Here is a 55,342-nt window from a genome sequence, read left to right on the forward strand (position 1 = left end):
GCCGCCCTGCTGTCGAATGCGACCCAAGGGAAGGTTCGCTCGGCGGTGTAGCCACGAAAAAGCCCGCCGCGGGGGCAACCGCGGCGGGCGATGTCCGGAGAGAATCCCCCGGCTCGAGTCCAGGGCCTGATCAGCCGGCGTCCTCGATCGGTTCGCCGTCGGGGCCGTAGATCGTGACCTCGGTCTCGGCGGCGAGCTCGGCCTGGATGCTCTGGATCGCTTCGCGCTGAAGCTGCTGCTCGATCTGCGGGCGGACATCGGCGAGGGGCGGAAGCTCTTCCCCCTCGCCCGCCTGGGCCGCTGCCTCGTCATAGAGAGCCTGCACCGCCTCGTCCGTCACCCGCGTTTCCATCTCCCGGTCGAGGTAAACGCGGATCATCGCGTTCTCCCCATCCATGGCGCCCGAGCCATCTGTCAGGGACTGCACCTCGGCATCGTCCGACAGGTTTTCCGCGTCGGCTTTCTGCAGAAGCAGCTCCCGCAGGATCAGCTGCTGCGCGCTCATGGACATCAGGAGCTCCGGCGGCTGCTCCTGCATCTCGGCAGGCAGGCCCTCGATGAAGCGGGCGAGGTCGCCCCCGGTGATCTCCGTGTTGCCGACCGTGGCAACGGGCTGATCGTCGGACATTCCCATCGCTTCGGTGGGAGAGGCCGCGCCCTCCCCGGTTTCGGTATGCGTCTGCGCGAGGGCAGCGCCCCCGAGTAGCGAGGTCATGGCGAGGGCGGCGGCGCCGCCGCGAAGCATCGTGTTCAGCATCATCGTCTCTCCTTTGCCGGACCTGTCGCGGCCCGAGCTTCGGCACGAGAGACATAGGAGGGCAGCGCCCGTCCCAGTTCGCATCGCGCCGGCAGTTGCGTTGGCCCCGCGGGATGCGGAGCGGCTCGCGCAAGGACCTATGGGCGGGAGAGGCGGCCTTAAACCACTGTCACATAAACGTATCCGTCCGCCGCCCGACATCGGCGGGGGACCGCTTGAACAGATGCAGTGGATAACGTGTCATATAATAGATCCCGCGCGCGGGTCAGGGAAGCGGGTCGGTCCGGTGAAGGGCGACCTTGAGCCCGCCATGGGGCACCGGCGCGTCCGCCTTCAGAAGCGGCAGCCCGGTCGCACGGGCAAGGCCGGCTTCGGACGTCACGATCCCCACACGCCAGCCGGAAAAGCGCTCGGCCAGAACCTTGCCGAGGCTGCCGTAGAGCGCGTGCAGTCCCTGCTTGTTGCCGATGCGCCCGCCGTAGGGCGGGTTGACGATGACGAGACCGGACGGTCCTTCGGGGCGTTGCAGCTCGCTGATGGAGCCCGGCGCGAAGCTGGTCCCCTGCCCCACGCCCGCCCGCTCTGCATTCGCGGTCGCCATGCGGATCGCGCCGGGATCGCGGTCGAAGCCATGGTGGCGACAGGGCGCGCTGCCGCCTGCCCGACCCTTCAGACTGGTCCACGCCGCGGGATCGAAGTTCGCGAGATGCTCGAAGGCAAAGCCCCGGCTCCGCCCCGGCTGAAGCCCCGCGGCCATTTCGGCGCCCTCTATGATGAAGGTGCCCGAGCCGCACATCGGGTCCACCAGCGGCTCGGTCCCAGTGAAACCGCAGCGGCGCAGGAAGAGCGCAGCGAGCGTTTCGCGCATCGGCGCCTTGCCGACGGCTTCCTTGTGGCCGCGCTTGTGCAGCGTCGGCCCGGAGGTATCGACACTGATCGTGACGCGATTGTCGTCGATCCGGGCCTTGAGCGTCAGCGCGGCGTCGTCCGTCAGCGGCGCTCCCAGCTCCTCGTTGATCGCACGTCCGATACGCTGAGCGGCGGCGCCCCCATGGTAGATCTTGGACGCCTTCGAGGACGTCGCCTCCACCCGGACCGGGACATCCGCCCGCAGCACCTCGCCCCACGCGATCTTTCGTGCGCGCTTGTCCAGCTGGGCAAGGTGAAAGGCCATGAAGGACGCGACGCGGACGAGGACCCGGCTTGCGCCTCTCAGCTCCAGGTTGGCGCGCCAGACCTCGGGCCAGCCCCCGCGGAGGGAGACGCCGCCCGGCGTCACCTCGGCGACGTCGAAGCCGGAGGCCCGCGCCTCCTCGGCAAGTACGGTTTCGAGCCCGGGGGCAACGACGAGGAAGATATCGAGCGTGTCAGTCATGGACCGCGACCATAGGGCGGGCGCCGGCCGGGGAGAACGGCAAAAGCGGCACTCAGGCCTTAACGAAAGCCGCGCCGGATTTCGCCGCCTTGGCAAGGCAGGGCTGCGCGGCGCCGAGCTGCACCGCCGCGACCGCTGCCGCATCCCCGATGATGACGGTGGGAGCGCCGGTGACGATGGCGCCGCCGTGAACGGTATTGTCCCCCAGCCGCGCGGCAGGCCGCTTGTTGACGTGCACCGTGGCCGACCCCTTCGCGATGCTGTCCATCGGGATCACGCAGATGCAGGAATCGCCCACCCGCGCCTGCGGCATCTTCACGGTGATGACGTTCGGCGAGCCGACGATGACCGGACCGCCGACATGGGGCGTGGGCCCCGGCGCGATCATGGGGCAGGCATGCATGTCGGAGATGCGGGCGGCGGGCGGCATGAAGGAGAGCCTTCTCAAGTGCTGACACGGGCGAACCTTATACCGCGGCCGCAGGACCTCAAGGAAGGAGCACAGCCTCAGGCCGAAATTCGCCGCGCTTTCGGGAAAACCCGCCCCGGCTGCCCCTTTCGGGCTACGCGCCACGCTGCTAAGGAACGCGCACCGCAGGAAAAGGAGGCCCGTCATGGGTTACAGGGTCGTCGTCGCGGGCGCCACGGGCAACGTGGGCCGCGAAATGCTCAACATTCTGGCCGAGCGTCAGTTTCCGGCCGACGAGGTCGTCGCACTCGCATCCCGGAAATCGATCGGGACCGAAGTCAGCTATGGCGATCGGACTCTCAAGACCCAGGACCTCGAACAGTTCGACTTCACAGGGTACGACATCGCCCTCTTCGCCATCGGCTCCGACGCCACGAAGACCTACGCCCCGCGTGCGGCGAAGGCCGGCTGCGTCGTGATCGACAACTCGTCGCTCTATCGCTACGACCCGCTGGTCCCGCTGATCGTGCCCGAGGTGAACCCCGACGCGATCGAGGGCTACGCCAAGAAGAACATCATCGCCAATCCCAACTGCTCCACCGCGCAGATGGTTGTGGCGCTGAAGCCGCTGCACGACCGGGCGAAGATCAAGCGCGTCGTCGTCTCGACCTACCAGTCCGTTTCCGGCTCGGGCAAGGACGCCATCGACGAGCTGTGGAACCAGACCAAGGGCCTCTACGTCCCCGGTCAGGAGGTCGAGCCCAAGGTCTATCCCAAGCAGATCGCCTTCAACGTCATTCCTCATATCGACGTCTTCCTCGAGGACGGCTCGACCAAGGAAGAGTGGAAGATGGTCGCCGAGACTAAGAAGATCATCGACACGTCGATCAAGGTCACCGCGACGGCCGTCCGCGTGCCGGTCTTCGTCGGCCACGGCGAGGCGATCAATATCGAGTTCGAGGAATTCCTGGACGAGGATGAGGCGCGGGACATCCTGCGCGAGAGCCCCGGCATCATGGTCGTCGATAAGCGCGAGGATGGCGGTTACGTCACTCCGATCGAATGCGTCGGCGAGTTCGCGACCTTCGTCAGCCGGATCCGTCAGGATTCGACGATCGAGAACGGCCTCAGCCTCTGGTGCGTGAGCGACAACCTTCGCAAGGGGGCCGCGCTGAATGCGGTGCAGATCGCCGAGCTTCTGGGCAACCGGATGCTGAAAAAAGGCTGAGGATCGGGGCGGTCGCCCCCCGGGCCAGACGGACAGCAGGAAGCGCCCCCGCGGAGAACCGCGGGGGCGTTTGACGTTATGCACGGCGCGGTCCCTCCGTCTGGCGAAGCGCATTTCGCCGGAGGGGCGGAGCGTCGGGAGGAGCGCCCGCAACCCGGCGGCGCAGATCGGGCCAGCAGGTGCCCCTACCCGTATCTTGATCGCGCGGCGGCATTTTTCGGGATGCAACGTGACCGCGAGACGTGCAGTTTCCTGACAGCACTACGGCAGCGCTGCGGCGCGGGAGGACCATATGACGACGCGGTACATCTTTCTGGCGGGGCTCGTGCCCCTTGGGCTGGCGGGCGCGGCAGGAGCTGAGGAATTCCGCATTCCCGCCCCTCCCGAATCGGCCATCGTCTATCCCCTCGGCGCCAGCGTCACCCGCACGGCCGAGGTCGACCTGCCCGCGGGCCGTCACCGTGTCCTCATCCCGGCCGGCGGCGCCCGCGTGGGGGAGGACCCGCCCCGGATCGAGGCAACCGGCGGCATCACCGTCGGCGCGGTGAGCTTCCTGCCGGGCTACGTCACCGACCCCGAGGAGGTCTTTTCCCCCGCGCAGAGCGAGGCGCAGGGCCAGATCGACACGCTCGAGGATCGTATCGAGGCAGCGGTTCGCGATCTGGCCGAGCAGCGAGCGGACGTCGCCTCGGCCGAAGCCCGTATCGCCTTCCTGCGCTCCCTCAGCGCCGAGAAGGTGGACGGGATCGACGGGGACAGCCTCGCCCAGCTGTCGGGCACGCTCGGCAGCGAACTCGCCCAGGCGACCCGCGATCTTGCCGCCGCCACGCCCGGCCTCGCCGAACAGGAAGACGCGCTCGAGGAGCTTCAGAAGCAGCTCGCCCAGGCCCGGCGCCGCTTCAACGAGCTCTCCCCGCCCGCCGGCGCGGTGGACATGCTGGCTGTCGAAATCATGGCGGAGGAGGCCGGGCCCGCCACGCTCACCCTCACCGCGCTCAGCCGCAATGCCAGCTGGACGCCGGTCTACGATCTCCGCCTCGATCGGGACACTGGCACTCTCGATATCGCCCGCAAGGCGCTCGTCAGCCAGGGAACCGGCGAGGCTTGGCAGGATGTGGAGCTGACGCTGTCCACCGCCGATCCCTACGCGCAGGTGATCCCGACCGAGCCATGGCAGAACCAGGCCTCCATCCATCCGCCCTATGAGCCGCGCGCCACGGTCGCGGGTGCCGCCGAGATGGACATGGCCCCCGCGCCCGTCATGGAGGGGACGCGGGAGATGAAGGCGTCCGGCGCGGACTTCACCCGCGAGGCGGCTTCGGCGGAGATCTCCGGTCTCTCCGTCACCTATGCCTACCCCGAGGAGGTGACCGTGGGGTCTGGAGGCGACCCGGTCCAGCTCGCGCTCGACGTTCTGGAGCTCGAGGCCGACCCCTTCGCCCGCGCCGTGCCGCGCATCGACCAGACCGCCTACCTTCTTGCGGAGTTCACCAACGATGAGGACGAGCCGATCCTGCCGGGCGAAGCGGCGCTCTACGTGGACGGCACCTTCTCCGGCCGGTCCCGCCTGCCGCTGATCGCCGCCGGTGCCGAGGAAGAGCTGTCCTTCGGGCCGCTCGACGGCATCCGTCTGGAGTACCGGCAGATCCGCAACGACACCGGCGATGTCGGCCTCGTCTCCCGGTCCAACACCCGCCGCCAGACGCTGGAATACGACGTCCAGAATCTGACCGGCGCACCGCAGGACGTACAGACCCTGATCGCCCTGCCCTATTCGGAGCAGGAAGATCTCGACATCGACCTGCGCATCGAACCACGGCCGGACGCGGAGAACTGGGAGGACCAGCGCGGCATCGACGTCTGGAACCTCACCCTGGCGCCCGGCGAGACCCGCACGATCACCGTCACCGCGACGCTGAGCTGGCCGCAGGGGCAAGAGCTCAGCTGGCAGCCCTGAGAGCGGACGCAAAACGGGCCGGAGCTGCAATAGCTCCGGCCCGATCCGGTCCCGGCCGGCGCCGCGAGGGCGTGCGCCGGATCCGTCATGGCCTCATGTGGAGGTCGCGGCACCGCCGCCGTCGATCCGGTAATAGGCGCCGGTGATGAAGGAGGCCTTGTCGCTGGCGAGAAAGAGCATCAGATCCGCGATCTCCTCCGACTCGGCGTAACGCCCCATCGGCACGGAGGATTCGAACGACTTGCGCGCCTCGGCCTCGTTGCCCTTCATCGCGTTGGTCTCGATGGACCGCATCATCTGCGTATCGACGCCGGAGGGGCAGACTGCGTTGACGCGGATCCCGTCGCCTGCGGTTTCGAGTGCGACGGACTTGTTGATCCCGATCACGGCGTGCTTGGAGGCGACGTAGGCGCTCATCCCCGGCGCACCGAGCAGGCCGCCGTTGGATGCGGTGTTCACGATGGCGCCGCCATTTCCTTGCGCCTTCATCTGCGCGACGACGTGCTTGAGCCCCATCGCCACGCCGATGACGTTCACGTCCAGGACATTGCGATAATTCTCGAAGCTCTGCTCGTCGATCGTCTTGAAATCGCCGTTGATGCCGGCGTTGTTGACGAAAACATCGATACGTCCGAACGCCTTCACGGTCTCGTCGACGTACCGTTTCACATCCGCTTCGTCGGTGACGTTGGCGGGCAGCAGAAGCGCCCCCTCGATATCGCCGGTCGCATCCTGAAGCGTGCTCTTGTCGAGATCTACGAGGGCAAGCTTGGCCCCCTCGGCGGCAAACTTGCGGGCGGCGGCGAGGCCGATCCCGCCGGCGGCCCCAGTGATGAGAACGACTTTGCCCTGAAAATCCATGTATCTGCTCCTGATGGGTTTGAGACAGCGGAGCCTTCCGCCGTATCGACCTCCCTCAGTTAAGGGTTCAGGCGGCCATGGCCATCGGCGTGATCGCGCACCCCCGTGCGCCTGTGCGCACTGAGCTCAAGGTTTTGTCAGGGAACGATAAAGGACGGCCGGACCTCGCAGCGGCCCCCCGCGCCACTCAGACGTGGGTGAAGCCCTCGCCCGCCACGTAATGCTCGAGCGTTCCCTCTCCGATGTCGAACCAGAGGCCATGCAGGGAAAGCTCCTCCGCCTCGACCGCCTCGCGCACGAACGGGAAGGTGCCGAGGTTCTCGAGCGATGTCGTGACGGCCGCCCGCTCGAGCATCCTCAGCTGCGCCGCCTTGTCCTCGCCCTGCGGCAATGCCTCGTATCCGGGGCGCAGGATGTCGAGCCACCGTCCGATGAAGCTGGTCTTCTCCTCGAACTCGGGCGCCTCGCCGGAACACATCGCATGGCACCCGGCAACGCCGCCGCAATCGGAATGCCCGATGACGATGATGTGGGACACCTTCAGGAACCGAACCGCGTACTCCACCGCCGCCGAGGTGCCGTGATGGTCCCCGTCCGGCGTGAACGTGGGGACGAGGTTGGCGATGTTGCGGTGCAGGAAGATATCGCCCGTCTCGGCGCTGAAGACGGCGTTGACGTTCACCCGGCTGTCGCAGCAGGCAATCGCCATCATCCGGGGCCGCTGCCCCTCGGCCGCGAGACGCCGGTGCCAGCTCTTGCTCTCGGCATAGGTGGTCGCCTTCCAGCCATGGTACCTCGTCGCGAGAAACCCCGGTAGCGGGCGGACAAGGATCGGGGAGTCGTTATCGGCCACGCATCGTCTCCTCAGGCTTTTCGGTTCACTGAAAGGCTGCGAGGTTTTCTTGCCCCGCCGCAACCGTTTGTTCAACCCGGCGTGTCAATGTGCGTCCACGGGTCCGAGGGGGTCGGGACGCTGAAGAGGACAAGACACATGACGCATGCACTCCGGATGCCGGACGATCACATCCGCCTCGACCTGGACCGCCTCGGTCATCTCATCGAGAACCTGGGGCCGGCGGAGGCCGAAGCCCTTGTCCGGCGCGCGCTGGATCGACTGGACTCCCGCCTGACGGAGCTCGGCCAGTTGGCGCGTTCGGGGGTGCGGCCGCCCGAGCTGGTGCGCCTTGCCCGCGGACTGGCCGCCATCGCCGAGCAGATCGGCATGTCCAAGCTCGCCCGCGTGGCGCGAGATGTCTCCGTCTGCGCCGAACGGGGCGACGAGGCGGCCCTCGGCGCGACCCTCGCCCGCCTTCAACGCGTCGGGGAACGCTCGAGGGCCGCGCTTCTGGATCTCGCACCGCAAGCCGTCTGACCCTGCGCAGCCCCTTGCGGGCAGAGTGGCGGAAGCTAGGCTTCGCCGCAGATACCCGCAGGAGTTTTCCATGTCGCTGACCTTCGCCCCCACCGAGTCCAAGGACGCCATCGCGCTTCACCTCGTCCCGTCGGACGCCGTCGCGCCCTGGGCGGAGGGATTGCCGAAGGCCGCGTCCGACTGGTTCGCGCGCCTCGGGTTTTCGGGCGCCCCCGGCCAGGCCATGCTCGCGCCGGACGGCAATGGCGGCTTCATCGCCGCGGCCGGCTACGGTAGCGCGGAGCAGCGCAAGCGCTCCCGCTCTCCTCTTGCCGCTGCCGCCGCCACCCTGCCGGAAGGCACCTATCGGCTGGAAACGGACCTGGAGCCGGACGCGGCGAACGAGGCCGCCCTGAGCTGGCTTCTCGCAGGGTACCGCTTCGACCGGTACAAATCAGCGACCGCGCAGAAGGCGGCCCTGATCGCCCCCGCCGGGGTGGACGCAGGCAGAATCGAGGCCATCGCATCCGGCGAAGCCCTCACCCGCGATCTCATCAACACCCCCGCGTCGGACATGGGCCCGGATGAGCTGGAGGATGCGGCCCGGGCCCTTGCCTCGGAGTTCGGCGCCGATATCGACGTGACCGCGGGCAACACCCTCCTCGAGAAGAACTTCCCGCTGATCCACGCCGTCGGCCGAGCCAGCCCGCGTGCGCCGCGCCTCATCGACATGCGCTGGGGGCAAGACGGCCCAGCCATCACCCTCGTCGGAAAGGGTGTCTGCTTCGATACCGGCGGGCTGAATCTCAAGCCGGGCGCCTCGATGGGCCTGATGAAGAAGGATATGGGCGGCGCAGCACATGTCCTCGGCCTCGCCCGGACGATCATGGCGCTTGGCCTGCGGATCCGCCTGCGCGTCCTCGTTCCCGCGGCGGAGAATTCGGTCTCCGGCAACGCCTTCCGCCCCGGTGACGTGCTGACGGCGCGCAACGGCAAGACGATCGAGATCAACAACACCGATGCCGAAGGGCGCCTCGTCCTCGCCGACGCCCTCGCCTATGCGGGCGAGGAGACACCGGACCGCGTCATCTCCATGGCGACGCTGACGGGCGCCGCCCGCGTCGCCGTCGGACCGGACATCGCCCCGTTCTTCACGGATGACGAGGACCTGGCCGACGCCCTCTCCGCCGCGGCGCGCCGCATGGCGGACCCCGTCTGGCGGCTGCCGTTCCACGACCCCTACGAGGCATTGATAGAGCCGGCCATCGCCGATCTCGACAATGCGCCGAAAGGGGGCTTTGCCGGTGCGATCACCGCTGCCCTCTTCCTCCGCCGGTTCGCCGCGCCGGTCTCCAGTTATACCCATTTCGACATCTACGCCTGGAACGCGAACGGCGCGCCGGGCCGCCCCGTCGGTGCATTGCAGCAGGGTGCCCGCGCGATCCTCGGCGCCATCGAAGACAGCCTTTCGTGAGCAGGTCCCACGACCGGCGACTGACGCCGGCCAACGGACGCGTCGCGGCCGAAGAGCTGCGCGGCAAGGTCGATGCCGAGCGCTTCGTTCGGGGCGAACCTGCCTCGCTGGCCAAGCCGGTGGCGGACCTTCTCTCCGCGCCCGGAGGGAAACGGGACAGGCAGCTCCTCTTCGGAACGCCGCTCCGCGTCCTTGACCGGCGGGAGGGGATCGCCTTCGTCCAATCCGGCCTCGACGGATATGTGGGCTACGTGACCGAAGCCGCGCTCGGCCCGGCCACCGACGCAACCCATGCCGTCGCAGCCCGGTCGGCCCACCTCTACAGCGCGCCGGACATCAAATCACCGGAGGTCGGCTGGCTTCCCCACGGCGCCCTCCTGTCCTGCACCTCGCAGGACGGTCGCTTCCGCGCAGGCCATGGCGGCTACGTCATCGCCTCCCACCTCCGCGAAGTGGACACGTTCGAATCCGACCCTGCCGCGGTGGCCGAACGCTTCCTCGGCACCCCCTACCTGTGGGGTGGCAACGGCACGCTCGGGATTGATTGCTCCGGTCTCGTCCAGGCGGCCCTCGTCGCCTGCGGCCTCCCCTGCCCCGGCGACAGCGACCTGCAGCGTTTCGCCTTCCCGGCTGCCGATGACGCACCGCGGCGGGGCGACCTCTTTTTCTGGAAGGGCCATGTCGCGATGGCGGTTTCGCCCGACCGGATCATCCACGCCAACGCGCACAGCATGTCGGTCGCGCATGAAGGGCTTGCCGAGGCCATCGCACGGATCGAGGCGCAGGGCGACGGCCCCGTCACCGCTCACGCCCGGCCGAACAACCGTTCGATATCGGACAGTTTCAGCTCGACGTAAGTCGGTCTGCCGTGGTTGCACTGCCCCGAATTCGGCGTCGCTTCCATCTCCCGCAGGAGCGCGTTCATCTCTTCGGCGCCCATGCGCCGGCCGGACCGCACCGATCCGTGGCAGGCCACCCGGCTGAGCACCGCGTCGAGCCGCGCGCCCAGCAAGCCAGCATCGCCACCCCCCGCACCGGCATCCTCCAGCGCATCCAGAAGGTCCGGGAGAAGCTTTGCCGCATCGACCTGGCCCAGAAGCGCCGGAGTCTCGCGAACAGCCACCGCCCCGCCGCCGAACGGCTCGATGACGAGGCCGAGCTGAGCCAGCGCGTCGCTCTCGGCAAGCAGCGTGTCCGCCCCGCCATTCGGCAGCTCGACAATCTGCGGGACCAGCAGGGCCTGCGATGCGATCCCGTTCGTCGCCATCTGCCCTTTCAGCCGCTCATAGACCAGCCGCTCGTGCGCCGCGTGCTGATCGACGATCACCACGCCGCTCCCGGTCTGCGCAACGATGTAGTTTTCATGGAGCTGCGCCCGCGCCGCGCCAAGGGGATAGTCCTCGGTCGGCGCCGCCGGTTCGCCTGCATCCATCGGGGCCGGTGCAGGTTCGTACCGCGCCGATGGCCCCATCTCCGCGAAACCGGGCTCGAGGTCAGGCGCAGGCCGCGGCGCCCAGGACGCTCGCGTTGTGTAGTCCCGCTGGTAGACCGGTGGCGCGCCTGCCTCCGGCCGCATCGCACCCAGCGCCGCGCCGCCAAGGTGGGACGACGAGCGGTGCCCGGCCTCCGCAAGCGCATGGCGGAGCCCCGACACCACGAGCCCCCGCGCCGTTCCGGGGTCACGGAACCGAACCTCTGCCTTGGCCGGATGGACATTCACGTCCACCAGCTCGGGATCGCAGGAGAGGAAAAGCGCGGCGACCGGGTGCCGATCCCGGCTCAGCACGTCGGAATAGGCAGCGCGCAAGGCGCCGGTCAGCAACTTGTCCCGCACCGGGCGGCCATTGACGAAGAGATATTGATGCGTCGCCGCCCCGCGTGAAAACGTCGGGAGCGCGGCGAACCCGCCAAGGTGGAGGCCCTCCCGCTCGGCATCGATCGCCAGCGCGTTCTCGGTGAAGTCGGACCCCATGATCCGGCCCAGACGCCCGCGCAGCGCGCCCCACAGGTCGCCGGTTTCGGCATCGGCGCGGAAGCTGACCCGAGCCTCGCCATCGGTGACTTGCGACAAGGTAAACGCTATGCCGGGTTCGGCCATGGCAAGGCGGCGCACGATGTCGCTCACCGCCTGCATTTCGGCGCGGTCCGTCCGGAGGAACTTGAGGCGCGCGGGCGTGGCGTAGAAGAGATCGCGCAACTCGACCGTCGTGCCACATCCCCGTGCCGCGGGCCTGACCGCGCCGAGCGTTCCCCCGGCGCTCGCGATGGTCGCTCCGGCGTCGCACCGCATCACCCGGCTCGTCAGCGTCAGGCGTCCAACCGCCCCCAGCGCCGCCAGTGCCTCGCCGCGGAAGCCGAACGAGCGAATGGCGAGGAGATCCGAGCCGTCGATCTTCGAGGTGGCGTGACGGGCGAGCGCAAGCGGCAGGTCCTCGGAGGGAATGCCGCAGCCATCGTCGCTCACGCGAATCAGGCTCTTGCCGCCATCGGCCACCTCGACATCGATCCGGGTCGCCCCGGCATCGATGGCGTTCTCGACCAACTCCTTGACCGCCGATGCGGGCCGCTCGACCACCTCACCCGCGGCGATCCGGCTAATCACCGTATCGTCGAGTTGCCGGATCACGGGGCCGGCAGCAGTATCTATCTTGGGGTCACCATCGGGCATGGCACTATGGCTAGCATGACCCAAGGCGGTCGTGAACCCGGATCCCGCGTTACTTCTCGCTGCGCGTCAGCGGATACCACGCCCAGTCCGGCAGCAATTGTCCGAAGCGGATCATCGAGGAGACGCCGCCGGGGAACCCGCTCTTGAAGTTGTCCGATCCCATGTGTTCGAACATCCGACGCGCCGCATCTTCCGGCTCCATCAGGCCCGGCATGTGGAAGTCGTTCTTTTTGGACATGCGCGTTTTCACGAAGCCCGGATTGGCCAGTTGCACCGCGACGCCGCTGCCGCGGAGATCGGCATAAAGCGCCTCGGCAAGGTGCATGATTCCCGCCTTGCTCGCCCCATACGCCGTCGCGGCCGGAAATCCGCGATAGGCCGCGAGCGAGCCCGTGAGGACGATGTGTCCTCGATCCCGCGCGATCATTTTCGGCAGGACGGCCCCCAGCGCGCGCGACGCCCCGGCGAGGTTGACGTCGAGCGTCGTCAATGCCTTTTCGGTATCCCAAGCCCGCGCGGACATCGGCCAGTAGGCGCCGGCGGTATAGATCATGCCGTCGATCTCGCCAGCCTCCGCCGCGGCCGCCTCCACCGAACCCGTATCGGTCACATCGCACGGGGCAATCCGGGCGCGCCCCGGAAGCTCGTCCGCGAGACCCTGGAGCCGGTCCTGATTCCGCGCCGACAGAACGAGGCTCACGCCGACCTTGCTGAGCTGCCCTGCCAGAGCCCGGCCGAGGCCTTCACTCGCGCCGACCAACCAATATGTCTTCCCGCTCCACTCGCGCACGATCCTACCCTCTTCCGTCCTGCGACGCCTCCTTGCGGAGGCCGGTTCACTCAGGGTGAATAAGTGGGTCTCCGGACGGATGCGTCAACGACCCGACCGCCGCGCTGCGCGATTGCCGAGCGGGGTATCCAGGCTTCGAATTGTGTATTTTTCCGCGTTTCGCGTCAGCCTGCGTGGCCCTCGCATCGGCAGAACGTTCAACGCGATAGACGTCGAGATCTGAGGCACCCGGCTTGGCATCCGCGTCCGCCGGAACGCCGCGGGCTAGTCGACCACACGGATCAACTTGCGCTCGAGCACACGCAGCACCGACCGCAGATCGTGCCCGCGCTTCAAGATCTGCCCATCCATGCCGATCACCGCGTACATCCCCTGACGACTGCGAAGCCGGGGGCGCTTCTCGATCCGGTAGAGCGGATTTTCCGCGGTGCGTCTGAAAATGGAAAAGACGGCGACGTCCTTGAGCATCGAAATCCCGTAATCCCGCCATTCTCCGGCAGCCACCATTCGCCCGTAGAGCGTCAGGATCGCGCCGAGCTCGAGCCGATCGAAGGCGACCCTGTCGGGACTGTGCGGGGATATCGATGAGCCGGACTGGAACGTCATCTGCAAACTCTGTGCATTGAGGCCTCTCAGATCAAGCACTTCGCGGCCCCCAAAGCAGTGCATTCGACAACGTGACCGCGGCGCTGCTCCCCGAGAACCATGGGGCATGTCTCGGAGGCGGCACGAACGACGTTAAAGATCAGCGTCTTGCCTTATGCGTGTCACGTGCCGCCGAGGGCTGCTCCGAGATAGAACAACGCGGTGCCGATACGGCCCTGCCGGCGGATCCCGGCGCGCCTGAAGGCGAGTGGCCGACGCAGTCTCGGAAGACACCGCACCTGGCGAAACGCCTCGAAGATGGCCTGGTTCGCCGGCGTCATCCTGTGGGCGGACGCCGCGAGCGCCGCGTACCCGCCTTCTGCCGACGCCCTGTACCGCCCGCCGAGCATGAGCCTGACGCGGCGGAGGAACGGAATGAGGCCGCAATTGTCACCCACGAGGTTCGCACCGTGCTGGCGATAGAGGACACTCGGAGCATCATCGGTCAGGACCACTCCGCCCGCCCCCGTGATGATCTGGTAGGCCCACCAATCATGCGATGCGGGGCCATTTTCGTCCTGCGCCTCGTGCCGCGCGGCCTGAAGAAGATCGAGCGCGGCGCGATTCATCACCATGGTATTCGCCCCTCCGATGCACTGAACGAGAGAATTCGCGAATGATGGGCGCCCGCCGCCAGCGCGCGAGATGTGCCTCGGATCGAGGACGGCGCCAGCCACGCGCGTTCGCGCGACGTAGAGCGCCGCGGTTCCGGTCTCCACCTGTCGCAACTCTTCGATGGCGCGGCGCAGCTTGTCGGGATGCCAGATATCGTCCTGATCGCAGAACGCGGCATATGACGTGTCGGCTTCGACCTGGCCCAAGAGGTTGAGGTAGTTGGCGGCGAACCCCCGCCCGGGCCCCTTGATCATACGCAATCGCGCGGGATCGATGCCGGCGATGGCCTCGCTGCAACCTGCGTCGTCGCACCCCGCGAACAGGGTCCAGTTCGAATGGTCCTGCCCTGCGATCGAGTCGAGCTGTGCGCCGAGGAAGGGCGTCTCGCCGTACAGGCCCAGAAGGATGGCAACGTGATCGCGCATGATGCCCCCGCCTCAGAGCCGAGCCATGATGTCGCGGCTATGGCGACGCAGAAGGATCAGGCCGAGAGCGAACGCCCCGGCAGCAACGCCGTACACGAAGGCGGCGCTGACCCAGTCCGGGGCATAGCCGGCATAGGCGCCGCTCCGGAATTCGGCGGTCACGTGAATCAACGGATTGAACCACAGTGCGCCCGCATATCGTTCCGGCACGGCCTCGAAGAGAAAGAAGATGCCGGACACGATGAACAGGGGCCGGGTTGCGATCTGCCAGATCCTGTCCCACGCGGGGAGCATGGCAAGCAGGAAGCAGTTCAGCGTTCCCACGCCGAGCGCGAGGGCCGAAGCCATTCCAAGCGCATTGAGCAGGGCCCCGGGGCGGGCCGGGCCGGGCACGCCGTAGATCCCCGCAATCCCCGCCATGACCACGCATGTGACGAGCAGATGCGTCAAAAGGTTGAGGAAGAAACGGCCGAGGATCGCGTCGATCCACGTCACGCGGGGATACGCCAGCAATGGCTTCGAGAATCGAAGCGCTGCGCCGATCTTCGTCGACACATCGCTGAAGAGCATGAACGGCAGGTATCCCGTGGCATAGAAGAGCGGGAAGTTCTGACCGAGCGCGGGCGCCCGAAATGCCATCGAAAAGAGCAGCGACAGTAGCGTGATGGCAGCGACGGGTTCCGCCACCGCCCATAACCAGCCGCCCGGCGACCGGCCGTAGCTGGTCGCCATCTCACGGAGCATCATCGCGCCGATCACCCTCATACGAGCTCCTCATCGCTACCCTGAGGGGGGTTCGTACTTCGTTCGCGTTAAGGGGACGTTTAAGCGTGGAGAGTTAAAGAGGGCGGCGAGACGATTCTGGTCCGGAGGCCCACATGCCGCACACAGCCGCGCTCGCCACCAACCCTGCGCCGGCCGCGCCGGCGCTGCTGCGCCGTCCGCCAATTCCGGCGGCGAAGGAACGGGGGCCCCGCCCGGTCCTGCCGGAGGCGTTCCACAAGCCGCATGTCGTCCGCCCCGCGGCGTCTCCCGCGCGATCGAAGAGGCGCCACAGACGATTGATCGCGAGCTTCGCACTGTCCGTTCTCGCGCCGCTCCTTCTTGCCGCCGGATATCTCTACGATCGTGCCGCGGACCAGTTCGCCTCCGATGCGGGCTTCGCAGTACGCAAGGAAGAAGGCATGTCCGGGATCGACCTTCTCGGCGGCCTCGGCGATCTGGGCGGCGGCGACACGGCCGATGCCGATATCCTCCATGCCTACCTGCAAAGTCAGGATCTGGTGACCGCCGTCGAGGCGGAGTTCGATCTGCGCGCTGTCTGGAGCGCCCCGCACGCGCGCGATCCCCTCTTCGCCCTCGAGCCGGAGGCGTCTCTGGAGGATCTGGTCGATTACTGGCAGCGCATGGTGCGGGTGAGCTACGATCCCGGATCGGGCCTCATCGAGATGCAGGTCCGTGCGTTCGAAGCCGCAGATGCGCAGCACATCGCCGAGGTCGTCCTGAGCAGAAGCGGCGAGATGATCAACGCCCTGTCGGACCAGGCGCAGGAAGATGCGACGCGCCATGCGCGCCGGGAACTTTCGGAGGCCGAAGCCCGGCTTCAGGACGCTCGCGCGCGCCTGACCCGCTTCCGGGCGACGACCCGCGTCGTGGACCCTGCCGCGGACGTGCAGAGCCAGATGGGCCTCATCGACACCCTGCAGCAGCAACTCGCGGACGAGATGATCAAGCTGGATCTGCTGAGGAACAGGACGCGCGACACCGATCCCAGGATCGACCAGGCGGAGCGCAGGATCGAGATCATCGAAGGGAGGATCGAGGCGGAACGGCAAAAGTTCGGCAACGCCGCGCAGGACAGGGCAAGCTATGCCGAAACCGTCTCCGAGTTCGAGCGCCTGACCGCGGAGCGGGAGTTCGCCGAAGGGGCCTATGTCGCCGCACGGGCCGCCCTCGATGCCGCCGTGGCGGAAGCGCGGCGACAAAGCCGATATCTCGCGGCCTTCATCGCACCGACGCGGGCCGAGACCGCCCGGTTCCCGGACAGGCCGCTCATCCTGCTTGTCGCTGGTCTCTTCGCGGTGCTGCTCTGGGCCATCGGGACGCTCGTCTTCTATTCGCTGCGAGATCGGCGATGACGGGCAAATCGATGATCCGGCTCCAGAACGTGAGCAAGATCTGGCGCGGAAAGGGGAGCAGCCGCATCGTGGCCGACAATCTGACGACGCGCTTCCCCGCAGGCCGGTCGATCGCGCTTCTGGGCCGGAACGGGGCTGGAAAATCGACGCTCCTGCGCATGATCGCGGGGACCGTCGCGCCCGATTCGGGGAAGATCACCAGACAGGGTCATGTCAGTTGGCCCGTGGGGTTCGCCGGCTCGTTCCATGGTGACCTGACCGGAGCGCAGAACGTGCGGTTCGTCGGCCGCATCTACGGTGTCGACACCGACGAACTCTGCGCGTTCGTCGAGGACTTCGCCGATCTCGGCAAGCAGTTCCGCCAGCCGGTGAGGACCTATTCCTCCGGGATGAAGTCCCGCCTCGCCTTCGGGCTTTCCATGGGCATCCGCTTCGACACCTATCTCGTGGACGAGGTGACGAGCGTCGGCGATGCGGCGTTCCGGGCAAAGTGCGAAGTGCTTTTCCGGCACCGGCTCTCGCATGCGGGCGCCGTCGTCGTGTCGCACTCGATGCCGCTTCTCTCCCGGATCTGCACCTCCGGGGCCGTTCTCGAGCAAGGCCGGCTGACCTGGCATGACGATATCAAGGATGCGATCTCCCATCACCGGGAGATCCTCGAAGCCGCGTGAAACGATCAGCCGAAGATCCCGTGACAGAACCACCCCGCGGACATCGTGTCTCCATGGGCGAAGTAGATCCAGATGCTGTCTCCCGTCTCGGCCTCCACCCGCCAGTAATCGCGGAACCCGCTTCGCCAGTCAGGATGGTCCCACCACCATTCCGGACAGATCCGCTCGCTCTGGGACTGATCCTTCGCGACGAGGGTCCGCCCCCGCCAGCGAAACTGGCCGGGGGCTGCGTTGGGAGCGGGGGGCACGACCCGGCCGGCCGGCAGGTGAACAGGCTCCGGCGGAAAGAGGATCAGGGGCCGCGGATGGACCGTGCAGGGTTGCCAGGCTTCCGCCGGAAAGGCCCAGGCCGCGGCGATGATCTGGCCGCTGCGCTCGGGCAGGTAGCTGTCTCCCGGGACAACGCGGGTGATTTCCTCGAGACCGACCCGAACGCCGATCCGGCTGACAAGCTCGGGAAACTCGGCATCGGGCTTCGCCGGCAAAGGGTCCGGCGCAGTCGCCCCCCTGCCCGCCATGCGCGCAGGAGATTCCGCGGTTCCGCCGCCTTGCGCCGCAACCGGATGCCGCACCTGCTCCTTGCGCAGCACCTCCGTTTCAGGCGCCTCGAGCCGCATCGCGTCGACCCCCGGGCCGGCATCGATATCGCTCAGCCGCATCGCCAGGAGGGGGCGGATCCGGATCGGCTCGTCCGAGGGCCGGGCAAGGCGAACCTCGACCTGCCCGGAGGTGTGATCACAGCGGAAAAGCCGAAGCACGATGCGCCGCGCACCGCGGCCCCGATCCGCCAGCCTGTCGCACAAGGCAAGCAGCAGCCGGTCGAGTCCCGCCAGGATATCCGCCTCCAGTCCGATCGGCTCGGGCAGTGACAGCCGGGCGGAAAAGGGGGCATCGGGGGCGATCGGCGAAAGAGGCTCGGGCGCGAGCCCGAACGCCTGATCGAGACGCAGGCCGATTTCCGGCCCGAACCGCCTGGCCACCGCTCCCCGGGGCTGACCCGCGAGATCCTCGATCCGCCGCAATCCCAGCCGCGCAAGCTGCTCCAGGATCGGATCCGGCAGCCTCAATGCGGCGACAGGAAGCGCGGCGAGCGCCGCCCGCATTCCCCCCGGCGGAACGATGGGAGACCCGCCCCGCGGGGCACTTTCGTTCATGTCCCCAACGCCCCTGCTCCTCCGGCGCGCCGCTCTCGAGCGGGTCGCCCGGGCCTCCTGATCGATCGCATCGCCGTTTCGCAAGGGTCCCGCCGCGCGCGCATGGAACCGGGCCACCGCCCAGGCTGTGCCGTGCGTGTCGGCGATCCCCGCGCAGACGCTCAACGCCACTTCAGCGCAATCGGCCCGAACCTGGCGCAGAAGCGCCTCTTCACCGCCGAAAAGGTGGGCGCAGCCGCTGAGATCGATGGCGAGGCCATCTGGCGGCGCCAGCGCGACCCAGGGCGAATAGCGCCCGGCCCAGCGCGCAAGATGCCGCAGGAACGCGGCCTCGGCCTTGGGCTCCGAGGGACGGGTCACGAGATCCGGGCACAAGGCACGCGCATCGCGAAGTGACTGGCCGGGGGACAGTCCGGCCGCGCTTGCCGCCTCGGACAGCGAGTCGATGATCTGCGTGTTTCCGGTTTCCCGGATTACGGCGAGCGCCGTTGTAGGTCGCGCCCGCTCCAGGCGGAGCAGGCGTTCCGCTCCCATCCGGGGGAACCACAAGGAGAGGATCCGGCGCGCGGAAGGCATCTGCGGGTGGCCACTTGTTCGCCATTTGTTCACGCTTCACCGGTAAGGTGAGTCGCAGCCGAAGTCGAGTCTCAGCGGGGGACGGCGACGCCGATCATCGGGCCGAGGCGCCAGCCCGGGTCGGACCGGCCGATGGACGGAGCATGGAGGCGGGAGACCTTGCCGTCGAGATACAGGGCATTCGGCACGCCCAGCCTGTCCCGGAACAGGCGGCCGAAGTCGTGGAAGTTCACGCGCGCATCGGAGATGGCGAACCACACCGTGGTTCCATCCTCGGAGACGCCGACGCCGTTGCGAATATGCCGGCTGTCGCCTCCCTCGATGAAGCGCGGGTGCAGGGCGCCATCGATGACGAGCATCGGCCCGGACTGGGTGGCGAAACGGCAGGATGGCGGGTCCTCGGCAAACGCACGGCTTTCGATGACGCCGGCTCCCTCCTCGGTGAGGCAGAACACGCCGTTCGGCAGGAGGCCGAAATTGCCGGGGCCCTCGGACGTGACGATCGGCGCTTTCTCCGCTCCGTCCTCGATGAGCAGGCCCACGGCACGGCGATCGCCGTGATACATGCCGGCATTCATGGCGAGGGCCAGCGTCCGGCCCTCTTCGGCCAGCATCGTATCGACGGAGGAGAAGCCGCCGTAGATCCCGTCCTTCGCGTCGCTGTAGAAGACGCGGATGTCGTCCGATCCGACATCGGCGCGGCAAACGGTGTAGGGCGCATCCTCGAAGGTGATCCGCTCACAGGACACCTCCGCCGAAGCGCCGCGGGAAAACAGGATCGGCACCAGAAGGGCGCCGAGGAGCAGGAGAACCCGGCGGCCCGGGCGATCAGCCATGCTCGGGGCCCGTATCGGCCGGACCGGAGGCCTCATCCTCGTCCTCGGGGGCCTCGACGTCGCGGCGGACCACGTCGCTATCGAAGAGCGCGCGGGTCCGGTCCATCTGATCGAAGGTTTCATCGAGGGAGAACCGCAACTCCGGCGAGAACTTCAACGTCATCTCCTTGGAGACGGCACGTCGAAGCTCGGCCCGGTTTCGCCGCAGCGCCGCCAGGGCCTCCTCGGCGCCCCGCCCGCCAAGGGGAAGGACAAACGCCGTCGCGACCTTCAGGTCAGGCGAGGTGCGCACCTCGCCGACGGTGATCGACAGCCTTTGCAGCTCCGGATCGTGAATGTCGCCGCGCGCCAACACGTCCGACAGCGTACGGCGGATGAGCTCGCCGACGCGAAGCTGTCTTTGCGACGGGCCCCCGCCATGCTCGTTGAATCTGGATCGTCCCATGGAGGCACACCTAGGCAGGGCGGCCGCCCCGCGCAAGCGGATGCCGTCCAGCGGGCGGCCCCGCGGGCCCAATAAGGGTCGGAGACGGACGCCGGGACAATGTCCCGGACGCGAAAGCGCACCCGCGCGGCAACGAGAAGATGACACCGAGGCACCATCCCCGTGACCGGGGGAGGCTCGAGCGGTCCCGGCTACGGTCGTTGCGGCAGGAGGGATGTCCGCTTCGCAGAGCCTCGCCGGGCGCCAGGGCGCCTCGGTGCCCCCCACACCGCGCATCACCTTTGCGCGGGGCGCGTTGCCGGTCTATGCGGGACCCACTCAGTGATGGAGACGACACATGGCCGGAGATCTACCGGGAATCGTAGTGGCCGGAGCGTCGGGCCGGATGGGCCGGATGCTCCTGCAAGTACTGTCGGAAGAGCCGAATCTCCGCATCGCCGGAGCCCTGGAGCGGCCGGGTCATGACTGGATCGGGAGCGATGCCGGCGAGGCGATGGGAGGCGCTCCGCTCGGCGTCACCGTGACCGACGATCCGCTCGAAGCGATGGCCTCCGCACAAGGCGTGATCGACTTCACCGCCCCCGCCGCGACGATCGAGATGGCGGATCTCGCGGCACAGGCGCGCGCGGTCCACGTAATCGGCACGACGGGCCTCTCCGCCGAGGACATCGCGCGGATCGATGCGGCGGCGCGCCATGCCGTCATCGTGCGCGCCGGCAACATGAGCCTCGGGGTCAACCTGCTCGTTCAGCTTGCGAAACAGGCGGCCGCGTCGCTCGAGGGATGGGACGTGGAGATTGTCGAGGCGCACCACCACCACAAGGTGGACGCGCCATCGGGGACGGCGCTCATGCTGGGCGAAGCCGCCGCCGAGGGGCGCGGGCAGGATCTGGAGAAGGTGTACCGCGCCGCGCGTGACGGGATAACGGGCCCGCGCGAGGCCGGGACCATCGGCTTCTCGGCGATCCGCGCAGGCGACATCGTCGGTGAGCACGACGTCATCCTGGCCGGTCAGGGCGAGCGCGTCGTTCTGCGGCACGTGGCGACGGACCGGGCGATCTTCGCGCGGGGCGCCGTTCGGGCCGCGCTCTGGGGCCAGTCACAAGGGCCCGGCCACTATTCGATGGCGGACGTCCTGGGGCTCTGACGCCAGCAGCGACGTCAGAAGTCGACAGCGATTCCCTTGCGCTCCCAGTCGCCGTAGCGAACGGGTTCGGGGCCGTTGCGGCCACCGAGCTCCGGGGGCAAGTCGGGCCCATTGTCCTTCTCGCGGCGTTCGGCCGCCTCGGCGAGGGCACGGCGCGCGGCGTCGGGAAGCTCCGGACGGGTCTCTGGCGTATCGGTCATGACGTCCTTCCGCCCCATCAGGGCAACTTGCGGCAGGGATGCCCCTAATATACGCCGCGCAGACCACCGTGCAACGAGGCCCGAGGCAAATGTCACAGAGCGCGAAAGCCGTTCAGGACCCGCGGGCGCTCGCCCTGACCCTGATCGCAGGCGTCGAGCGGGACCGCCGCAGTCTCGCCGATCTTGAGGCAGAAGCCCCCTACAAAGACGCCCCGCCCGAGGTGCGCGCCCGCGCCGGGCGGCTGGCCCGGCAGACGCTGCGCCTGTCCTCCCGCGCCGATGCCGCGCTCGGCCCGTTTCTCGCGCGGCCTCCACGCCCCGAGATCCGGGATATCCTGCGGCTTGCCGCGACCGAGCTGATGGTCGACGGCAGCGCACCTCATGGTGTCGTGAGCGAGGCGGTGACGCTGGCGAAGAGGCGGCAGCCCCGTGCCAGCGGCATGGTGAACGCGGTCCTGCGCAAGCTGGCCGCTGACGGACGCCAAGGCTGGGACAAGGCTCCGCCGAAGCGCCTGCCGGGCTGGCTGCGCGGCCGGCTCTCCGCTGCCTATGGCAATGCCCGCGTGGCGAAGATGGAAGCGATTTTCGAGGCCACCCCGCCGGTGGACGTGACCCCGCGCGGCCCGGATGCGACCCTGCCCGAGGGGGAGATCCTGCCGACGGGCTCGCTTCGGCTCGCGGCGCCGGGCCGGATTTCCGCGCTTCCCGGCTATGATGACGGCGCCTGGTGGGTGCAGGATGCGGCGGCGGCCCTCCCCGCGCGCCTTCTCGACGCACAGCCGGGCGAGCGGGTGCTGGACCTCTGCGCGGCCCCCGGCGGCAAGACGCTTCAGCTGGCGGCGACGGGGGCATCGGTGACGGCGCTCGATGTGTCGGATCAGCGACTGGGCCGCCTGCGGGACAACCTTGCGCGGACGGGCCTCGCCGCGGAGATCGTCGTGGCGGATGGGGCGGCCTGGCAACCGGAGGACGGGTTCGACGCGATCCTGCTCGACGCCCCCTGCTCTGCGACCGGCACGATCCGGCGGCACCCGGACCTGCCCTACATCAAGAGCGCCGCACAGGTCAGCGAGCTGGCCGCGCTGCAGACGGCTCTCCTGGAGCGGGCGGCGGAGATGTTGCGGCCCGGCGGCCGGCTCGTGGTCTGTACCTGTTCGCTCCTGCCGCAGGAGGGCGAGGACCTCGCCGTGCCCGCGTCCCTCGTGCCCAACCCCGAGGCGATGGACCGCGTCCCCGGCCTCGAGGCGGCCTGGACCGCGCGCCCCGGCGCCTTGCGGATCACGCCGGAAAGCTGGGCGGAAAAAGTCGGCATCGACGGCTTCTGGATCGCGGCCTACCGCAAGCCGGGCGGCGCATAAGTCACAGGAGCGGGGCAAAGCCGCACCCTTCCGGTGACAGCCCGCGCGGCGCTTCCTAGGGTCCGCCGACAGCGTACAGACTGACCGGGGGAGCGATGCCGGAGGAAGCGAAGGCAGGTGAGACTTGGGCCGTGCGGCGAACGCGCTGGCTGAACCGTCTGCATGCCCGCCGCGCGGCGCGCACCCCGCCCCCGGACAGCTTCGACAGCGTCAGCGAGCCACGGATGATCGGCTCCGTCGCTCTCGGCCGTCAGCTTCTTGCCGGCGACTTTCTCTTCGCGGGCCATTTCGTCGAAGCGCCGGACACGGCGATCTGGGATATCGAGGCGCCTGGTCCCGGCTTCGAGAGCGCGCGGCAGGGATTCGGCTGGCTCGACGATCTGGCGGCGCTCGGCGATGCGCGGGCGCGGCGCGCGGCGCAGGACTGGACATGGGGCTGGATCGCCCGGCACGGCACCGGACGCGCGGAGGGCTGGACGCCGGAGCTCGCCGGGCGGCGGCTGGTGCGATGGCTCCAGCACGCACCGTTCCTGCTCCGCGGTCAGACCGCCACCCGGCGGCGGGAGTTCCTCGCATCGCTTGCCGGACAGACGGCCTTCGTGTCGAAGAGATGGAGCGCGGCGCCGAGCGGACGGCCGCGGATCGAGGCCCTGTGCGGGCTGATCCTGTCGGCACTGTCGCAGGCGGGCACGGCGGCCCGGATGGATCCGGCGCTGCGCGGTCTGGCGAAGGAGTGCGGCCGGCAGATCGACGCGGGCGGCGCCCTCCGCAGCCGCAATCCCGAGGAGCTGCTGGACGTCTTCACCCTCCTGTCGTGGACATCGCAGGCGCTCGAGGACGCCGGCCGGCCGCCGCCGGGCGCCCTGACCCAGGCCCTGGAGCGAAGCGCGCCCGTCCTCCGGGCGCTGCGCCACGCCGATGGGGGGCTGGCACGGTTTCATGGCGGCGGACGCGGCGCCGAAGGGCGTCTCGATCTCGCCCTGTCCGCATGGGGCCGCCGCACCGCGCCTTCCGAGGGTCCCGCGATGGGGTATGCCCGCCTCGCGGCCGGTCGAACCTCCGTCATCATGGATGCGGCTCCGCCCCCTGGCGGGCCGGACGGCCACGCCTCGACCCTTGCCTTCGAGCTGTCTTCGGGACGTCGGCCGCTGATCGTCAATTGCGGCTCCGGCGCGACGTTCGGAGAGACGTGGCGGCGCGCCGGGCGGTCGACCCAGAGCCATTCGACGCTGGGGCTCGATGGCGTCTGGTCCTCCCGCCTCGCCGCGGGCTCCGCGGGCGACGAGCTGCGCCACCGCCCCGGCGAGGTCCGGCTCCAGCGCGGGGGCACGGCCGGCGAGCAGAAGATCGTGGCCGGGCATGACGGCTATATCGCGACCCACGGACTGACCCATGTGCGCACCCTCGTTCTCTCCCGGGATGGACGGACGCTGACCGGGGAGGACACGCTCGGCGCGCTCAGCGAGGCGGACCGGGCGCTCCTCGAGAGGCGGCTGGGGGAGACGGGCACAGGCGGCGTGCCGTTCTCCGTGCGGTTCCACCTGCACCCCTCCGTCGAGGCGCGGATAGAGGGCGAGACCCTGACCCTCGAGCTCCCGAGCGGCGAGGTCTGGGTGTTCGAGCAGACGGGCGCGGACGGTATCAGCCTCGTGCCGTCCGTTTATCTCGAACGCGGGCGCCTGAAACCGCGGGCGACGCGTCAGATCGTCCTGCCGGGGCGAATCGGCGGGTCCGCGGCGCAGATCGGCTGGACCTTGGCGAAAGCGCACGGTACCCCCGCCGGCATCCGCGACCTCGCCGGTGGGGCTGAGGCCGATCTGAGCTGGGAGTAGCCCGACATGGCCGACCTCATCCGCCCCGAACGGGCGCTGATTTCCGTTTCCGACAAGACCGGCCTCGAAGAGCTGGGCCGCGCGCTGAGCCGGCGCGGTGTCGAACTCGTCTCGACGGGAGGCACCGCGAAGGCGCTCCGCGCCGCCGGCCTCGAGGTGCGGGACGTGTCCGAGCTCACGGGCTTTCCGGAGATGATGGACGGCCGGGTGAAGACGCTGCACCCGATGGTCCATGGTGGCCTCCTGGCGCTCCGGGACGACGCCGGGCACACGGCTTCGATGGAAGAGCACGGCATCGCCCCCATCGATATCCTCGTGGTCAACCTCTACCCCTTCGAGGCGACCGTCGCGAAAGGCGCGGACTGGGATACCTGCATCGAGAACATCGACATCGGCGGCCCGGCCATGCTGCGCGCGGCGGCGAAGAACCACGCCCATGTCGCCGTGGTGACGGATCCCGAGGATTACGGCGCCCTTCTGGAGGAGCTGGACGGACAGGACGGGGCAACGTCCTTCGCGTTCCGTCGCAACCTCGCCCAGATCACCTACGCCCGGACCGCGTCCTACGACGCCGCCGTCTCCACATGGATGGCCGGCGCGATGAAGATCGAGGCGCCCCGCCGCCGGGCCTTCGCCGGCACCCTGGCCCAGACCATGCGCTACGGCGAGAACCCGCACCAGTCCGCCGCCTTCTACACCGACGGCTCCGAGCGCCCGGGCGTCGCCACGGCGAAGCAGCTTCAGGGCAAGGAGCTGTCCTACAACAACATCAACGACACGGATGCCGCCTTCGAGCTGGTCTCCGAATTCGCGGGCCAGGGCCCGGCCTGCGCCATCATCAAGCACGCCAATCCCTGTGGCGTCGCCGGCGGTGCCACCCTGGCGGACGCCTATTCCCGTGCCTTCGACTGCGACCGCACGAGCGCCTTCGGCGGCATCGTCGCGCTCAACCGGCCGCTCGACGCCGAAACCGCCGCGGCCATCGCGGAGATCTTCACCGAGGTGGTCATCGCCCCCGGCGCGGACGACGCGGCGCGCGAGATCTTCGCCACGAAGAAGAATCTTCGCCTGCTGATCACGGACGGGCTGGCCGATCCCGCCGCCGCCGCGACCACGGTCAGGCAGGTCTCGGGCGGATACCTCGTCCAGGACCGGGACGCGCATCACCTCGACCCCGCCGGCCTCACCGTCGCGACGAAGCGCGCACCGTCGGAAGCGGAGATGGCCGACCTCATCTTCGCCTGGACCGTGGCGAAGCACGTCAAGTCGAACGCCATCGTCTATGCCAGGGACGGCGCGACCGTCGGCGTCGGCGCGGGCCAGATGAGCCGCGTGGATTCCACACGCATCGCCGCGCGAAAGGCCGAGGACATGGCCGAGGCGCTGGGTCTCTCCGAGCCGCCGACCCGCGGCTCCGTCGTCGCTTCCGACGCGTTCTTCCCCTTCCCGGACGGCCTTCTCGCCGCCGCCGAAGCCGGGGCGACGGCCGTCATTCAGCCGGGCGGTTCCATGCGGGACAAGGACGTGATCGCCGCGGCGGACGAGGCCGGGCTCGCCATGGTGCTGACGGGCGTCCGCCACTTCAGGCACTGACGCCCCATGCGCACCTTCTGGATCACCTCCGTGCTCGCCTTCGTCGTCGACCAGGTGTCGAAATACTGGGTCTTCTACGGGCTCGGGGTGGCAGGGAGCCGGGGGCTGGAGGTCCTGCCGCCGTATCTGGTGTTCATCACCGGCTACAACACCGGCATCAACTTCGGCCTCTTCGCGGCGGGCGAGGCGCGTCTCGTGCTGATCGGCCTTGCCCTCGCGATCTCGCTGATGCTCGCGATCTGGGCGCGGCGCAGTTTCACGACATGGGTGCAATACGCCTCCGCCGGGCTTGTCGTCGGCGGGGCGCTCGGCAATGCGCTCGATCGCCTCTTCCATCCCGGCGTCATGGATTTTCTCAACATGTCCTGCTGCGGGATCGACAATCCCTACATCTTCAACCTCGCGGACGTGTTCATCTTCGCCGGTGCGGCGGGGTTGCTCCTGTTCACGGGCGAGCGCAAAAAGTCCCCGTGACGGGCCGTTCGCGATCCGTTAAGGAACGACAAAAGCCGGAAACGGAGGGACGGTCATGGGCAGAGCGATGAGGGTCGGACGAGCGGCCTTGCTTTGCGTGCCTCTGGCGCTTCTGGCGGCCTGCGGTGGCGATGACGGGCTGATGAATATCGGCCGGTCGCAGAACGAGCCGGACGAGTTCGCGATCCTGCCGACCAAACCCATCGAGATCCCCGGTACGTTGGACCTGCCGCCGCCCACGCCGGGCGCCGCGAACCGTACAGACCCCACGCCGGAAGCAGACACCGTCGCCGCGCTCGGCGGCAGCCCCGGCGCGCTCGTCCGCTCCGGCGAGTATCGCGGCGAGCCCGCGCTTCTCGATCAGGTGACCCGCTTCGGCATCCGCCTCTCGATCCGCTCCGAACTGGCCTCCGCAGATGCCGCCTTCAGGCGGGACAAGCGCGGCCGGCTGCTGGAGCGTGTGTTCAACGTGAGCCGGTATTACAGCGTCTATGCGGGGCAATCGCTCGACCAGCACCGGGAGCTGGAACGCTTCCGCCGCCTCGGTGTCCGCACCGTTGGCGCTCCGCCCGATCCGGCCGAGTAAGATCCCAAGGGTCGCCGGCCCGGTCCGAACGTGAGGCCGGCCGGGCGGGCCCAAGCCCTCTCGCCCGGGCCTACCGCGGGAAACACGCCTTCTCACAAGAGCGTTCAGCATGTTGCCGCGGCGACCGCCCTGCGCAATCTTGCCGCGAATGCAAAGTAACGGAGATTGCCCATGACGCGGCTTCCCGGCTCCGCCGCCCTCGTGGCGGCCGCTCTCGCACCGGGCCTCGCCCAGGCGGTGGGAGAGGTCACGGATTTCACGCTCGAGAACGGCATGGAGGTCGTGGTGATCGAGGATCACCGCGCCCCCGTTGCGGTCAACATGGTCTGGTACGAGGTCGGTGCCGCCGACGAGCCGGCCGGAAAATCGGGCATCGCCCATTTTCTCGAGCACCTGATGTTCAAGGGCACGGACGAGATGGAGAGCGGCGAGTTCTCCCAGACCGTGGCCCTTCAGGGCGGCTCGGACAACGCGTTCACCAGCTGGGACTACACCGGCTATTACCAGCGCGTCGCCGCTGACCGGCTCGACCTGATGATGCAGATGGAAGCGGACCGGATGACGGACCTCGTCCTCACCGACGAGGTCGTCCTGCCGGAGCGGGACGTGATCCTCGAGGAGCGCAACCAGCGGGTCGAGAACGATCCCGGCGCGCTCTTCGGTGAACAGCGCCGCGCCGCCCAGTTCCTGAACCACCCCTACGGCATACCGGTGATCGGCTGGCGCCACGAGATGGAGGAGCTGTCCCGTCAGGACGCGCTGGACTTCTACGGCAGGTACTACGCGCCGAACAACGCGATCCTCGTGGTCGCGGGGGACGTGGAGCCGGATGAGGTGCGCGACCTGGCCGAGACCCATTTCGGCCCGATTCCGGCCAACCCGGACCTGCCCGAGCGGACGCGGCCGCAGGAGCCGCCGCAGCTCGCCGCGCGTCACCTCGAGATGACCGATCCCCGCGTCGCACAGCCCGCCGTGATGCGGACCTACACCGTCCCCGAGCGAGATCCCGGCGATCAGGAGGAGGCCGCGGCGCTGACCCTCCTCGCCGCGCTTCTGGGCGGCTCCCGCCAGACCTCGCTGATGGCGCGGACGCTCGAACTCGAAGAGGCCGTCGCGCTGTACACCTCCGCCTACTACGACGGCACCTCAGTGGATGACGCATCGTTTTCGTTTGCCGTCGTGCCGGCCGACGGGCGCTCGCTGGAAGAGGCCGAGGCCGATATCGACCGCGTGATCGACCGTTTCCTCGAGGAGGGCGTCGACGCGGCGCAGTTCGAACGGATCAAGAGCCAGGTCCGCGCCGGCGAGATCTACGCCCGGGACAGCCTCCAGGGCCTTGCCCGTCGCTACGGCGAAGCCCTTGCGGTGGGGCTCACCGTGGAGGACGTGCAGGCCTGGCCGGACATTCTCGAGGCGGTGACCAGGGAGGACGTGATGGCCGCGGCCCAAAGCGCGCTGCGCCCCGCGGCCTCCGTCACCGGCTACCTCTCCGGCCCGGAGACCATGGCAGAGGCCGAACCCACACCGGCCGCGACGCCGGATCCAGCACAGGAAGAGGCCGGCGCGACCGGCGAGGAGGCGATCCAATGATCCTCTACCGCACCGTCGCCGCGGCGGGCCTTGCCCTCCTCGCGGCCACCGCAGCCCAGGCCGAGATCGACGTCGAGGAGATCACCTCCCCCGGCGGCGTCGAGGCGTGGCTGGTCGAGGAGCCCTCAATCCCCTTCGTCGCGCTGGAACTGCGCTTCGAGGGCGGCGCATCGCTCGACGAGGACGGCAAGCGCGGCGCGATCAACCTGATGACCGGCCTCCTTGAGGAAGGCGCCTGCGACATGGATGCCGAAGCCTTCACCATCGCCAAGGAGGAACTGGCCGCCTCGATCCGGTTCGACGTCTGGGACGATGCGTTCTCCGTCTCCGCCCGGTTCCTGTCGGAGGATATCGATGAGGCCATGGACCTGATCCACCTCGCCCTGACGGAGCCCCGCTTCGACGATCGCGCGGTGGAGCGGGTCCGGGCGCAAGTCCTCTCCGGCCTCGCCTCAGACGCCGTCGATCCCGGCTCCATCAGCCAGCGGACCTTCGACGAACTGGCCTTCGGCGAGCACCCCTACGGATCGCCGCTCGAAGGGACGCCCGAGAGCGTTCGCGCGCTGACAGCGGACGATCTGGAGACCGCCCGCCAGCGGGTTCTCGCGACGGACCGCATCCACGTCGCCGCCGTCGGTGACATCGACGCGGACACGCTCGGCCGCGAGCTCGACGAGCTTCTCGACGGCCTCCCGCCCGAAGGCCCCGCCCTTCCCGAAGACACCGCATTCGGAGCCGGCGGCGGGGTCACAATCGTCCCCTTCGACACGCCGCAATCGGTCGTCACCTTCGGACAGGCAGGCATCGATCGCGACGATCCGGACTTCTTCCCCGCCTACGTGATGAACCACATCCTCGGCGGGGGCGGCTTCGAATCGCGCCTGATGGAGGAAGTCCGGGAGAAGCGCGGCCTGACCTACGGCATAGGAACCGCGCTTTATTCCATGGATCACGCCGACATGCTTCTCGGCTCGGTCGCGTCCGCCAACGACCGCGTGGCCGAGACGGTGGACGTGATCCGGTCCGAATGGGAGCGCCTGTCCGAGGAGGGCGCAACGCAGGCGGAACTCGACCGCGCCAAGACCTACCTCACCGGCGCCTACCCTCTTCGCTTCGACGGCAACGCGCGGATCGCCAACATCCTCGTCTCCATGCAGATGGACGACCTGCCCGTCTCCTATCTCGACGAGCGCACTGCCATGGTGGAGGCGGTGACGCTGGATGACGTGGCCCGCGTCGCGGACCGGCTGATCGATCCCGATACCCTGCGCTTCGTCGTCGTCGGCCAGCCGGACGACCTGCAGGAAACGAACTGAGACGGCGCCGCACCGGGATCCCGCGATCCCGGTGCGGCCCACTCGCGATGACCTGCTGCGCCGCGCCCTCTTTCGTAGCGGGCCAGCCCGCCGGCACATAACACCAGAACTCCCCCGCCCCGACGTCCACTCCGCCGCCCTTCTCCCGCACCGCCATTGCGCGGGGTACGGCGCCGCGCTACGTCGACCGGGCGGAAGCTGACAAGGACGCGATCCCATGCGCCATCCCGAATTCGAGGCGATGCTGCACGATGCCCGTCTCTATCCCCGGATCTGGCGCATCGTTGCCGGCCTTCTGCTTCTGATCATCGTCTATGTCGGCTGCACCGCGATCGTGCTGGGGATCACCGCGGCACTCGTCGCCGGCGCGGGCAGCGTCTACGAGATCCTGCCGTTCCTCACGACCCTCGCCATCGCCGCCACGCCCGGGCAGGTCCTCGCGCTTCTGCTGACCTTCTCCGGGATGTTCATCGGCGCGCTCGTCGCGGCCGCGGCGCTGCACTTCCGCGGGCCGGAATCGCTCTTCGGCCCATGGTCCGAGTGGCGCCGCGGGTTCCTCGCGGCCCTTGCGGTGGCCCTGCCCGTCCTCGGCCTCCTGACCGCCATCGGATGGCTCTTCGACGCGCCGGCGCCCAATCTCGACGCGGCCACCTGGGCGATGCTCCTGCCGCTCTCCCTCTCGCTTCTTCTGCTCCAGACCGGATCGGAGGAACTGGTCTTCCGCGGCTACCTGATGCAGCAGCTCGCCGCGCGCTTCCGCGCCCGCTGGATCTGGTTCTGGCTGCCGGCGATCCTCTTCGCCCTGCTTCACTGGTCGCCCGAGGCCGGCGCGAACCTGCCGCTCGTCCTGCTGTCCGCGCTGACCTTCGGCCTGATCGCGGCGGACCTCACCGAGCGGACGGGCTCCCTCGGCGCCGCGATGGGGCTGCATTTCGCCAACAACTTCATCGCTCTTCTCGTCGTTTCCATCGAGGACACGATCACGGGCCTCGCGCTCTACGTCTCGGACGTGCCGATCGGCGAGACCGGCGTGCAGAGCCTCGGTATCGGGGTCTCCATCGTCGTCCTCGTGGGCATCTGGGCGATTCTGCGGCGTGTGCTGGACCGGTAGATCCCGCTCCATCACGCCCAAGTCGATTGCGCTTCGGGCGCGCCCGTCCTATCTCCTGCGCCACTGTCCTAGACCCTGACCGCCAGACGGAAGGCCGCATGAACTGGATCACCAACTACGTCCGGCCCAAGATCAACTCGCTCTTCTCCCGCCGCGAAGTGCCGGAGAACCTTTGGACCAAGTGCCCCGAATGCGGCACGATGCTGTTCCATCGCGAGCTGAGGGATAACCTCAACGTCTGCTCGGCCTGCGACCACCACATGTCGATCACGCCGCGGGACCGCTTCGCGACATTGTTCGACGGCGGCACCTTCGTCGAGGTGAAGGTGCCCGACCCGGTCACGGACCCGCTGCAGTTCCGCGATCAGAAGCGCTACGGCGACCGCCTGAAGGCGGCACAGCGCCAGACCGGGGAGCACGAGGCGATGCTGGTCGCCGAGGGTGAGATCGGGCGCACGCCGGTCGTCGCGGCGGCGCAGGACTTCTCTTTCATGGCCGGCTCGATGGGCATGTACGTGGGCAACGCGATCATCGCCGCGGCAGAGCGCGCGGTGAAGCTGAAGCGCCCGCTGATCCTGTTCTCCGCCGCCGGTGGCGCGCGGATGCAGGAAGGGATTCTCAGCCTGATGCAGATGCCCCGCACGACGGTCGCGGTGGACATGCTGAAGGATGCGGGCCTGCCCTACATCGTCGTACTGACCCACCCCACCACCGGCGGCGTCACGGCAAGTTACGCGATGCTGGGCGACGTCCACATCTCCGAGCCGAACGCGCTCATCTGCTTTGCCGGCCCGCGCGTGATCGAGCAGACGATCCGGGAGAAGCTGCCGGAGGGCTTCCAGCGCGCCGAGTACCTGCTCGACCACGGCATGCTCGACCGCGTCACGCACCGCAAGCAGCTCCGCCAGGAGCTCATCCAGATCACCCGGATGCTCCTCGGACTGCCGCAAGCGGTCGCGGGCGACCTTCCGGCACCCGATCCCGAGCCCGCTCCGCTCCCGCTGCCCGAGCCGGCCGAAGCGTCGAAGGGCGACACAGGCAAGGCGCCGGCCGCCCCGGCCCCGGACGAGCAGGGCAAACCCGGCGCTGCGGTTCAGGCCGCTTCCACCAAGCCCCCGGCGAAGTGACACCCCGGATCGACGCTCTTCTGGGGCGGATCGCCGAGCGCCATCCGCCCCAGATCGAGCTCGGCCTCGGCCGCACCCATACCCTCCTCGCCGCCCTCGGCGATCCGCACCTGTCCCTGCCACCGGTGGTCCATATCGCCGGGACGAACGGGAAGGGGTCGACCCTGTCGATGATCCGCGCGGGGCTCGAAGGGGCCGGCCTGAAGGTCCACGTCTATACCTCGCCCCACCTCGTGCGGTTCTCGGAACGGATCGTTCTGGCAGGGGAAGAGATCGCCGAGGACCGCCTCGCATCCGCGCTCGAGGCCGTCCTCGCCGCCGGCCTTCCCGCCACCTACTTCGAAGCGATCACATGCGCCGCCTTCCGCGCCTTCGCGGATGTGCCTGCGGATATCCTCCTCCTCGAGGTCGGCATGGGCGGCACGGGCGACACGACGAACGTCGTGGACGCGCCCGCCCTCACCATCATCACCCCCGTCGCGATGGATCACGAGCGGTTCCTCGGGGATACGCTGGCGAAGATCGCAGGCGAAAAGGCCGGCATTCTCAAGCGCGCCGTACCCGCGATCATCGGCCCGCAGGAGGAGGAGGCGCTGGAGGTGATCGAGGCCCGCGCCGCGCGGCTCGGCGCCCCCCTTCTCGCATACGGCCAGCACTGGCATGTCGGTGTCGAGCACGGCCGTCTGGTCTATCAGGACGAAACCGGCCTTCTCGACCTGCCCCTTCCCGCCCTCGCGGGGCCGCACCAGATCGCCAATGCCGGCACCGCCCTGGCCGCGCTCCGCGCTCTCGGCCAGGGTGCCGGGGCGGAGGCCGCGATCACGAACGCCCGCTGGCCGGCCCGGATGCAGCGATTGCGGTCAGGCGCGCTGACGGACCTCGCCCCGGAGGCGGAGCTCTGGCTCGACGGCGGGCACAACCCCCACGCCGCCGCCGCCCTCGCCGCGACGCTGGACACGCTGCCCCGGCGGACCACCCATCTCGTCATGGCGCAACTGGCGGACCGCGATCCCGCCGCCTTCCTCGCCCCCCTCGCTCCCCATGCCGCGTCTGTCACGGCGCTTCCGATCCCGAACGAGGACAAGGCCCACGCCCCCGAAACGCTGGCCGCCGCAGCCCGCACCTTCGGTCTTTCGGCCAGCACGGCGGACACAGCGGAGGACGCGGTCACGCGCATTGCAGAGCGCGATCCCGCGGCCCGCATCGTCATCTGCGGATCGCTCTACCTTGCAGGCGCCATCCTCTCCCGGACCGCCTGAGGTTCATCTTTCCGGACGATAGCGCGGGGGAGCCTGACGCAGTCAGGCGAGGGCAGCGCCACCACCCTCATTCGCCGCCCCAGCCCTCCGCCTGCATTTCGCGCAGACGGCTCGCGGTGCGCTCGAACTCGAAGCTCCCCTCGCCCTCGACATAGAGCGATTCGGGCGTGTCCGCCGCCGTGCAGACGAGACGGACCCTCGCCTCGTAGAGCGCGTCGATCAGCGTCACGAAGCGCTTGGCCTCGTTGAAGTTCGATCGGGAGAGACGCGGCACGCCGATCAGAACAAGCACCCGGATGGCATCCGCGAGAGCAAGATAATCCGCCGGCCCGAGGGGCCGTCCGCACAGATCGTAGAACGAGGACTTCACGACGCCGCGGGCATAGTCCTCCACCCGAACCTCGCGGCCCTTCACGCGCAGGACGAGCGGCTCGCTTTCGCCCTTCGACAGGTCCTGCCAGATCGCCTCGACCTCGGCCCGCGCCTCCCGCGTGTCGGGGGAGAAATAGACATCCCCGCCCGACAGCCGGTCCTGCCGGTAATCGGTGGGTGAGGCGAGGTGGTGGACCTCCATCCGCTCCTCGATGAGCTCGATGAAGGGAACGAAGAGCTGGCGGTTGAGACCGTTCTTGTAGAGCTCGGCCGGTTCCCGGTTGGATGTCGTCACGATGGCGACCCCGCCTGCGAACAGACGCTCGAAGAGCCGCCCGACGATCATCGCATCCGCGATGTCGGAGATCTGCATCTCGTCGAGACAGAGCACGTCGAGCTTCTCGGCAATCTCTTCCGCGACCGGCTTGACCGCGTCGTCCACTCCCGTCTTCCGGGCGCGGTCCATCCCGTCATGGACCTCCTGCATGAAGGCGTGGAAGTGCACCCGGCGGGTCCGGCCGCCGGGGGAATTCGCCGCGAAGAGGTCCATGAGCATGGACTTCCCCCGCCCGACGCCCCCCCAGAGATAGAGGCCCTTCACCGGCTCCGGCCCGCCGCGTTTGAAGAAACCGCGAAGGCCCGAAGGCGCGTCGGGCCGGGCCTCCACGCGGGCCCGGAACGCGTCCAGCTCCGCCACAGCGGCCTCCTGCGCCGGGTCTCGGGACAGCGCGCCGGATGAGATTTCGTGCTCGTAGATATCGGTCAGCGTCTGGGTCATGGGCGAGGGATGTAAGGCGATGCGGCGGGGGCCGCCAGTCTTGATGCCTGCGATCCCGTGATGCCGTTCATCACGATACCTGCTTTGACACCGCGCAGGCGCCGCGCCAATGCTGCGGCATGATACGCTCCGACCGCCTCCTGACGCCCGTCCTTCTCGGCGGCTGCCTGATCCTGATGCTCTCCTTCGCGGTCAGGGCCTCCTTCGGGGTGTTCCAGATCCCGATCGGTGAGGAGTTCGGCTGGCCACGGGCGGAGTTTTCGCTGGCGATCGCGATCCAGAACCTCGCCTGGGGCATCGGCCAGCCGATCTTCTCGGCCTTTGCCGAGCGCTTCGGTGACCGCAAGGCCATTGCCCTCGGGGCCGTCGTCTATGCCGCCGGCCTCGTGCTGTCCGCGGCCGCGGTCACTCCCGCGCAGCACCAGCTTCTCGAGATTCTCGTGGGCTTCGGCGTCGCCGGAACGGGCTTCGGGGTGATCCTCGCGGTGGTCGGCCGCGCAGCCAGCGCGGAGAACCGCAGCATGGCGCTCGCGGTCACGACAGCGGCGGGATCTGCGGGACAGGTCTTCGGCGCACCGGCCGCGGAATTCCTGCTCGGCGTGATGAGCTGGCAGTCGGTCTTCCTCGTCTTCGCCGCCGTGATCCTCAGCTCCCTCGTCGCCCTTCCGGCGATGCGCAGCCCGGCCCCCGCCGCCTCCCGGACCGAACTGGAGGAGACGCTCGGCCAGATCCTCGTCCGCGCCGCGCGGGATCCATCCTACACGCTGATCTTTCTCGGCTTCTTCTCCTGCGGCTACCAGCTCGGCTTCGTGACGGCCCATTTCCCGGCCTTCGTCACCGAGGTCTGCGGGCCGATCCTGCCGGGCGGCATCCTGCACAACATAGGCATCACGACGACCTCCGCCCTCGGCGCGATCTCGATCTCCCTGATCGGCGTGGCCAATATCGCAGGCACGCTCCTCGCCGGCTGGGCGGGCCGGCGTTTCCCGCGCAAGTACCTCCTGTCCGGGATCTACACGGCGCGCACCTTCGTCGCCGCCGCGTTCATCCTCGTCCCGATCAGCCCCGCCACGGTGATCCTCTTCTCGATCGCGATGGGCGCGCTCTGGCTCGCGACGGTGCCGCTGACGTCAGGCCTCGTCGCCCATATCTGGGGCCTGCGCTACATGGGGACGCTCTACGGCATCGTCTTCTTCAGTCACCAGCTCGGCAGCTTCCTCGGTGTCTGGCTCGGCGGTCAGCTCTATGACGCGACCGGAAGCTACAACGCCGTCTGGTGGATCGGTGTCGGCGTCGGCGCCTTCTCGGCCATCGTGCACCTCCCGGTGAGGGAGGAGAGGACGCCTCTGCCCGCGGCCGCCTAAAGCAGGCCCTCCGCCCGCAGTCTCGCCACCCACCCCTCGGGCCCATCGAACAGATGGGTCTGCCACCCCCGCAGTGCCGCAGCCTCGATATTGTCCGGGCGGTCATCCGCGAAGAGAAGCGCCGAGGGCGAGACGCCGCAATCGGCCTCCACCTCGGCGTAGATCGCGGCATCGGGCTTTGCGAGGCGCATGTGGCCCGAGATGTAGCGCCGGTCGAACTCTTGCAGGAACGGGTACTCCGCCTCGGCGATCGCGAAGGTCTCCACTCCGAAATTGGACAGCGCGAAGACCGGCGTCCCGTTCGAGCGCAGCTTGCGCAGGATGTCGACCGTGGCGTCGATCGCCGGGGCGGCGAGCTCGAGCCAATTGTCGTGCCACATCAGGATCTCGGCGGACCAGTCCGGATAACGCGCGGCGGTCGTGTGGACGGTGTCGCGAAAGGCACCGCCCCGATCCACCGTGTCGTTCATTCCGTGCAGGTCCACCGCGGCGAACATCTCCCGTCGCCGCGCCTCACCGATCCGCGCGTCGTACCAGCGCTCCGGCTGCCACTCGATCAGCACGTTGCCGATGTCGAAGACGACCGCCTCCACGCTCACTGGATCCGCTCCAGAGCGACGGCGATGCCCTGCCCGCCGCCGATGCACATGGTCACGATGGCGCGCCGTCCCTGGGTTCGCTCAAGGGTGGAGAGGGCCTTCACCATCAGGATCGCGCCGGTCGCGCCGACGGGGTGGCCGAGGGCGATCGCGCCACCGTTCGGATTCACCCGTGCCTCGTCCAGCCCGAGCGCGCGGTTCACCGCGATGGCCTGCGCCGCGAAGGCCTCGTTCGATTCGATCACGTCGAAATCCGCGGCGCCGAGCCCCAGCTTCTCGAGGAGCGTTTCCACCGCCGGGATCGGTCCGATCCCCATCACCTCGGGCCGTACCCCCGAATGCGCATAGCCGAGAATCCGGGCCTTCGGCGCAAGACCGACCCGCTCGGCCGCGTCCGCGCGCGCCAGGACCAGCGCGGCCGCGCCATCGTTGATGCCGCTGGCATTGCCGGCCGTCACGGTTCCCTCCTTGGCGAAGGCGGGCTTCAGGGCGGCCAGTTTCTCGGCGGAGGTCTGCTTTGGATGTTCGTCGGTGTCGAACAGTACCGTGCTGTGCTTCGACTGGATCTCCACCGGCACGATCTCGCCTGCGAAGACGCCACCGGCAATGGCCGCCGCGGCGCGGCGCTGGCTCTCGAGGGCGAAGGCGTCCTGATCCTCGCGGGAGATGCCGTGCTCGCGGGCCACGTTCTCCGCCGTCACGCCCATATGGCCTGTCCCGAAGGGGCAGTTGAGCGCGCCGAGCATCATGTCCTGCACGCGCATGTCCCCCATTTTCTGACCCCAGCGGACGGAGGGATTGATGAAGGGCGACCGGCTCATGCTCTCGGCGCCGCCAGCGACGGCGAAGTCCGCATCGCCGAGCGCGAGGCTCTGCACCGCCGAGACCACCGCCTGAGCGCCGGATCCGCAGAGCCGGTTCACGTTCATGGCGGGCGTGGTGTCGGGGATGCCAGCCTCCATCGCCGCGGCGCGGGCGAGGTACATGTCCCGCGGTTCTGTGTTGATGACATGCCCGAAAACGACCGATCCGATCTGCTCGGGCGCCAGGCCGGCGCGCTCGAGAGCAGCGGTGGTCACGATGGCGCCGAGGCGGATCGGCGGAACCGAGGCGAGCGTGCCGCCGAATGTGCCGATGGCGGTTCGCGCGCCGCCGAGGATTACGATCTCGTCCATGTCTCAGGCCTCCCTGCCGTTCGGCACGAGGCTACAAGCTGGCCAGCCCTGCCGGAAGAGCCCGCGCCGCAGCGTCGCGCGGCCGGACCTTTGCGAATTGTTCACGTCCGCGGCTTGGAATCGAGCGCGCGTCAACCGCATCTCAACGGAGAACGCCTTACGAAATTTCGCGGAAATGTCGTGCCACGGTCGGGTCAGGCGACGGGGCGCAATTCCTCGCGGCCGCGCTCCGTCACCAGCCACGCGCGCCGCCCCTCGATCACCGCCACCGACAGCGGACCGCCATAGGCCGCGCCCGTATCCAGATCCAGTCGGTTGCCGTAATGCGTCGCCGCCTCAACCGGGGTGTGCCCGTGCACGATGAGCGCGCCGTGCTCCATCGGGTCCGACAGGAACGGCTCGCGGATCCACACCAGGTCGTCCTCCACCTGATCCGCCAGAGGAATGCCCGGACGCACGCCGGCATGGCAGTAGAACGCTTCGCCCCGCACGATCCGCGTCGGCAGACCATCGAGGAACGTCCGGTGCGCCTCGGGAACCGCCTCCATTGCATCGGCGTGGATCTCCGCCGCGCTGCGCCGTTCATCCACGTCCACCCCGTAGGACGCCAGCGTCGGACGTCCGCCAAGCGGTGGTGCCAGCCAGTTCAGATCGTCCCTCAGAGGATCCCGCGCGCTTCGTGGCCTCAGGAAATGCGCCATCATCCGGTCATGGTTTCCCATGATGACATGCCATCGCGGATCCGCGTCCGCCGCGGTCAGGCGTTCCATGACGCCGCGCGAATCCGGCCCCCGGTCCGTCAGGTCGCCGAGATGGATCACCGGCGCATCCTCGTCGCCATGGGCCGCCCGGTCCGCCGCGATGCGGTCGTGGGCGGCTTCGAGCAGGTCGCACTGCCCGTGAATGTCACCGATGGCGTAGGTCTGCATCCCGCCCCGTCTCCTTTAGACCGCGAAAGAGGCGCGGCAGCCGAACCGCCACCGCGCCTCCCGTCTTCTAGCTACGCGTCCGAGACGCCTCAGGCGACCTCGAAATGAAGCGGCCGCACGCGGGTGAACCTCCCGGAGCCTTCGAGTTTCTCCTGCACGTCCTCCGGCAGATCCGCGTCAAGCTGGAGCAGCGCGATGGCGTCCTGTCCCCGTTCGGCCCGGCCGAGGGTGAAGTTCGCGATGTTCACCCCGTTCTCGCCCAGCGTGTTGCCGAGCGTGCCGATGATGCCCGGCATGTCCTGGTTGGTGGAGTAGAGCATGTGCTCCCCGATCTCGGCGTCGATGTTGATGCCCTTGATCTGGATGAACCGCGGCTTGCCGTCCGAGAACACCGTGCCGGCCACGGACCGCTCGCGCTCCTCGGAGACCATGGTGATCTTGATGTAGGCTTCGAACGCGCCGGACTGCCCTTGGGTCGTGCGGCTGATCTGGATGCCCCGCTCCTTCGCCACCACGGGGGCGGAGACCATGTTCAGATCGGGGTTCGAGGACTTCATCAGCCCGGCGATGGCGGCACATCCGAGCGCGTCGAGATTCATCTCGGCGACGATACCGTCATAGGTGATGTTGACGGCCTTGATCGCCTCGTCCGTCACCTGGCCGATGAAGGCGCCCAGATGTTCGGCGAGCTTGACCCACGGGCCCATGATCGCGGCTTCCTCGGCGGTGACGGACGGCATGTTGAGCGCGTTCGTCACGGCGCCCGTCAGCAGATAATCGGACATCTGCTCCGCAACCTGGAGGGCGACGTTCTCCTGCGCTTCGGTCGTGGCGGCGCCGAGATGCGGCGTCACGACGACATTGGGCAGGTTGAACAGCGGCGAGGCCGTCGCCGGCTCTTCGGCGAAGACGTCGAACGCGGCGCCCGCAACGCGGCCGTCCTTCAGAGCCTCTGCCAGCGCCTCCTCGTCCACGAGACCGCCGCGGGCGCAGTTGATGATCCGGACGCCTTTCTTGAGCTTGGCGATGTTCTCGCGGGAGAGGATGTTCTTGGTCTTCTCCGTCAGCGGCACGTGCATCGTGATGAAGTCCGCCTTCGCCAAGAGCTCGTCCAGCTCGACCTTGCGCACGCCGAGCTCGGTCGCGCGGTCTTCGCTGAGGAACGGATCGTAGGCGATGACCTTCATCCGCAGCCCGCGGGCGCGGTCGATCACGATGGAGCCGATGTTGCCCGCGCCGATCACGCCGAGGGTCTTGCTGGTGACCTCGACGCCCATGAAGCGGGACTTCTCCCACTTGCCGGCATGGGTGGAGGCGCTGGCCTCCGGGATCTGGCGGGCGCAGGCCATCATCATGGAGATGGCGTGCTCGGCGGTAGTGATCGAGTTGCCGAAGGGCGTGTTCATCACGATGACGCCCTTCTTGGAGGCCAGCGGGATGTCCACGTTGTCGACGCCGATGCCGGCGCGGCCGATCACCTTGAGGTTGGTGGCCTGCTCGAGAATCTTCTCGGTCACCTTCGTCGCAGAGCGGATGGCGAGGCCGTCATACTGGCCGATCACCTCGGCGAGCCTGTCCTTGTCCTTGCCGAGGGACGGCTCGAAATCGACATCGATGCCGCGGTCACGGAAGATCTGGACGGCGGTTTCCGAAAGCTTGTCGGATACGAGAACCTTGGGCGCCATGAGGGGCACTCCTTGAAAGCTTGAAAATGAGGAAGGGAGCCCGCCCCGGAACCATGCCGGGTCCGGGCTCGTGTCGGCGTCGATCAGGCGGCGGCGGCCTGCGCCTCGATCTCGGCGTGGAAGGCCCAGTCGATCCAGGGCATCAGCGCGACAACGTCGGCGGTCTCGACCGTGGCGCCGCACCAGATCCGCAGGCCCGGAGGCGCATCGCGGTAGGCCCCCAGATCAAGCCCGACACCCTCTTTCTCGAGGCGCTTCTGCACCGCCTTGGCGAACGCCGCCCCGTCCGCGATCCGCGAATCGGTGAACTTCAGGCACACCGATGTGTTGGAGCGGATCGCCGGGTCAGCCGGAAGGAACTCGATCCAGTCGGTCTTCTCGACGAAATCCGCGATGGCTGCGGTATTCGCATCGGCGCGTCCGATCATGCCTCGAAGCCCGCCCACGGACGTCGCCCAGTCGAGGGCGAAGAGGTAATCCTCGACGCAGAGCATGGACGGGGTGTTGATCGTCTCGCCGCGGAAGATCCCCTCGTTGAGCTTGCCGCCCTTCGTCAGGCGGAAGATCTTCGGCAGCGGCCAGGCCGGGGTGTAGCTCTCGAGCCGCTCCACGGCGCGGGGCGACAGGATCAGGACGCCGTGCGCCGCTTCGCCGCCGAGGGCCTTCTGCCAGGAGAAGGTCACGACATCGAGCTTGTCCCAGGGAAGGTCCTGCGCAAAGGCGGCCGAGGTCGCGTCGCAGAGCGTCAGGCCCTCGCGGTCCGCCGGAATCACGTCTCCGGAGGGGACACGAACGCCGCTCGTGGTTCCGTTCCACGTGAAGCAGACGTCCCGGCTCCAGTCGAGGGACGCGAGGTCGACGATCTCGCCGTACTCCGCCTCATGGACGGTCGCATCGAGCTTGAGCTGCTTGACCGCATCGGTGACCCAGCCGGCGCCGAAGCTCTCCCACGCAACCATCTCGACCGGGCGCGCGCCCAGCATGGTCCACATCGCCATCTCGAAGGCGCCGGTGTCGGAGCCCGGAACGATGCCGATGCGATAGTCTTCGGGAACTTCGAGAACCTCCCGCGTCCTGTCGATCGCCAGCTTCAGTCGCTCCTTGCCGATCGCGGCACGGTGAGACCGTCCGAGCGACGCAGAGCTCAGCTTCGACACATCGTATGTGGGGGGTTTGGCGCAGGGGCCGGACGAAAAACGCGGATTGGCCGGCCGCGTGGCCGGAGCATCGTGTGCCATTGGTGCTACCCTTCCAGATAAGCGCCCCTCGTTGGGGAGGGGTGTCCCGCCGCCGGACATACATCACGGCCGCACGGTTGCAAGTGCCTATCTCGGAAACGGCCCCTTCGGCCTCCGGGGTGAGCCGAATAGTCCCGCCGGAGGCGTCCGCCGATCTGGACCCCGCCCCGGCGGCGCGCGTAGAAAGCGCCCTGCCGCACAAAGCCCTCCGGAGGCGCCTTCCATGTTCGTCGTCACGCTCCTGACCAGCCCGAAAGACCCCGTCCTCGATCCCGCCCTCGTCCATTCCCTGCGCGATGCGATGGGCGGCGGGGACGCGGTCTGGCTCGCGCCGGACGAAGCCGCGGAGTTCAGGGTCCCCGCTCTGCCCGGCAATCGCTGGGAGATCTGGGACGAGCTTCAGGCCAGCGGCGTGGACATGTGCGTTCAACCCGGCAAGGGGCGCCGCAAACGTCTTCTTATCGCGGACATGGACAGCACGATGATCGAGCAGGAATGCATCGACGAGCTGGCGGACATGGCCGGCGTCGGCCCCCATGTCTCGGAGATCACGGCCCGTGCGATGAACGGCGAGCTGGATTTCGAGGGCGCTCTGCGCGAGCGCGTCGCACTGCTGAAGAACCTTCCCGAGAGCGTCATCGGCGAGGTGCTGGACAGCCGCATCACCCTCGCTCCCGGTGGCCGCACGCTCGTCTCGACGATGAAGAGGGACGGCGCCGAGACGCTTCTGGTCTCGGGCGGCTTCACCGCCTTCACCGCCCGCATCGCGAGCCTCCTCGGCTTCGACAGGAACCGCGCCAACACGTTGCTGGCGGAGGATGGGCGCCTGACGGGCGAGGTCGCCGAGCCGATTCTGGGACGTCAGGCCAAGGTGGACGCACTGACCGAGGTCACGGCGGAGCTTGGCCTCACCCCGGGGGACGCCATCGCCGTCGGCGACGGGGCGAACGATCTGGGGATGCTCCACCTCGCGGGCTCCGGCGTCGCCCTTCATGCCAAGCCCGCGGTCGCCGCGGAATGCGAGCTGCGCATCAACCACGGCGATCTGACCGCCCTGCTCTACCTGCAGGGCTACGCGAAAGCTGAGTTCGCCTGACCCCTGACATCACGGACCGACGCCGCCTTGCGCCATCGCCGCCCACTTGCCCGCGCGGCGCCTGCCCTGTATGCCCTCCCGTCGTCAGCCTCAGGAGCGAAAGCCATGGACAAGTTCACCACCCTGACCGGCATCGCGGCGCCGCTGCCGATGATGAATGTCGACACCGACATGATCATTCCCAAGCAGTTCCTAAAGACAATCAAGCGCTCCGGGCTCGGCAAGAACCTGTTCGACGAGATGCGCTTCGACGATGACGGCCACGAGATCGACAGCTTCGTGCTGAACAAGCCCGCCTACCGGGACGCGGAGATCCTCGTCGCCGGCGACAATTTCGGCTGCGGCTCCTCGCGCGAGCATGCGCCGTGGGCCCTGCTCGATTTCGGCATCCGCTGCGTCATCGCACCGTCGTTCGCGGACATCTTCTTCAACAACTGCTTCAAGAACGGCATCCTGCCCATCGCCCTGCCGCAGGAGCAGGTGGACGCGCTGATGAAGGATGCCGAGAAGGGCGCGAACGCCCGGATGACCGTCGATCTCGAGGCCCAGACGGTCACGACGTCGGACGGGGAGGTGTTCTCCTTCAAGGTCGACAGCTTCAAGAAGCACTGCCTCCTCAACGGGCTGGACGACATCGCCCTGACCTTCGAGAAGGTCGCCGCGATCGATGCCTTCGAGGGAACGGCCTCCCAGGCGCGCCCCTGGGTCTGATTGCCTTACGGTTGGCCCGCGCCGTGTCTCAGACGTCGTGGCGCGGCGCCTTTCCTGAAGGGGCGGCATAGGGCCGGGTGACGTCCCTCAGCGACACGTCGAGACATTCGACGTCGAGCGCGACGGCCCCGTCCCCCGCCAGCATCAGAATCAGCCGGCCGGTCCCGTCCTCCCCCGGCTCGAAGCCGATCGACAGGAGCGACAGGACCAGATCCGGGTCCGACCGATCGATGCCCGTGGTCTTCGCCCCGACCATGTCCTCGACCAGAAGCAGGCTCTGGACCCGCTCGAAGGGCCGCCCTTCGGCGCAGGCCGCATCGGCATCTTCCCAGCGGAACCGGTTGATCAGAGCGGCAAAGCGGCGCTTCGCCTTCTGGATGCGCATCTCGGTGATCGGGTAGACGGCATCCTGCACCAAGGCCGAGATCACCGGCAGTGACGCAGCATCCATCGCCTTGATGTAGAGCGGCATGTCGGAGGCCGGGCCGCCATCCTCGAACCGCGCATCGCCCTGCGGTGCACCGGAGGACTGACTGCGATCAGCCATCGTCCGGCTCCCGCCTGATCCGCGCGCCGCAGGCCCGGAGCTTCTCTTCCAGACGCTCGTAGCCGCGATCGAGGTGATAGACGCGCTTGACCTGCGTCTCCCCCTCCGCCGCGAGACCGGCGAGGACCAGCGACACCGACGCGCGCAGATCGGTCGCCATGACCGGCGCGCCCTTCAGACGCTCGACGCCCGTGACCGTCGCCGTGCCGCCATGCACGTCGATGGAGGCGCCCATCCGGATCAGCTCGGGCGCGTGCATGAAGCGGTTCTCGAAAATCATCTCTTCCAGCTTGCTCTTCCCCTCGGCCACGCAGAGCAGCGCCATCATCTGCGCCTGAAGGTCAGTGGGGAAACCGGGGAAAGGTTCCGTGCGAACGTCCACCGCCTTCAGCGGGCCGTTGCGGCGGGAGACGACGAGACCGTCCGCGCTCTCCTCGATATCCACGCCGGCCGCCTCCAGCTTGTCCGCGAACGCCGCGACCAACTCGCGGGAGCCGCCGACGAGTTCGACGCGTCCGCCGGTGATCGCGGGGGCCAGCATGTAGGTCCCGAGCTCGATCCGGTCGGCAATGACGGGATAGGTCGCACCGTGCAGGCTGTCCCGGCCCTCGATGGTGATCTCGGACGTGCCCTCGCCCTCGATCCGGGCCCCCATCGCGCGCAGGCAGCGGGCGAGGTCGGCGATCTCCGGCTCCCGCGCGGCATTGCGCAGGATCGTGGTGCCCTCCGCGAGAGTGGCGGCGAGAAGCGCGTTCTCGGTCGCACCGACGGAGACGAGCGGAAAGGTGAAGTCCGCGCCCTTCAGCCGCCCGCCAGGCGCACGGGCATGGACGTAGCCCTCCCTGAGGTCGAGTTCGGCGCCCATCGCCTCGAGTGCGCGCAGGTGCAGGTCCACCGGGCGCGCCCCGATGGCGCAGCCGCCCGGCAGGGAGACGGTGGCATGACCGTACCGCGCGAGCATCGGCCCCAGGACGAGGATGGAGGCGCGCATCTTGCGGACGATGTCGTAGTCCGCGGTATGGTTGTCCACCGAGGCTCCGGACATGGCGAGAACGTGCCCGCCCTGGAGCCCCGACACCTCGACGCCGAGCGATTGCAGGAGCGCCGTCATCGTGCGGATGTCCGACAGGAGCGGCGCGTTGGTCAGCGTCAGCGGCTCCTCCGACAGCAGCGCCGCCGGCATGAGGGCCAGGCACGCGTTCTTGGCTCCCGAAATCTCGATACGGCCTTCCAGCGGCACTCCGCCCTCGACGACAATCCTATCCATCCTGCTGCGATCCCTTTTCCGCGTTTGATCCGGCATCCGTCTCGCGGGATGCCTTGTCTGCCTCGTCAGTCGCCCCGGGCCCCTCGGCCGGCGAGCGCGGAGGCGCCTTGCGCCGCCGGAGATTCGCTCGGAGCGCCTGCTTGAGCCGCTCCGAGCGATCCGATGTGTTGCCTGACTTGCCCATCGCGGCGCATCTACGACGCCCTGCCCCCGGATGCCAAGCGATAGCGGAGCGGCGCGCCAGAAATCGCTTGCGCTCATGGCTGGAGACGGTAATACCCGCCCACGCTCCGGCGCCGCAGTAGCTCAGTGGTAGAGCGCACCCTTGGTAAGGGTGAGGTCGGGAGTTCAATCCTCCCCTGCGGCACCATCTACCCCCCCCTTACATTGACAAGCTCGGCGCGACCGCCCCCCTGCCCGCGCGCCGGCATGCGGCCAGAGGCGCGACATGCGCCCGGCCCGGCGAGAGCCGCCCGGGATGGGTAATTCCTGCCTTCTACCAAGGAATTTCCGTCTTTCCTCTCGGGGCCGCTGCCCGCAGCTTCCACAGCAAGAGCGTCAGACCAGCCGCTTCGGCCCCTCCTCGCGCCAGAGGCAGCGGGCGGGGTCCGGCCTTCTCGATGCGACGCCCCAGAAGCCAGGAAACGAGCATGACAATCGAAACAACCGACACCCTGATCGTCGGCGCGGGCCAGTCCGGGATCGCGATGAGCGAGCATCTGACGGAGATGGGCGTTCCGCACATCGTCCTCGAGCGCAACAAGGTCGCGGATCGCTGGAGATCGGAACGCTGGGATTCCCTAGTCGCGAACGGCCCCGCATGGCACGACCGGTTCCCGAACCTCGAATTCGACGATGTCGATCCCGACACCTTCCCCCCGAAGGAGCGCATGGCGCGCTATTTCGAGGAATACGCCCGGATGATCGACGCTCCCGTCCGCGAGGGCGTCGAGGTCAAGCGCGTGAGCAAGATCGAGGGCCGGCCGGGCTTCACCGTCCAGACGTCCGAGGGCGAGATCGAGGCTCGGCGGGTCGTCGCCGCGACGGGGCCGTTCCAGAAGCCCTTCTTTCCGCGGATCGTCCCCGAGGATGCGGGCATCGATCAGCTTCATTCCTCTAGCTACAAGAACCCCGACGCGCTCGCCGACGGCGCTGTCATGGTTGTCGGCGGCGGCGCGTCGGGCTGCCAGATCGCGGAGGAACTGCGCCGGTCGGGCCGCGAGGTCTACCTCTCGATCGGCGAGCATTACCGCCCTCCCCGCGCCTACCGGAACCGGGACTACGTCTGGTGGCTGGGTGTTCTCGGAAAGTGGGACGAGGTCACCATCGAGGCCAAGAAGAAGCACGTTGCCTTCGCCGTGAGCGGCTACGACGGCGGCCGCACCGTCGATTTCCGCCGCCTCGGCAACATGGGGATCACCGTCCTCGGCATGACGCAATCCTGCGAAGACGGCGTGCTAAAGATCGCGGACGATCTTGCCCGGAACATCAGCCAGGGCGACGACGCCTATCTCGACGTGCTGCGCGAGGCGGATGCCTATGTGGAGCGCAACGGGATCGACCTGCCGCCCGAGCCCGACGCCTGGACAATCGACGCGGACCCGGCCTGCATCGCCGATCCGATCCTCGAGGTCGACCTTGCGAAAGCCGGCATCCGCACGATCATCTGGGCGACGGGCTTCCGGTTCGACTTCAGCTGGCTGGACGTCAATGCCTTCCGCGAAGACGGCACGCCCTACCACAAGCGCGGCATCTCGGCGGAACCGGGGATCTACTTCCTCGGCCTGCCGGACCTGACCAACCGCGCCTCATCCTTCATCTATGGCTGCTGGTACGACGCGAAGTACATCGCGACCCATATCGGCGTGCAACGCAACTACACCGCCTACGAGAAGGCCTGAGGCGGCGCGCCCACGACCCGACGCCCGCAATGGGTGGGTCCGCGGGCGCTTTTCCGGCCGACCTGCCGCTGCCCTGCCCGAAGGAGACCCCATGCCGAACGTCATGTTCCTCAACGGCCCCAATGCCAATCTCTACGGGCTCGACCCGAACGGCACCTACGGGACCGACAGTTTTCCCCAGATCGAACGGGCCTGCATGGCGCGGGCCGAAAAGCTGGGCCTCACCCTCGATTTCCGACAATCGAACCACGAAGGCGTCCTCGTCGACTGGATCCAGGAGGCGCGGCAGAGCTGCGCCGGCCTGCTGATCAATGCCGCGGGACTGACCTATGGCTCGGTGCCGATCCTCGATGCGCTGATGGCGTTCGACGGACCGATCATCGAATGCCACATGAGCAACATCTGGAAGCGCGAGTCCTTCCGGCATCACTCCCTGATCTCGAAGACGGCGACCGGCGTGATCGCTGGCCTGGGCGTGCAGGGCTACCTTCTGGGTCTGACCGCGATGAGCGAACTGATCGCGGAGCCGCCGGCATGACGGACACGCTGGTCTTCTACAGTGGCCCCGACCCGTTCGACGACTGGCAGGACGCGCTTCGGCCCCACCTGGGCGGCGATGTTCGGATCGAGGAGGCCTCGCACGTGACGGATTCGGCCTCGGTCCGCTTCGCCCTCGTCTGGAATCCGCCCGCCGGGTTCTTCGACCGCTTCCCCAACCTCAAGCTCGTCATCAACCTCGGCGCGGGCGTCGACCGGCTCGTGGCGCGGGACGATCTGCCCGACGTGGCGATCACGCGGCTTTCCGATCCCGAGATGGGGCGGATGATGGCCGGCTATGTCCTCTTCGCGGTGCTGCGACACGCACGCGACATCCCCCATTACGAGGCCGCGCAGGCGCGCCGCGAATGGGCCTACCGCCACCCCCGCGCGATGGAGGACATCACCGTCGCGATCCTCGGGCTTGGCGAGCTCGGCGCCATGGCGGCGCTCGAGGTGGCACGGCAGGGCTGCGATACCCACGGCTGGGCCACGCGGCCCCGCGATCTGGAGGGGGTCACCGTCCATTCCGGTGAGGAGGCCCTGAGGCCGCTCCTGTCCCGCGCCGACATCGTGGTCAGCATGCTGCCCCTCACGCCCCGGACACGGCGGTTGCTGGATGCGGACGCCTTCGCCGCGATGAAACCGGGTGCGTCCTTCGTGAACGCCTCCCGCGGGGAGGTGGTGGACGAGGACGCGCTGGTGGACGCGCTCAGGTCCGGCCGGCTTTCCGGCGCGACGCTCGACGTGTTCGAGAGCGAGCCGCTCGCGCCCGATCACCCGCTCTGGACACTTCCGGGCGTTCTCATCACCCCGCATCTCGCCTCGACCGCGCTGCCCAGGAGCGCCGCCCCGCAGATCGCCCGGAATATCCGTGCCGTCCAAAGCGGCGGGAAACCCGTCAACGAGGTCTCGCGGACGCGCGGTTACTAGGCACTGGGTGAACGCCATGAAATTGGCTGGCTGGACAAGCCCCCGCCACGGGGGAGGAAATCAATTCGTTTCAACAAGATAGGTCGTCTGAAACGGTACAGCCTAAGCAGTAAGTTGAAATTTGCGAATACACCCGCGGCCCGTCCGTGCGCAGCCTTCGTCAGTGGCACCTGGCAGACAGCAAGAACCGAAGGCGGGCTATGACGGAACGAGGACGAGATCGGAGGGCCGCGCTCGCACTGCTCCCTGATCGTCGCCTGGGGCGTGGCCCCGCCCGGCCTGCCGGCGTGCGACCGAGCCCGCGCGGCGGGACCAGAGGTCCGGGTCCGGGCACCACTCAACGACTGCACACCAACAGGAGACCAGACATGAAACGTGCCTTCCTGACCGCAACGGCGCTGAGCCTTCTCGCTCCGGCCGCCCATGCCGAGACCCTCGTCGTCAGCAGCTGGGGCGGAAGCTTCCGCGACCTGATCGACCAGACCATCGCCGAGAAGTTCACCGAGGAAACCGGCGTCGAGGTCGAGTTCATCACCGGCGGCACCATCGACCGGCTGAACCAGGCAAAGCTCAGCCGGGACATGCCCGAGAGCGACATCACGTTCACGACGTCGCATATCGGATGGCTCTACAACAATGACGGGCTGTTCGAGGAGCTCGACATGTCGATGATCCCGAACGCCGAGAACCTCGTAGAACAGGCGAAGATAAGCCCGTCGCATATCGGTGCATGGGCCTACGTCTACACGATCGGTTACCTGCCGGACGCGATCCCCGAAGGCATCACCTTCGACAGCTGGGAAGACCTCTGGTCGCCCGAGCTCGAAGGCATGGTCGCCGCGCCGGACTTCGACCCCTCCCACATCATCGCCGTCGCCGCCGAGCTCGAAGGGGTCGATATCGAGAACTGGATGGAAGCCACGGACAAGCTCGAGGCGCTGAAGCCCAACTTCAAGGCGTTCTACACCAACGATGCGAACTCCCAGCAGCTGCTCTCCAGCGGCGAGACGCCGGTCCAGATCATCCTGTCGATGAACGCCTATTACATGCAGTCCCAGGGCCTCGACGTGCAGCTCGCGATCCCGGAGGAAGGCGCCGTTCTCGGCATCGACACGATGGGCATCACCGCCGGCACCGACAAGCTCGACCTGGCCTACCAGTTCATCAACGCCGCCCTCGACCCCGAAGTCCAGGCGGAGATCGCCGAAATCAAGAAGGGGAGCCCGGTCATCTCCAATGCCGAGCTTCCGGACGAGCTGGCGTCCCTGCCCGGCATCTTCACGACGCCCGAGGAGTGGGACAGCCAGACGCTGATCATCCCCCACGAACTGCGCGCCGAGAAGACCGCCGAATGGCGCCAGTGGTTCACCGAGAACATGATCGCGAACTAAGGCCCCGCCCCCGGTCCCGGCGGCAAGGGCCGCCGGGATCCCTCCTTCCCCAGACGAGCGGACGCAAGATGCAGAAGCGACCTTTCCTTGGATGGTTCACCACGCCCGCGGTCCTGATCGCCTTCGGCATCGCGGCCTCGTTCCTTGCGATCGTGCAATACAGCCTTCGCGCCCACGTGCCCGGCTCCCTTGATCCGGGCGGCTTCACGCTCGACAACTTCACGACGCTCTGGAAGGCGATCTACGGCCAGGCCTTCGTCAACACGGTCATGCTCTGCGTCTGGACGGCGCTCTTCACGCTCCTGATCGGCTATCCGCTGGCCTACGCTCTGGTGCGCACGAAGAACGCCGCGATCCGCAGCTCCATCCTGCTGATCTCGCTCACGCCGCTGTTCCTCGGCGAAATCGTGCGGACGTATTCGTGGATCATCGTGCTCGGCAACCGCGGCTTCCTGAACGGCCTTCTGATGAGCGCCGGGATCATCGATCAGCCCATCGACTTCATGTTCACGATGCTTGGCGTGGTGATCGCCCTGGTGCACTTCACCCTGCCCATCGTCGTGGTGATGCTGGCCGCCGCGCTCGCCCATATCGACCGGAACCTCGAACGCGCCGCGACCTCCCTCGGCGCCGGCCGCATCCGCGCCTTCTTGACCGTCACCCTGCCGCTTTCGACGCCCGGCATCGTCGCCGCGACGTCCACGGCCTTCGCGTGGACGTTCTCGGCCTTCGCGACGCCCCAGATGATCGGCGGCGGTCAGGTGCAGACGATCTCGACCCTCGTCTACCAGGTCGGCTTCGCATCCTTCAATTTCCCGCTCGCCGCCTCCCTCTCCCTTGTCGGCCTCGTCGTCACCGTCGCGGTCCTGGCCGTCTTCAACATCGGCATTCGGCGGCTCGAGCGGATCGGAGCGCATTGATATGAAGAAATCCTTCCTCGACAGGCTGCTCGACTGGGCCGGACGGATCGTCATCGCCCTGATCCTCGGCTTCATCCTCCTGCCCTTCCTCGTCGTCGCCATCGCCTCGCTGAACGAGAGCGCGATCCTGTCCTTCCCGCCGAAGAGCCTATCGCTGCACTGGTACGCCAACGCCTTCGAGTACCGCGACTTCGCGGACGGCCTCGTGAACTCGCTGAAGGTCGCGGCCATCGGCGCCGTCATCGCGATGATCGTGGGATCAGGCTTCGCCTATGCGCTCGACCGGTACGAGTTCTCGCTGAAATCGGTGCTGAACGGCATTCTGATGTCTCCGCTGATCATCCCCAACTTCACGATCGGCCTCGGCCTTCTGATCCTCGCGGCGTCGGCCTCCCTGCCGCGCTCGCTCTGGCTGGTGGTGAGCGTTCACGTCATCATCGTGCTGCCCTTCGTGGTGCGCTCGGTCTACGTCTCGCTGCGCAACTTCGACCGCGCCTACGAGAGCGCCGCCGAAAGCCTCGGCGGCTCGCCGCTCCACGTCCTGCTCACGATCACGCTGCCGCTCCTCGTACCGGGCCTCGTCTCGGGCGGGCTCTTCGCGGCGATCCTGTCCTTCAACGAATTCACCGCGTCGCTCTTCGTGGTGAACCAGCGCACGCAGACGCTGCCCGTCGCGATGTACAACTACGTCCGCGAATATGCCGACCCGACCCTTGCCGCCGTCTCGGTCATGTACGTGATCGTCGTCGCGGCGATGCTGCTCATCGTCCACAAAGTCTTCCGCCTCGAAAAGGTCCTCAATGTCGAGTGAGATCGCAACCGCCGTTCCGCCGGAACAACGGACCGACACCGCCGTCCAGATCGACGGGGTTCGCAAGTCCTTCTCCGGTACCGTCGCCCTCGAACCCGTCTGGCTCAAGATCCGCCGCGGCGAGTTCCTGACCCTGCTCGGCCCGTCCGGCTGCGGCAAGACAACGCTGCTCAACCTGATCGCGGGCTTTCTGGACGCCGACAAGGGCGAGCTCTTCATCGACCGGAGCCTCGTCACGCAGGTACCGCCGCACAAGCGCGAGATCGGTATCGTCTTCCAGAACTACGCGCTCTTCCCGCACATGAGCGTGGCGCAGAACGTCGCCTACGGGCTTCGGACACGCCGGGTCTCGAAGGCGGAGACGGAGGCGCGGGTCCGCGAGACGCTTGCCCTGGTGAAGCTGGAGGATTTCGCGGATCGCCGGCCCCGCCAGCTTTCGGGCGGCCAGCAGCAGCGCGTCGCCCTCGCCCGCGCCCTCGTGATCCGGCCCCGCGTCCTGCTGCTCGACGAGCCGTTCTCCGCGCTCGACCGCAACCTGCGCACCGCGATGCAGGTCGAGCTGAAGGAGATCCAGTCCTGTCTCGGCCTGACCACGGTCTTCGTCACCCATGACCAGAGCGAGGCCCTCAGCATGTCGGACCGGATCGCGGTGATGTCCCGCGGGCGCATTCGTCAGATCGGCAGTCCGGGCGAGATCTACGACCGGCCGCAGAACCGTTTCGTCTCTACCTTCGTGGGCGATGCGAACCTCTTCGACGCGACCCTCCTCGAGACGAGCGGCGACGCTGCGAGCATCGATGTCGCCGGCACGCGGGTGTGGCTCAGGACCTATCAGGACGAGATGCCGGAGCCGGGCGCCGTGACCCTCTTCGTCCGCCCCGAGAAGTGCCGTCTGACCAGAGCGGGTCAGGCGGGCACCCTTCCCGCGACGGTCGCGCTTTCTGTCTACCAGGGCAGCCATGCCGAGCTGCACCTCGACTGCTCCGCCGCCAGGGACGGCCGCGTGATGCTTCGCGTTCCGGCGAGCGAGGCGCTGCCCGTCGGCACCGCTGTCGGAATAGCGCTGCCGGATGCGGGGGCCGCCCTCTACGCGATGGAAGGAGAGACCGAATGAGCGCCAGAATGCAGGCCGTGATCGCCCGGGGCGCCGGTGGCCCGGAGGTGCTGCAGCTGGTCGAGCGGGACGTGCCCGCTCCCGGCCCCGGCGAGGTGCTGATCCGCACGGCCGCCGCCGGCGTGAACCGACCCGACATCATGCAGCGCACCGGCGCCCTGCCCGCCCCGCCGGATGCGTCCGACGTTCTGGGGCTGGAGGTCGCTGGCGAGATCGCCCGCGCAGGCGAGGGCATGGATCCCGGCCTCGTGGGACAGCGCGTCATGGCGCTGGTCAAATGCGGCGGCTACGGGAGCCACGTCATCGCGAGGGCCGACCAGTGCCTGAGGGTCCCCGAGGGACTGAACCTCGAGGAAGCGGCGGCGCTGCCCGAGGGCCTCTTCACCATCTGGCACAATCTCTTCGACCGCGGCGCGCTGAAGCCGGGCGACACCGTCCTGATCGAAGGCGGGGCCGGCGGCATCGGCACGCTCGCAACGCAGCTTGCCATCGCATGGGGCGCGCACGTGATCGCCACCGCGGGCGGCCCCGAGAAATGCGCGAGGCTCGAGCAGATGGGCGCCCGCGCCATCAATTACCGCGAGGGGGACCTCGAGGCCAACGTGATGCGGCTGACCGGCGATGCGGGCGTGGACGTCGTGCTCGACATCCTCGGCGGCGATGCGGTCAACAAACACCTCGCCTGCATGGCGCCGGGCGGCCGGCATATCGGCCTGTCCTTCATGTCCGGCATGATGGCGCCGGTGAATCTCGGCCTCGTCATGCGCAAGGGGCTATGGCTCAGCTCCTCGACCCTGCGGCCAAAGAGCGATGCGGAGAAGGCGTCGATCGCCGCGTCGGTGCGGACCCACCTTCTGCCGCTCCTCGGCGCGGGGAAGGCCCGCCCGGTCATGTCCGACGCATTTCCGCTGACCGAAGCGGCCGCCGCGCACGAATTGCTGGAAAGCGGGACGAATGTCGGAAAGATCGTCCTTACATTTGAGGAGGACACAACGCGATGAGACTATCTCTTTATTGGGGCCCGGCCTCTCCCTTCGTTCGCAAGGTCATGGTCGCGGCCCACGAGCTCGGGCTCGAGGGCAGCATCGAATTGCTGGAGAGCGCGGCGAACCCCGTCGAGCGGGACGCGCGCATCAAGGCGTTCAACCCGCTGGCCAAGGTGCCGGCCGCGCAGGCGGGCGACGGTACCGCGCTCTATGACAGCCGGGTGATCTGTGAATATCTGGACACCGAAGCCGGCGGCAGCCTCTTCCCCCCGGCCGGCCCCGCCCGCTGGACGGCGCTCCGCCGGCAGGCCCTGGCGGACGGGGTGCTCGATGCGGCCCTGCTGGTCCGCTACGAAACCCTGATCCGCCCCGAAGCGCATCGGTGGCCGCTCTGGATCGAGAAGCAGCACGAGAAGGTCTCGGACGGCCTGGGCGCGATGGAGGCCGACCTGCCGGAGCCGGACTGCCACGACATCGGCGCCATCAGCTATGCCTGCGCGCTCGGTTGGCTGGATTTCCGCTTCGGCGAGATCGGCTGGCGGGATGGCCGCTCCGCCCTCGCCGAGTGGTATGCCGGCTACGAGACCCGCCCCGCGCTGGTGGCCACCCGCCCCGGCGCCTGACGTCCATTCCCGGGCACACGCCTTCCCCTTTCCAGACGAAAGCCACCTGACATGACGCATCTCCGTCACCGCAAGTTCAACACCAAGGACACCTACCCCGAGCAGAAGCTCGACAACGATCTGTGCCAGGCGGTGGTCGCCAAAGGCGGCACGACGATCTTTCTGCGCGGTCAGTGCCCGCAGGATCTCGACACCGCCGAGAACATCGCCGGCAACGACCCGGTGGAGCAGACCCACAAGGTCATGGGCAACATCCGGCAGCTCGTCGAGGAATGCGGCGGGGAGATGGGCCACGTCACCAAGCTGGTCGTCTACCTGACCGACGTGCGTCACCGCGAGGCGGTCTACCGAACGATGGGCGAGTACATCAAGGGCGTCTTCCCGGTCTGCACCGGGC

53 protein-coding genes and 1 tRNA gene (1 of these 54 cut by a window edge) are annotated in these 55,342 nt (G+C 68.2%); 32 read left to right on the forward strand and 22 right to left on the reverse strand.

The window, feature by feature from the left end:
* Positions 1–130 precede the first annotated feature (130 nt).
* The 3 genes from RM543_RS00005 to RM543_RS00015 all read right to left on the reverse strand — a co-directional run bounded on the left by RM543_RS00005 (position 131) and on the right by RM543_RS00015 (position 2,562).
* Positions 131–757, reverse strand: coding sequence for a SurA N-terminal domain-containing protein (locus RM543_RS00005; RefSeq protein WP_311688421.1), 627 nt, complete (start codon positions 755–757; stop codon positions 131–133).
* A 265-nt stretch (positions 758–1,022) separates the two neighbouring features.
* Positions 1,023–2,132 carry a THUMP domain-containing class I SAM-dependent RNA methyltransferase gene (locus tag RM543_RS00010; RefSeq protein WP_311688423.1) on the reverse strand — a complete coding sequence of 370 codons (1,110 nt, stop codon included), beginning with the start codon at positions 2,130–2,132 and terminating at the stop codon, positions 1,023–1,025.
* 52 nt (positions 2,133–2,184) lie between these two features.
* The gene (locus RM543_RS00015) at positions 2,185–2,562 is read right to left on the reverse strand and encodes a PAAR domain-containing protein (RefSeq protein WP_311688425.1); all 378 of its coding nucleotides are present in this window, start codon (positions 2,560–2,562) and stop codon (positions 2,185–2,187) included.
* Between the two features lie 184 nt (positions 2,563–2,746).
* Between RM543_RS00015 and RM543_RS00020 the strand changes: the two genes are divergently transcribed.
* Both RM543_RS00020 and RM543_RS00025 read left to right on the forward strand, forming a co-directional pair.
* Positions 2,747–3,769: an aspartate-semialdehyde dehydrogenase gene (locus RM543_RS00020; protein WP_311688427.1), complete on the forward strand. Its 1,023-nt coding sequence runs from the start codon at positions 2,747–2,749 to the stop codon at positions 3,767–3,769.
* Positions 3,770–4,061: 292 nt separating this feature from the next.
* Positions 4,062–5,726 (forward strand): DUF4139 domain-containing protein, encoded by a 1,665-nt coding sequence (locus RM543_RS00025; RefSeq protein ID WP_311688429.1) that lies wholly within the window; start codon positions 4,062–4,064, stop codon positions 5,724–5,726.
* 93 nt (positions 5,727–5,819) lie between these two features.
* Here RM543_RS00025 and RM543_RS00030 read toward each other — a convergent pair whose 3' ends face one another.
* Positions 5,820–6,587, reverse strand: a complete 768-nt coding sequence (locus RM543_RS00030) for an SDR family NAD(P)-dependent oxidoreductase (protein WP_311688430.1) — start codon at positions 6,585–6,587, stop codon at positions 5,820–5,822.
* 187 nt (positions 6,588–6,774) lie between these two features.
* Positions 6,775–7,440 (reverse strand): carbonic anhydrase, encoded by a 666-nt coding sequence (locus tag RM543_RS00035; RefSeq protein ID WP_311688431.1) that lies wholly within the window; start codon positions 7,438–7,440, stop codon positions 6,775–6,777.
* A 138-nt stretch (positions 7,441–7,578) separates the two neighbouring features.
* Here RM543_RS00035 and RM543_RS00040 point away from each other — a divergent pair, with 138 nt between their 5' ends.
* From RM543_RS00040 to RM543_RS00050, 3 genes are all read left to right on the forward strand, one after another.
* A complete protein-coding gene (locus tag RM543_RS00040) occupies positions 7,579–7,959 on the forward strand; it encodes a hypothetical protein (protein WP_311688432.1) in 381 nt (126 codons plus the stop codon).
* A 70-nt stretch (positions 7,960–8,029) separates the two neighbouring features.
* Positions 8,030–9,412: a leucyl aminopeptidase family protein gene (locus RM543_RS00045; RefSeq protein WP_311688434.1), complete on the forward strand. Its 1,383-nt coding sequence runs from the start codon at positions 8,030–8,032 to the stop codon at positions 9,410–9,412.
* Positions 9,409–10,269, forward strand: a complete 861-nt coding sequence (locus tag RM543_RS00050; protein WP_311688436.1) for a C40 family peptidase — start codon at positions 9,409–9,411, stop codon at positions 10,267–10,269. The genes RM543_RS00045 and RM543_RS00050 overlap by 4 nt, the downstream gene beginning before the upstream one ends.
* On the opposite strand, the gene mutL is transcribed toward RM543_RS00050, so the two are convergent.
* The 5 genes from mutL to RM543_RS00075 all read right to left on the reverse strand — a co-directional run bounded on the left by mutL (position 10,218) and on the right by RM543_RS00075 (position 15,320).
* Complete coding sequence (gene mutL, locus RM543_RS00055) at positions 10,218–12,080, reverse strand: DNA mismatch repair endonuclease MutL (RefSeq protein ID WP_311688439.1); 1,863 nt, start codon at positions 12,078–12,080, stop codon at positions 10,218–10,220. The genes RM543_RS00050 and mutL overlap by 52 nt on opposite strands.
* 49 nt (positions 12,081–12,129) lie before the next feature.
* Positions 12,130–12,870, reverse strand: coding sequence for an SDR family NAD(P)-dependent oxidoreductase (locus RM543_RS00060; protein WP_311688441.1), 741 nt, complete (start codon positions 12,868–12,870; stop codon positions 12,130–12,132).
* Between the two features lie 264 nt (positions 12,871–13,134).
* Positions 13,135–13,476 carry a DUF2794 domain-containing protein gene (locus RM543_RS00065; protein ID WP_311688443.1) on the reverse strand — a complete coding sequence of 114 codons (342 nt, stop codon included), beginning with the start codon at positions 13,474–13,476 and terminating at the stop codon, positions 13,135–13,137.
* Positions 13,477–13,637: 161 nt separating this feature from the next.
* Positions 13,638–14,555: a glycosyltransferase gene (locus RM543_RS00070; RefSeq protein WP_311688445.1), complete on the reverse strand. Its 918-nt coding sequence runs from the start codon at positions 14,553–14,555 to the stop codon at positions 13,638–13,640.
* Positions 14,556–14,567: 12 nt separating this feature from the next.
* Positions 14,568–15,320 carry an ABC transporter permease gene (locus RM543_RS00075; protein ID WP_311688447.1) on the reverse strand — a complete coding sequence of 251 codons (753 nt, stop codon included), beginning with the start codon at positions 15,318–15,320 and terminating at the stop codon, positions 14,568–14,570.
* Positions 15,321–15,433: 113 nt separating this feature from the next.
* On the opposite strand from RM543_RS00075, the gene RM543_RS00080 reads away from it, so the two are divergent.
* Both RM543_RS00080 and RM543_RS00085 read left to right on the forward strand, forming a co-directional pair.
* Positions 15,434–16,693, forward strand: a complete 1,260-nt coding sequence (locus RM543_RS00080; RefSeq protein WP_311688449.1) for a KpsE/RkpR family capsule polysaccharide export protein — start codon at positions 15,434–15,436, stop codon at positions 16,691–16,693.
* An 11-nt stretch (positions 16,694–16,704) separates the two neighbouring features.
* On the forward strand, positions 16,705–17,364 hold the full coding sequence (locus tag RM543_RS00085) for an ABC transporter ATP-binding protein (RefSeq protein ID WP_311689833.1): 660 nt from the start codon (positions 16,705–16,707) through the stop codon (positions 17,362–17,364).
* A 5-nt stretch (positions 17,365–17,369) separates the two neighbouring features.
* On the opposite strand, the gene RM543_RS00090 is transcribed toward RM543_RS00085, so the two are convergent.
* The 3 genes from RM543_RS00090 to rbfA all read right to left on the reverse strand — a co-directional run bounded on the left by RM543_RS00090 (position 17,370) and on the right by rbfA (position 20,375).
* Positions 17,370–19,094: a DUF6504 family protein gene (locus RM543_RS00090; RefSeq protein WP_311688451.1), complete on the reverse strand. Its 1,725-nt coding sequence runs from the start codon at positions 19,092–19,094 to the stop codon at positions 17,370–17,372.
* Between the two features lie 71 nt (positions 19,095–19,165).
* On the reverse strand, positions 19,166–19,930 hold the full coding sequence (locus RM543_RS00095; protein ID WP_311688453.1) for a phosphodiester glycosidase family protein: 765 nt from the start codon (positions 19,928–19,930) through the stop codon (positions 19,166–19,168).
* Positions 19,923–20,375 carry a 30S ribosome-binding factor RbfA gene (rbfA, locus tag RM543_RS00100; protein WP_311688455.1) on the reverse strand — a complete coding sequence of 151 codons (453 nt, stop codon included), beginning with the start codon at positions 20,373–20,375 and terminating at the stop codon, positions 19,923–19,925. Before rbfA ends, RM543_RS00095 begins: the two co-directional genes overlap by 8 nt.
* A 337-nt stretch (positions 20,376–20,712) precedes the next feature.
* Between rbfA and dapB the strand changes: the two genes are divergently transcribed.
* Positions 20,713–21,522: a 4-hydroxy-tetrahydrodipicolinate reductase gene (gene dapB / locus RM543_RS00105; RefSeq protein ID WP_311688457.1), complete on the forward strand. Its 810-nt coding sequence runs from the start codon at positions 20,713–20,715 to the stop codon at positions 21,520–21,522.
* Between the two features lie 14 nt (positions 21,523–21,536).
* Here the strand turns inward: dapB and RM543_RS00110 are convergent, their stop codons facing one another.
* Positions 21,537–21,722 (reverse strand): DUF1674 domain-containing protein, encoded by a 186-nt coding sequence (locus tag RM543_RS00110; protein WP_311688459.1) that lies wholly within the window; start codon positions 21,720–21,722, stop codon positions 21,537–21,539.
* Positions 21,723–21,811: 89 nt separating this feature from the next.
* Between RM543_RS00110 and RM543_RS00115 the strand changes: the two genes are divergently transcribed.
* The 10 genes from RM543_RS00115 to RM543_RS00160 all read left to right on the forward strand — a co-directional run bounded on the left by RM543_RS00115 (position 21,812) and on the right by RM543_RS00160 (position 33,968).
* The gene (locus RM543_RS00115) at positions 21,812–23,080 is read left to right on the forward strand and encodes an RsmB/NOP family class I SAM-dependent RNA methyltransferase (protein ID WP_311688461.1); all 1,269 of its coding nucleotides are present in this window, start codon (positions 21,812–21,814) and stop codon (positions 23,078–23,080) included.
* 95 nt (positions 23,081–23,175) lie between these two features.
* Positions 23,176–24,912 (forward strand): heparinase II/III family protein, encoded by a 1,737-nt coding sequence (locus RM543_RS00120; protein WP_311688462.1) that lies wholly within the window; start codon positions 23,176–23,178, stop codon positions 24,910–24,912.
* Between the two features lie 6 nt (positions 24,913–24,918).
* On the forward strand, positions 24,919–26,505 hold the full coding sequence (gene purH, locus RM543_RS00125) for a bifunctional phosphoribosylaminoimidazolecarboxamide formyltransferase/IMP cyclohydrolase (protein ID WP_311688465.1): 1,587 nt from the start codon (positions 24,919–24,921) through the stop codon (positions 26,503–26,505).
* Between the two features lie 6 nt (positions 26,506–26,511).
* Positions 26,512–26,979 carry a signal peptidase II gene (gene lspA / locus RM543_RS00130; RefSeq protein ID WP_311688466.1) on the forward strand — a complete coding sequence of 156 codons (468 nt, stop codon included), beginning with the start codon at positions 26,512–26,514 and terminating at the stop codon, positions 26,977–26,979.
* A 55-nt stretch (positions 26,980–27,034) separates the two neighbouring features.
* The gene (locus RM543_RS00135) at positions 27,035–27,565 is read left to right on the forward strand and encodes a DUF3035 domain-containing protein (RefSeq protein ID WP_311688467.1); all 531 of its coding nucleotides are present in this window, start codon (positions 27,035–27,037) and stop codon (positions 27,563–27,565) included.
* Between the two features lie 171 nt (positions 27,566–27,736).
* On the forward strand, positions 27,737–29,155 hold the full coding sequence (locus tag RM543_RS00140) for a M16 family metallopeptidase (RefSeq protein WP_311688468.1): 1,419 nt from the start codon (positions 27,737–27,739) through the stop codon (positions 29,153–29,155).
* Complete coding sequence (locus tag RM543_RS00145) at positions 29,152–30,471, forward strand: M16 family metallopeptidase (RefSeq protein ID WP_311688470.1); 1,320 nt, start codon at positions 29,152–29,154, stop codon at positions 30,469–30,471. Before RM543_RS00140 ends, RM543_RS00145 begins: the two co-directional genes overlap by 4 nt.
* Before the next feature lie 217 nt (positions 30,472–30,688).
* Positions 30,689–31,582, forward strand: coding sequence for a CPBP family intramembrane glutamic endopeptidase (locus tag RM543_RS00150; protein WP_311688471.1), 894 nt, complete (start codon positions 30,689–30,691; stop codon positions 31,580–31,582).
* 98 nt (positions 31,583–31,680) lie between these two features.
* The gene (accD, locus tag RM543_RS00155; RefSeq protein ID WP_311688473.1) at positions 31,681–32,709 is read left to right on the forward strand and encodes an acetyl-CoA carboxylase, carboxyltransferase subunit beta; all 1,029 of its coding nucleotides are present in this window, start codon (positions 31,681–31,683) and stop codon (positions 32,707–32,709) included.
* Positions 32,706–33,968, forward strand: a complete 1,263-nt coding sequence (locus tag RM543_RS00160; protein ID WP_311688475.1) for a bifunctional folylpolyglutamate synthase/dihydrofolate synthase — start codon at positions 32,706–32,708, stop codon at positions 33,966–33,968. The genes accD and RM543_RS00160 overlap by 4 nt, the downstream gene beginning before the upstream one ends.
* Before the next feature lie 67 nt (positions 33,969–34,035).
* Here RM543_RS00160 and zapE read toward each other — a convergent pair whose 3' ends face one another.
* Entirely contained in the window at positions 34,036–35,118 is a 1,083-nt protein-coding gene (gene zapE, locus RM543_RS00165) for a cell division protein ZapE (RefSeq protein ID WP_311688477.1), read from the reverse strand.
* Positions 35,119–35,237: 119 nt separating this feature from the next.
* Between zapE and RM543_RS00170 the strand changes: the two genes are divergently transcribed.
* A complete protein-coding gene (locus tag RM543_RS00170) occupies positions 35,238–36,482 on the forward strand; it encodes an MFS transporter (protein ID WP_311688479.1) in 1,245 nt (414 codons plus the stop codon).
* Here RM543_RS00170 and RM543_RS00175 read toward each other — a convergent pair.
* From RM543_RS00175 to RM543_RS00195, 5 genes are all read right to left on the reverse strand, one after another.
* Entirely contained in the window at positions 36,479–37,081 is a 603-nt protein-coding gene (locus RM543_RS00175; protein WP_311688481.1) for an HAD family hydrolase, read from the reverse strand. The genes RM543_RS00170 and RM543_RS00175 overlap by 4 nt on opposite strands.
* Positions 37,078–38,256 carry a beta-ketothiolase BktB gene (gene bktB / locus RM543_RS00180; RefSeq protein WP_311688483.1) on the reverse strand — a complete coding sequence of 393 codons (1,179 nt, stop codon included), beginning with the start codon at positions 38,254–38,256 and terminating at the stop codon, positions 37,078–37,080. The genes RM543_RS00175 and bktB overlap by 4 nt, the downstream gene beginning before the upstream one ends.
* 194 nt (positions 38,257–38,450) lie before the next feature.
* Positions 38,451–39,185 (reverse strand): metallophosphoesterase, encoded by a 735-nt coding sequence (locus RM543_RS00185; protein WP_311688485.1) that lies wholly within the window; start codon positions 39,183–39,185, stop codon positions 38,451–38,453.
* 89 nt (positions 39,186–39,274) lie between these two features.
* Positions 39,275–40,870: a phosphoglycerate dehydrogenase gene (serA, locus tag RM543_RS00190; protein WP_311688487.1), complete on the reverse strand. Its 1,596-nt coding sequence runs from the start codon at positions 40,868–40,870 to the stop codon at positions 39,275–39,277.
* A gap of 83 nt (positions 40,871–40,953) precedes the next feature.
* Positions 40,954–42,108: a phosphoserine transaminase gene (locus RM543_RS00195; RefSeq protein WP_311688489.1), complete on the reverse strand. Its 1,155-nt coding sequence runs from the start codon at positions 42,106–42,108 to the stop codon at positions 40,954–40,956.
* 223 nt (positions 42,109–42,331) lie between these two features.
* Here RM543_RS00195 and serB point away from each other — a divergent pair, with 223 nt between their 5' ends.
* Together serB and leuD are read left to right on the forward strand one after the other, a co-directional pair.
* Positions 42,332–43,204: a phosphoserine phosphatase SerB gene (serB, locus tag RM543_RS00200; protein ID WP_311688490.1), complete on the forward strand. Its 873-nt coding sequence runs from the start codon at positions 42,332–42,334 to the stop codon at positions 43,202–43,204.
* 105 nt (positions 43,205–43,309) lie between these two features.
* Positions 43,310–43,915, forward strand: a complete 606-nt coding sequence (gene leuD, locus RM543_RS00205; RefSeq protein ID WP_311688492.1) for a 3-isopropylmalate dehydratase small subunit — start codon at positions 43,310–43,312, stop codon at positions 43,913–43,915.
* A gap of 28 nt (positions 43,916–43,943) precedes the next feature.
* On the opposite strand, the gene RM543_RS00210 is transcribed toward leuD, so the two are convergent.
* Together RM543_RS00210 and murA are read right to left on the reverse strand one after the other, a co-directional pair.
* The gene (locus RM543_RS00210) at positions 43,944–44,462 is read right to left on the reverse strand and encodes a DUF2948 family protein (RefSeq protein WP_311688493.1); all 519 of its coding nucleotides are present in this window, start codon (positions 44,460–44,462) and stop codon (positions 43,944–43,946) included.
* Complete coding sequence (murA, locus tag RM543_RS00215; RefSeq protein ID WP_311688495.1) at positions 44,455–45,729, reverse strand: UDP-N-acetylglucosamine 1-carboxyvinyltransferase; 1,275 nt, start codon at positions 45,727–45,729, stop codon at positions 44,455–44,457. The genes RM543_RS00210 and murA overlap by 8 nt, the downstream gene beginning before the upstream one ends.
* Before the next feature lie 295 nt (positions 45,730–46,024).
* Here murA and RM543_RS00220 point away from each other — a divergent pair.
* From RM543_RS00220 to RM543_RS00270, 11 genes are all read left to right on the forward strand, one after another.
* Positions 46,025–46,099: transfer RNA gene (locus RM543_RS00220), tRNA-Thr, on the forward strand.
* Positions 46,100–46,379: 280 nt separating this feature from the next.
* On the forward strand, positions 46,380–47,630 hold the full coding sequence (locus tag RM543_RS00225; RefSeq protein WP_311688497.1) for a flavin-containing monooxygenase: 1,251 nt from the start codon (positions 46,380–46,382) through the stop codon (positions 47,628–47,630).
* A gap of 91 nt (positions 47,631–47,721) precedes the next feature.
* Positions 47,722–48,168, forward strand: coding sequence for a type II 3-dehydroquinate dehydratase (locus tag RM543_RS00230; RefSeq protein WP_311688499.1), 447 nt, complete (start codon positions 47,722–47,724; stop codon positions 48,166–48,168).
* A complete protein-coding gene (locus RM543_RS00235) occupies positions 48,165–49,100 on the forward strand; it encodes a 2-hydroxyacid dehydrogenase (RefSeq protein ID WP_311688501.1) in 936 nt (311 codons plus the stop codon). Before RM543_RS00230 ends, RM543_RS00235 begins: the two co-directional genes overlap by 4 nt.
* Positions 49,101–49,468: 368 nt before the next feature.
* A complete protein-coding gene (locus tag RM543_RS00240) occupies positions 49,469–50,491 on the forward strand; it encodes an ABC transporter substrate-binding protein (RefSeq protein ID WP_311688503.1) in 1,023 nt (340 codons plus the stop codon).
* Positions 50,492–50,559: 68 nt separating this feature from the next.
* Positions 50,560–51,411, forward strand: coding sequence for an ABC transporter permease (locus RM543_RS00245; protein ID WP_311688505.1), 852 nt, complete (start codon positions 50,560–50,562; stop codon positions 51,409–51,411).
* Position 51,412: 1 nt separating this feature from the next.
* On the forward strand, positions 51,413–52,222 hold the full coding sequence (locus RM543_RS00250) for an ABC transporter permease (protein ID WP_311688507.1): 810 nt from the start codon (positions 51,413–51,415) through the stop codon (positions 52,220–52,222).
* Positions 52,212–53,336: an ABC transporter ATP-binding protein gene (locus RM543_RS00255; protein WP_311688509.1), complete on the forward strand. Its 1,125-nt coding sequence runs from the start codon at positions 52,212–52,214 to the stop codon at positions 53,334–53,336. Before RM543_RS00250 ends, RM543_RS00255 begins: the two co-directional genes overlap by 11 nt.
* Positions 53,333–54,337: an NAD(P)H-quinone oxidoreductase gene (locus tag RM543_RS00260; RefSeq protein ID WP_311688511.1), complete on the forward strand. Its 1,005-nt coding sequence runs from the start codon at positions 53,333–53,335 to the stop codon at positions 54,335–54,337. Before RM543_RS00255 ends, RM543_RS00260 begins: the two co-directional genes overlap by 4 nt.
* Positions 54,334–54,945: a glutathione S-transferase gene (locus RM543_RS00265; protein ID WP_311688513.1), complete on the forward strand. Its 612-nt coding sequence runs from the start codon at positions 54,334–54,336 to the stop codon at positions 54,943–54,945. Before RM543_RS00260 ends, RM543_RS00265 begins: the two co-directional genes overlap by 4 nt.
* 51 nt (positions 54,946–54,996) lie before the next feature.
* Positions 54,997–55,342, forward strand: partial view of a RidA family protein gene (locus RM543_RS00270; protein ID WP_311688515.1) — the 5' portion only. It continues 71 nt past the right edge of the window; only the first 346 of its 417 coding nucleotides appear in the window; its start codon is at positions 54,997–54,999; its stop codon lies beyond the right edge, outside the window.

The sequence above is a fragment of the Tropicimonas omnivorans genome, assembly GCF_031846565.1.
GTDB classification, from domain to species: domain Bacteria; phylum Pseudomonadota; class Alphaproteobacteria; order Rhodobacterales; family Rhodobacteraceae; genus Tropicimonas_B; species Tropicimonas_B omnivorans.

Excerpts from the sequence above, each read along its gene's own strand:
- RM543_RS00115 (WP_311688461.1), top strand. The coding sequence starts at position 21,812 with ATGTCACAGAGCGCGAAAGCCGTTCAGGACCCGCGGGCGCTCGCCCTG.
- RM543_RS00210 (WP_311688493.1), bottom strand. The coding sequence starts at position 44,462 with ATGGCTGATCGCAGTCAGTCCTCCGGTGCACCGCAGGGCGATGCGCGG.
- RM543_RS00260 (WP_311688511.1), top strand. The coding sequence starts at position 53,333 with ATGAGCGCCAGAATGCAGGCCGTGATCGCCCGGGGCGCCGGTGGCCCG.
- RM543_RS00140 (WP_311688468.1), top strand. The coding sequence starts at position 27,737 with ATGACGCGGCTTCCCGGCTCCGCCGCCCTCGTGGCGGCCGCTCTCGCA.
- RM543_RS00185 (WP_311688485.1), bottom strand. The coding sequence starts at position 39,185 with ATGCAGACCTACGCCATCGGTGACATTCACGGGCAGTGCGACCTGCTC.
- RM543_RS00170 (WP_311688479.1), top strand. The coding sequence starts at position 35,238 with ATGATACGCTCCGACCGCCTCCTGACGCCCGTCCTTCTCGGCGGCTGC.
- RM543_RS00095 (WP_311688453.1), bottom strand. The coding sequence starts at position 19,930 with ATGGCTGATCGCCCGGGCCGCCGGGTTCTCCTGCTCCTCGGCGCCCTT.
- RM543_RS00110 (WP_311688459.1), bottom strand. The coding sequence starts at position 21,722 with ATGACCGATACGCCAGAGACCCGTCCGGAGCTTCCCGACGCCGCGCGC.
- RM543_RS00040 (WP_311688432.1), top strand. The coding sequence starts at position 7,579 with ATGACGCATGCACTCCGGATGCCGGACGATCACATCCGCCTCGACCTG.
- mutL (WP_311688439.1), bottom strand. The coding sequence starts at position 12,080 with ATGCCCGATGGTGACCCCAAGATAGATACTGCTGCCGGCCCCGTGATC.
- zapE (WP_311688477.1), bottom strand. The coding sequence starts at position 35,118 with ATGACCCAGACGCTGACCGATATCTACGAGCACGAAATCTCATCCGGC.
- bktB (WP_311688483.1), bottom strand. The coding sequence starts at position 38,256 with ATGGACGAGATCGTAATCCTCGGCGGCGCGCGAACCGCCATCGGCACA.
- dapB (WP_311688457.1), top strand. The coding sequence starts at position 20,713 with ATGGCCGGAGATCTACCGGGAATCGTAGTGGCCGGAGCGTCGGGCCGG.
- RM543_RS00235 (WP_311688501.1), top strand. The coding sequence starts at position 48,165 with ATGACGGACACGCTGGTCTTCTACAGTGGCCCCGACCCGTTCGACGAC.
- RM543_RS00225 (WP_311688497.1), top strand. The coding sequence starts at position 46,380 with ATGACAATCGAAACAACCGACACCCTGATCGTCGGCGCGGGCCAGTCC.
- RM543_RS00255 (WP_311688509.1), top strand. The coding sequence starts at position 52,212 with ATGTCGAGTGAGATCGCAACCGCCGTTCCGCCGGAACAACGGACCGAC.
- RM543_RS00195 (WP_311688489.1), bottom strand. The coding sequence starts at position 42,108 with ATGGCACACGATGCTCCGGCCACGCGGCCGGCCAATCCGCGTTTTTCG.
- rbfA (WP_311688455.1), bottom strand. The coding sequence starts at position 20,375 with ATGGGACGATCCAGATTCAACGAGCATGGCGGGGGCCCGTCGCAAAGA.
- RM543_RS00015 (WP_311688425.1), bottom strand. The coding sequence starts at position 2,562 with ATGCCGCCCGCCGCCCGCATCTCCGACATGCATGCCTGCCCCATGATC.
- RM543_RS00240 (WP_311688503.1), top strand. The coding sequence starts at position 49,469 with ATGAAACGTGCCTTCCTGACCGCAACGGCGCTGAGCCTTCTCGCTCCG.
- RM543_RS00075 (WP_311688447.1), bottom strand. The coding sequence starts at position 15,320 with ATGAGGGTGATCGGCGCGATGATGCTCCGTGAGATGGCGACCAGCTAC.
- murA (WP_311688495.1), bottom strand. The coding sequence starts at position 45,729 with ATGGATAGGATTGTCGTCGAGGGCGGAGTGCCGCTGGAAGGCCGTATC.
- serA (WP_311688487.1), bottom strand. The coding sequence starts at position 40,870 with ATGGCGCCCAAGGTTCTCGTATCCGACAAGCTTTCGGAAACCGCCGTC.
- RM543_RS00135 (WP_311688467.1), top strand. The coding sequence starts at position 27,035 with ATGGGCAGAGCGATGAGGGTCGGACGAGCGGCCTTGCTTTGCGTGCCT.
- RM543_RS00070 (WP_311688445.1), bottom strand. The coding sequence starts at position 14,555 with ATGCGCGATCACGTTGCCATCCTTCTGGGCCTGTACGGCGAGACGCCC.
- RM543_RS00120 (WP_311688462.1), top strand. The coding sequence starts at position 23,176 with ATGCCGGAGGAAGCGAAGGCAGGTGAGACTTGGGCCGTGCGGCGAACG.
- RM543_RS00250 (WP_311688507.1), top strand. The coding sequence starts at position 51,413 with ATGAAGAAATCCTTCCTCGACAGGCTGCTCGACTGGGCCGGACGGATC.
- RM543_RS00025 (WP_311688429.1), top strand. The coding sequence starts at position 4,062 with ATGACGACGCGGTACATCTTTCTGGCGGGGCTCGTGCCCCTTGGGCTG.
- lspA (WP_311688466.1), top strand. The coding sequence starts at position 26,512 with ATGCGCACCTTCTGGATCACCTCCGTGCTCGCCTTCGTCGTCGACCAG.
- RM543_RS00010 (WP_311688423.1), bottom strand. The coding sequence starts at position 2,132 with ATGACTGACACGCTCGATATCTTCCTCGTCGTTGCCCCCGGGCTCGAA.
- RM543_RS00005 (WP_311688421.1), bottom strand. The coding sequence starts at position 757 with ATGCTGAACACGATGCTTCGCGGCGGCGCCGCCGCCCTCGCCATGACC.
- leuD (WP_311688492.1), top strand. The coding sequence starts at position 43,310 with ATGGACAAGTTCACCACCCTGACCGGCATCGCGGCGCCGCTGCCGATG.
- RM543_RS00145 (WP_311688470.1), top strand. The coding sequence starts at position 29,152 with ATGATCCTCTACCGCACCGTCGCCGCGGCGGGCCTTGCCCTCCTCGCG.
- RM543_RS00030 (WP_311688430.1), bottom strand. The coding sequence starts at position 6,587 with ATGGATTTTCAGGGCAAAGTCGTTCTCATCACTGGGGCCGCCGGCGGG.
- RM543_RS00085 (WP_311689833.1), top strand. The coding sequence starts at position 16,705 with ATGATCCGGCTCCAGAACGTGAGCAAGATCTGGCGCGGAAAGGGGAGC.
- RM543_RS00045 (WP_311688434.1), top strand. The coding sequence starts at position 8,030 with ATGTCGCTGACCTTCGCCCCCACCGAGTCCAAGGACGCCATCGCGCTT.
- RM543_RS00245 (WP_311688505.1), top strand. The coding sequence starts at position 50,560 with ATGCAGAAGCGACCTTTCCTTGGATGGTTCACCACGCCCGCGGTCCTG.
- serB (WP_311688490.1), top strand. The coding sequence starts at position 42,332 with ATGTTCGTCGTCACGCTCCTGACCAGCCCGAAAGACCCCGTCCTCGAT.
- RM543_RS00150 (WP_311688471.1), top strand. The coding sequence starts at position 30,689 with ATGCGCCATCCCGAATTCGAGGCGATGCTGCACGATGCCCGTCTCTAT.
- accD (WP_311688473.1), top strand. The coding sequence starts at position 31,681 with ATGAACTGGATCACCAACTACGTCCGGCCCAAGATCAACTCGCTCTTC.
- RM543_RS00020 (WP_311688427.1), top strand. The coding sequence starts at position 2,747 with ATGGGTTACAGGGTCGTCGTCGCGGGCGCCACGGGCAACGTGGGCCGC.
- RM543_RS00265 (WP_311688513.1), top strand. The coding sequence starts at position 54,334 with ATGAGACTATCTCTTTATTGGGGCCCGGCCTCTCCCTTCGTTCGCAAG.
- RM543_RS00090 (WP_311688451.1), bottom strand. The coding sequence starts at position 19,094 with ATGCCTTCCGCGCGCCGGATCCTCTCCTTGTGGTTCCCCCGGATGGGA.
- RM543_RS00230 (WP_311688499.1), top strand. The coding sequence starts at position 47,722 with ATGCCGAACGTCATGTTCCTCAACGGCCCCAATGCCAATCTCTACGGG.
- RM543_RS00065 (WP_311688443.1), bottom strand. The coding sequence starts at position 13,476 with ATGACGTTCCAGTCCGGCTCATCGATATCCCCGCACAGTCCCGACAGG.
- RM543_RS00080 (WP_311688449.1), top strand. The coding sequence starts at position 15,434 with ATGCCGCACACAGCCGCGCTCGCCACCAACCCTGCGCCGGCCGCGCCG.
- purH (WP_311688465.1), top strand. The coding sequence starts at position 24,919 with ATGGCCGACCTCATCCGCCCCGAACGGGCGCTGATTTCCGTTTCCGAC.